This window comes from Paenibacillus sp. MER 99-2, assembly GCF_023714095.1.
Lineage (GTDB): Bacteria > Bacillota > Bacilli > Paenibacillales > Paenibacillaceae > Paenibacillus.
Genome location: NZ_JAMAUZ010000014.1, coordinates 1 through 55,858 on the forward strand (window position 1 = coordinate 1; position 55,858 = coordinate 55,858).

The window sequence follows — 55,858 nt, forward strand, 5'->3', positions numbered from 1 at the left end:
GCGTTCGTCCTGAGCCAGGATCAAACTCTCCAATAAAGTATTGAAAAGAGCGATTAGCTCATTTTGAATCTGACGAGATTAAAAATCTCATTTGTGCTTCGAAATCATCCAGTCCGAAGACATGTACGATTTCTCAGCGTCGATCTCGCAAGCAAGATCGTTACTCACTCGTTGTTCAGTTTTCAAAGATCAAACTTGAATCATGTTACTCATTTTTGTGTCAACCACATTTTCAGCGGCGACTTTTATAATGTATCATACCACCGTTTTTTTTGCAAGTACTTTTTTTACAACTTTTCAAACTCTTCATTTCAGCACTTGTTTCGGTGAACTTGTCCTAAAAAAGGAACGAAAATTAATTTATCATATATATCAGAAACGGTCAACCCTTTTTCGACATTTTATTCATTGGTCTTCCTCATCATGATGTAGAGGTACAGCGTTAGCTATACATGCCGCACCCCTTTTATCCTAATAACCATTGATTGACTATGAGCACAACCTTCATGGCTTTGATTTTTTTAATTTCCCGCCCCTCGCATACTTAGATAACTCTTTTGGCGGAGCAAAACGTGCATACATCCGAAATACCGTTTTGTAGCGACTCGCAATAGCGTATTTGATTTCTTGGTCAAGACGGTTATCACTTAGGTCGAATAACATTTCATCAAGCTCTTTGCGAAGTACATAGTCTAGCTCCTTGCACTCCTTATCGTTAAACAGCATACCCAGCATTAGAGTTCTCCTTTTTCTGCATATGGATAATACGCGCTCGTGTGTAGTTGTCTGATGTTATGCCTATCTAGCAAACAGACCTTTATCGAATCGCGTAAGGTTAGTAGTACAACCCCAATTAAGTTAACGTGGAGGTTGTACCTGAACCCGTTTTATTGTTATGGTCAACTTTCTGAAAAATTATGAATGTCATTCCATACAAATTTATCCTCGCACGATGCTGTAGGTAATCGTGCTCTCAATGATCGCTGCAACGAGCAACAAAATAATGACCCAACAAGATGCTGTTAATGTCCTACGCAGAAACACTTCCCACTGCTTACCGAGCAAGTGTCTTTTCGATCCACCAAGCTGCATGAGACTTTTGGTAGCTAGTCCCCCGAACTTTAGGCCGAATGCACAAGCAATAATGATCACTGGTATTTCGATAATCCCATGCGGGAGCAATCCTTTAATAACGATATCATAGAAACTTGCTCCATAATTCATCGTGGTGTGCACAAGGAACCCAATAACCATTCCGTTGATCAGTAGAAAAATAATTGGCAGAATGCCAAAGAATATGCCGGCATAGATCACAAGTACACTTTTGATTGCATTGTTGAAGAAAATGAACAGGAAGAAGTTTAACTGCACATTCCCCCCTTGCTCCAAACGCTCACTCACTTCTCTTAATCCCCCAATTTGATTCAAAAGTAATTCTTCTAGTGGCCCAGTACTCACCCACCCTACACTTATTCCAATCACAAATAGTGCAACTGACCAGATTAACGCATTCCGGATGGATCCCAGATCTTTTAGAAAAGTACTAAATTTAAGCATAACGACCTCCTAAGTAAATAAGTTAATGGACAAACAAACATTAGATACGAATAACTAAGCAGTACGAGCATACATTGGGAAGTAAACAAGCATTTCTTATGGGAGAGGGGCGCTTATTGAAATGAACTCGTTCTATGTATTTAGCGGCAAAAAGATCAAACGTTACCTGATTGTGCTGGCTGCTGCCGTGTTTGCTATCGGAATAATCTATCTGGAGAGCGGCAACGTTTCTGTGTTCTCAGAGGATACACCTTCTGCAGTCTACAGTGTTCCAACAGAAAAAAAAGTAATTGCACTTACGTTTGACATTAGCTGGGGGGATAAGCGAACCGAACCCATCCTTAAGGTGCTGAAAGAGAACAAGATTGAAAAGGCTACCTTCTTCCTCTCCTCACCATGGAGTAAAACACATCCTGAAATCGTAACCTCAATTAAGGAAGCGGGATACGAAATCGGGAGCCATGGGCACAGACACGAAAACTATAGCAGCCTGACAGAGGAAGAGATCCGTAAGGAAATTTCGACAGCTCATAGCATTTTAACCGATTTAACGGGTAAAGAACCGAATTTATTGCGACTGCCCAATGGTGATTTTGACAAACGTGTTCTCCAGGTTGCGAGTAGTTTGAACTACCAGGTCGTACAATGGGATACTGATTCTCAAGATTGGAAAAACCCCGGTGTACAAACCATTGTTGATCGTGTAGTCAGCAAAGCTCATCCAGGAGATATCGTTTTGCTGCACGCCAGTGACTCATCTAAACAAACGCATGAAGCCTTACCTGTAATTATTGATAAACTTAGGAATCAAGGGTATGAGTTTGTCACGGTTTCCGAATTGTTGAATCACTCCAGCACTAAAGGTACAGAGGTGCGTGATCAAGCTAGTGCACAATAATACGCTGCCAAGTTACGTTATATCTCAATGAAATGCTCATGTATTACAATAACTGCAATGACGTTATAGATCAAAATTACACATTGTATGCTATTCGTGGCAAATGAAAAGAGCTAACCAACGTTAGCTCTTTTTGGGTTTGTTATTATAAGAAAATCAAAAACATGCTTCTGACCATTTCACACCTGCTCTACCTTTCCAGTAACAGCTTGTTCTGAAGGTGAATCGACCAATTTGTGCAATATCAGCATTTGGTATGCATTACACATTAGTAAGGGAACCACAATAAATATGGTCGCTGCATTTGAATCTATGCGTAATACCCCAATCGTCTCTACAGCTGTTACAGCAATCATAAAGAAAAGGGTCGGCACAAGTGCAGAAATGTTTGTTTGCTTAACCTTCACGTAAGCGGTAACAATTGCTGCTGCTAAAATAATGAGTCCAAGGACAATATCAGATATAGGCTCTCGCCCCTCCCCCACAAACAGCCGCAAGAACATCACATCAAGTAAAGCCAAGACTGTTAGTATGATCTGAACAATTTGCCAGCCCCGTTTGGGAAACACGCCTTTACCCATATAATTCAAAATTAAATATGCAAAGAAGCCCATCTGCGAATATACACTAATCATAATTCCGGAGCCAAAAAGAATGAGCAGATATAACATAAAATCAGCAAATCCATTCGTTTTTTCTCCATTTAACAACATCATTGTTAGTCCTGTTACTAATGATCCCGCCGCTCCGATCAACAACGCGGTCCAAAATAGGAAAAACCATTTCCGTAAATTCAAATGTTTTCCACCCCCGAGACTTTATTTTACCAACCTTCTCAGCAAAAAACCATCTCCGATCAACATATTTACGGCTTTCTCATCACATACTACATCCAGTATCTAATCAAGGAGGGGTTGTGCACATGAAACGGCCATTGTGGCAGTTATGTTGTGTCCTATTTGGACTATCCGCCCTGCTCGCCGGCTGCGGCTCTGATCAGAATTATTCGCCTCCTCAAGGCAGTTATAAAGAGATGAAAACCATGGTGGTGGACATCCTCAAAAGTGATGAGGGAAAAAAAGCGGTGGAAGAAGCTCTCACTGGTCAAAGCTCTTCTGGCGGCGGTGGAGAAGGCGGTGGCTCTGAGCAAGGTGGCGGTGGTGGCGGGTCTGGTACAATCGGTATGAAAATGCTGATGCCTATGCAATCTCAGGAACAGATTCGTGTTGCGGTAAAGGATACCATAACAGCTCCAGAATACAAGAAGGAATTCGAGAAAATTATGACCGATCCACAATTTGCAGGTGAGTTCGCCAAAGTGGTCAATTCACAAAGTAAACAATTACACATGGAACTAATCAAAGATCCAACGTATCAAAAATCTATCTCAGATATTATGAAATCTCCTGAAGTTTCCAAGATGTTCATGGACATGACTAAAACGCCTGATTATCGTAAACAAACGATGACCGTCATGCAAGAAGTGATGCAAAATCCTTTATTCCGTATGGAAGTTCTAACTTTGTTGAAAAAAGTCGTTCAGGACGAGCTTCAACCTAAGGTGGAAAGTGGCGGAGGACAGAAGGATGATCAACAACAGCAACAAGACGGTCAAGGACAAGATAGTGGTTCAGGTGATGGGGGCGGTGGGGACTCGGGTGGCGGATCATAGAAATACTGGTTTAAGTGATATCGTATGAAATAGACGGTTATGTATAATCAAAGGCCCCGCATCTATAGATGCAGGGCTTTAACTCGTAGCTATCGCTTCGACAAAGGAAATTCGGACTAAAATTTAAAATTTAGTTTCAATCTCTTTTGCGATTTCAGCATATATCGTTCCAATAGGAGTATCTGCTTTGTAAACGGATGGTGAGAAGTCTGGCTCAGAGATATGGTTATCTGGTGCTCCAAGTGGAATCTGAGCAAGTAGACTTGTATGCAAGCTTTCAGCAAGCTGCCCACCGCCTCCACGACCAAATACATAGTCCTTTTCTCCACAACTCCCGCATTCATAATACGCCATATTCTCGACGACACCAAGCAGCTCATGTTCGGTCTGAATGGCCATCGCTCCTGCACGTGCTGCCACAAAAGCCGCTGTTGCATGCGGGGTAGTGACGATAATCTCTTTGCTATGGGGTATCATCTGATGTACATCTAGTGCAACGTCACCCGTTCCTGGAGGCAAATCAAGTAACATGTAATCGAGTTCTCCCCAATTCACATCGGTAAAAAACTGACGAAGCATTCGACCTAACATAGGCCCGCGCCAAATCACAGGATTATTCTCACGAATAAAGAATCCCATCGACATAACTTTAACACCGAATCGTTCTACTGGCTGAATAATCCCATCTTCTACAACGGGATACTCTTCAATCCCCATCATGTCCGGAACACTGAAGCCATATATGTCTGCATCAATTAAGCCGACCTTTTTACCTTGACGAGCCAGAGCGACTGCTAAGTTCACCGTCACAGTGGATTTACCAACGCCACCTTTACCACTTGCAATTGCAATGTAACGTACACCAGATTCAGGGCTCAACAATTCGTGTCCACCCAAACCTGCTGCATGGCCTTTGACGAGAACTTCTTCGTCACTTGGGTCTTGTTCAATATCCCCTTCTGAAAGGTTCTGACGTTCATGCTCAGACGCTGCCCGAAAGCGAATATGTACATCCTCTATTCCATGCTGGGACAAAAGATTGCGCGCAGCATCACTTAGAGCTGTTGTATCCTCGGGCTGGTTGTCCAACGTCACGAGTGTAATGGCTACACGATGTTCTTTCACCATAATATCGCGAACCCACTGCAGTTCGGTCAGACTAACTCCCAATTGTGGTTCTTGTAATGGTTGCAATAGTTCAAGTATCTGTTCTTTTGATAACATCAGACAGCACCTCAGCTTTATCTATTGGCATGTATTAAGTATGCGGTATCAATTATATCATTACCGGTCTGATTGTGACTAACTTTTCGGGCGTTCTCCTGAGGAATATCGAAGAATCCCGTTATATATGGAGGCTGCAACTTTGCGCTGATACGTTTCATCTGCAAGCATTCGTGCCTCTTCTGGATGAGACAGGAAACCTACTTCCACTAGAGCAGAAGGAATCTTCAACGCCTGTAGTAAGTACACGGTATTTACCGTTTTGGCGATCCGATCTGTGTTTTCCAGATTCCGTATCATCTCTTGCTGAAGCAGATTCGCTAACCCTTCATTGTCAGCATGATTAGGTGTATAAAATACTTGTGCCCCGCTCCAACGGTTAGAAGGAACGCTATTCATATGAATGCTAATAAACAGATCTGCTTGCTTGTCCTCAATCCGTCTAACTCGTTGTTTCAGATCTTCTGTTTTACGTTTGGAGTAACCTCTTGTATCCGCTTCAGCAAGATCTGTATCGATCTCTCGTGTCATTACGACCAAAGCACCTGCCTGTTGTAAGTAGTCCCTCACATATAGGGCGATGGAAAGGTTAATGTCCTTCTCAATTACGCCCTGCTTACTGACTGCTCCCCCATCTGGTCCACCATGTCCAGCATCAATAGCGATAACTTTGCCTGCAAGAGGCAAGCTCCAGTATCCGGACGTTTTGGATGAAGGAATCTCATATGTGGCTACACCTACTAACATCGCCAATAAACACAGACTTAACAGTATTCTTTTTACCGTACGCAGACGTATCCAAACAACAAAATGTTTTCCCCTATTTTTACGCATTAAAAAACCACCTCGCCCCTATAAATGACTCTAATCATCTATATGGGACAAGATGGACAAATATAACCTTTAGGACTGGACTTGCTCAGCCATTCCTTCAATCAGTATCTCAGCTACCTCTGGACGTGTAAACTCAGGTGGTGGGCATTCTCCATTACGAAGCAATCCACGTACCTTAGTTCCAGACAACGTCATATGATGCTCTTTACCGTGTGGACAAGTTTTACTGGAAGCCATATTACCACATTTGGTACAAAAGAAGCTATGTTCGAAGAACAGCGGCGTAATCCCCAGCTCTTCAGCTGTAAAGTTGGAGAAAATCTCTTGTGCTTCATAGGTACCGTAATAATCACCAACGCCAGCGTGATCACGACCAACTATAAAATGGGTACAACCATAGTTTTTACGCACCATAGCATGGAAAATCGCTTCACGTGGCCCCGCGTATCTCATGGCCGCTGGAAACACACCTAGAAAGGCACGATCAGCCGGATAATAGTTCTCCAGCAACACCAAGTAGCTCTTCATGCGCACATTGGCTGGAACGTCATCAGACTTCGTTTCACCTACCAGCGGATTAAGGAACAAGGCATCCACGATCTCCATCGCGCTTTTCTGAATGTACTCATGTGCACGGTGAACTGGGTTACGGGTTTGAAAACCAACTACTGTTCTCCATCCCTTCTCCTGAAAGGTCTTCCTAGTCTCAGCAGGATCGAAATAAAATTGCTCAAATTTCGCTGGTTTAGGGCGATTTAACACTTGAATTGGACCTCCCACATACGTTGCAGGTCGCTCCAGTAATTTTTTCACACCTGGATGCTCTGGATCGTCTGTTTTGAACACTTTACGTGCTTCTTCACCCTGATCCACCTTGTATACACTCTGAACTTCCAACAAGCCATAAGTGACTCCATCATCTTGCCCCACCAAAGCTACCCTTTGTCCCACCTGCAGCTCAGCAGCGCGCTGGTCGTCTACAGCAAGAGTGATCGGGATACTCCATACCGTGCCATCTGCCAACCGCATGCGCGATACAACAGAGAGATAGTCCTCCTCATTCAAGAAACCCGTCAGTGGGGAGAACGCCCCCACACCAATCAGATCTAAATCAGAGATCGTCCATGTGTTGATGTGCAGTGAAGGCAGTGTCTCACTTTCCCGTAGTAGTTGTTCCCGTTCTTCTCCTTGTACGACACGCTGTACTAGCGTACCTCCATGAGGCAGAATTGAAGTCATCTTGTCAGCTCCCTATTTCAATATTAATTACCACAATGAAAAAGTATCACAGAAGTCAATTACTGGTTTGGTTACGGAAACCTCATAGGTTGTTATAAACGAGCCATATGCTTATAAAGTGTACCATTTATTTACTATTGTTATTGCTTACATTATGAAAATTATTTATGCAGTCCACACTCAGTCTTGTCATTACCGGACCAGCGTCCCGCACGTGGATCTTCTCCAGGCATGACTTGACGTGTACAATACTCGCATCCAATACTCGGGTAATTCTGATCATGTAATGGATTGTAGACGACATTGTTAGCACGAATGTAGTCCCATACATCCTCCGAAGTCCAGTGAGCGATTGGATTGAATTTCATAAGACCAAATTTCGTATCATACTCCACTTTCTTGGAGTTAGCACGGGTAGGTGCTTGATCTCGACGTATACCTGTAATCCAAGCATCATACTGAGATAGTATACGTGTCAGTGGCTCTACCTTACGGATATTACAGCATGCATTCGGATCCGATTTCCACAACTCCGCTCCATGCGCTGCCTCTTGCTCTTCAGGCGTAATTTTAGGTGATACACGGACAAAATCTAAATTGTATTTTTCTTGCATAACGTCCCGAGTTTCATACGTTTCTTTAAAATGAAAATCCGTGTCCAGGTAGAACACATCCGTGGATGGACTAATCTTTTGCAGCATATCTACTAATACAACATCCTCCGCACCAAAGCTGCATGCAAATGTAATGTTTGGAAACGTCTCAACTGCATAACGAATAATATCTTCTGGGCTAGCAGATTCTAATTCCTCAGCTTTTTTCCGGGCAAGTTCCTCTTTTTCAAGCAAGTTCATTTGGTATTTCCCCCATTCAACAATTGTAAATCTAAATCTAAAGCCGACTAATCTAATATGAATTATGTTTAGTATAAATCTTTCGTAGGGGATGTCAATGCCTGCCATATGGTAAAAAAGAGCATATATCGTTTCATTTAGACGTTGTAAATGAGCCACTAAATAGGGATTCAGTTGCCCACTAACCCTATCGAAAGCAATAGATGTGAATCAACTCAGCACATACTAAGTCAATACATCACTTATGGTGACCGCCTGTAATCCTTTGCCCCTATTGGGTTTACAGACATTTTAGGAATTAATGTGACAGTCTTCTCCCTGTCTATAATGTCTAGCCGTAGTGACGGTTAGATGTGTTAAAACTTAGAAATAAGATCAGTGATTGCTCAGAGATATGTAAGCGAGTTTTATTGAAACTATAAGAAAGACTGATGGATTGATAAGTCAGTTTAATGTTTTGTATTTATGTGATGAAGTATTGAACAGCTCAAGTAATTTGTATGATCTAATGTGTGCGAAGGAGCATGTTCATATGGAGATGGAACTCTATAATGAACTACGTAGATATAACCATAACCCGGTGAAGGAAACAGGATGCCACAGAGCGTAAGAGAATATAATTGATCTCCACAAGCTGTAGATATTTTAGACACAAAAAAGCCCCTGGCCGAGGCCAGAGGCTTGTAATGCATATTAACGTTTGGAGAACTGAGGAGCGCGACGAGCGGCTTTGAGACCGTATTTTTTACGTTCTTTCATCCGTGGGTCACGAGTCAGGAATCCTGCTTTTTTCAGGGATGCACGGTACTCAGGATCTGCTTTCAACAGAGCGCGAGAGATACCGTGACGGATAGCGCCGGCTTGACCGGAGATTCCGCCACCATGAGCGATAACCAAAACGTCATAGTTGCTGAGCGTTTCTGTCAAAGTCAGTGGTTGTTTTACGATCAGTTTGAGTGTTTCCAAACCGAAGTATTCATTAATATCACGTTTATTGATGACAATGCGTCCTTCACCCGGTACAAGGCGAACACGTGCTACCGAATGTTTACGACGACCTGTCCCATAGTATTGTACTTGTGCCATGAAACTGTCCTCCTTTTAATTAGCCGCGAAGTTCGTAAACTTCTGGTTTTTGTGCTGCATGTGGATGCTCAGTGCCTCTGTACGCTTTAAGTCTCAGCTTCATTTTCTCGCCCATGCGAGTTTTTGGAAGCATACCGCGAACAGCCAATTCCAACATACGTTCAGGTTTGTTTTTAACCATCTCTTCAGCAGTAGTTACTTTCAAACCACCTGGGTGCATCGAGTGACGGTAGTATTTCTTACCTTGCATTTTTTTACCAGTCAATACGATTTTCTCAGCATTGATGATAACAACGAAATCGCCAGTGTCCACATGTGGAGTGAATTGTGGCTTATGTTTGCCGCGGATCAAAGCAGCTGCTTCGCTCGCCAAACGTCCGAGGGTTTTGCCTTCAGCATCAATGATGTGCCATTGGCGCTCAACTTCGTTAGGCTTCGCCATGTACGTAGTACGCATGAAAATTTCCTCCTTAAAATGTTCAAAATCATCATTTTCATTTATCTTCGTTCATTAAGTTATAACTTTAGGTGTTGATGGATTAGTTGTTGCAATGTGAACCTCTTAATTGGGGCTGTGGGAAAGCCATTAAGAAAACACAACTTTTATATTACATGATAGGAGACCAAATCGCAAGTGTTAATTAAGCTTTTTACTCACCAAATTTAATCTTTTTTGTATTCAAGATCCCAGAGCATTAAACCGCAGCTAACAGCAGTAGGTCCTGCAGCAGATCGATTACATGCAGCAATCATATTCGGTACATCAGAGGCTTTCCGTTTGCCCTCTCCGATCTCCAGCAGCGTACCAACAATGATACGAACCATATGCTGCAAAAAGCCGTTACCACTCACATAAATGTGAATGACGCCTTGATCGCGCGGATGATCCCTACACATTGAACGGTCTACTTCCATCCATGCTTCGTATACCGAACGTACATGATTCTCTTTCTGAGACTTGCGTGAAGCAAAGGACGTGAAATCATACGTACCTATAAAGTGACGCAGTCCCTCCTCCATAGCCGCAGTGTCCAGTTTGGCATGGTGATGATATTGCAGTCTTCTGTTGAAAACATCCGGAAATTGATTCGCATTAACCGTGTACCGATACGTCTTCTTTTTCGCTGCATAGCGAGAATGAAAATCCGCCGGCACTTCCAATGCATCAATAACGACAATATCCGCTGGTAATCTGGAGTTGAGTGCAATACACCAACGCTCAGTTGGAATCTGTGACTCTGTAGGAAAATTGAAGATTTGTCTGCGAGCGTGTACGCCTGCATCCGTTCGGCCTGAACCCGTAATTTTAACAGTCTCACCGGTTAATGCACGAATGGCATCTTCAAGATGGTCCTGAATGGTATTACCTCCCGGCTGTACTTGAAAGCCGTAATAGGCTGTTCCATCGTAAGTTACCGTCATACATAAGTTGCGCATCATAACCACACCTTTGTTCCATACTATACAAATACATATCCCTATCCCGAACAGCAAAAGAAGCCCCTTACGGAGCTTCAATTACAGCACGAATTCCGAAATGAAGAGAAAAAAAGGGTTAACCCAGAATCGTTGACTCTGTCCCCTTTCCTCATCTCATCTGTTTTACGCGCGGTCTACCAGTTCCAAGTAAACCATTGGCGCTGCGTCACCACGACGAGGTCCCAGTTTCAGGATACGAGTGTATCCACCTGGACGCTCAGCGTAACGACCGGACAATTCGCTAAACAGTTTTTGGATTGCATCTTGCTCACCATCGATAGTTTCGCGGCGAACATAAGCTGCCACTTGGCGACGGGCGTGAAGATCTCCCTTTTTCGCTTTAGTGATCAGTTTTTCAGCAATAGAGCGAACCTCTTTTGCTTTCGCTTCAGTTGTCTGAATGCGTTCGTATAAGAACAGGTCGGTTACCAGGTCACGGAACAAAGCTTTACGCGCGCTGGAATTACGGCCCAACTTTTGGTATGCCATTGTTTTCCCTCCTTCACTTCAAGCACTCGGCTGTCTATTCTTCTGTACGGAGTCCCAAACCAAGCTCCTCAAGCTTCTCTTGAACTTCTTCCAAAGACTTACGTCCGAGGTTACGGACTTTCATCATGTCTTCTTCTGTTTTCGTAGTCAGCTCTTGTACGGTATTAATACCAGCACGTTTGAGGCAGTTGTAGGAACGAACAGAGAGATCCAGCTCTTCGATCGTCATTTCGAGTACTTTTTCTTTTTTGTCTTCTTCTTTTTCGACCATGATCTCTGCATCTTTCGCTTCGTCTGTAAGACCCACGAAGAGCATCAAGTGCTCGGTCAAAATTTTAGCGCCGAGGCTTACAGCCTCTTCAGGACGAATACTTCCGTCAGTCCAAACTTCCAACGTGAGCTTGTCATAGTTGGTCACTTGGCCAACACGCGTATTTTCCACAGCGTAGTTTACGCGGCTAATCGGGGTGAAGATGGAATCGACAGGGATGACGCCGATCGGCTGGTCATCGCGTTTATTCCGATCTGCCTGGACGTAGCCGCGACCGCGATTGGCAAAAATACGCATGTGAAGTCTCGAACCTGGTCCGAGCGTAGCAATGTGAAGATCCGGATTAAGGATTTCCACATCGGAGTCAGCACGGATATCTCCTGCCGTAATTGCTCCTTCGCCTTCAGCATCAATCTCGAGAACTTTCTCCTCGTCGGAATGAATCTTAAGCGACAAAGCTTTCAGGTTAAGAATAATCTCCGTTACATCTTCCATTACGCCAGGAACTGTAGCAAATTCATGCAGAACGCCATCGATTTGAACCGAAGACACTGCCGCACCCGGCAGTGAGGAAAGTAGGATTCGGCGAAGCGAGTTTCCAAGCGTCGTACCATATCCACGTTCCAGCGGTTCTACTACGAATTTCCCATAGGTGCCATCATCGTTGACGTCTACCGTCTCAATTTTCGGCTTTTCGATTTCAATCACTGCAATACCCCTCCTTCAAAACGTCGGTCCTCTATGAAACATTTACCTTCTCTTGCGAAAACATGCAGTACTATGCCTAAACAACCATTATTAGCAGATTGTGCCGGAAGTATACCACACGCAGGGGCAAATCTCATTAGACACGACGACGTTTTGGAGGACGGCATCCGTTATGCGGGACTGGAGTTACGTCTTTGATCAGGTTAACTTCAAGACCAGCAGCTTGCAAAGAGCGGATCGCTGCTTCACGGCCTGCGCCTGGTCCTTTAACCATAACCTCAACGGCTTTCATCCCATGTTCCATTGCAGCTTTGGCAGCAGTCTCAGCAGCCATTTGTGCAGCAAACGGAGTCGATTTACGGGAACCTCTGAATCCGAGGCCGCCGGAGCTTGCCCACGAAATTGCGTTTCCGTGAGGATCCGTAATAGTAACGATAGTGTTATTGAAAGTGGAACGGATATGTGCCACGCCAGATTCAATATTTTTACGGTCACGACGTTTAGTACGTACGACTTTTTTCGGTTTAGCCATTTTCTCTTATCCCCCCTTATTATTTCTTCTTGTTCGCTACTGTACGACGAGGACCTTTACGAGTACGAGCATTCGTTTTCGTACGTTGTCCACGAACAGGCAGACCACGACGATGACGAACTCCACGGTAACAACCGATCTCCGTCAAACGTTTAATATTCAAAGAGATTTCACGACGCAGGTCACCTTCAACTTTGACCTCTTTGTCGATACTTTCACGCAATTTGCTGACTTCATCTTCCGTCAAATCACGAACACGAGTGTTCTGATTGATGCCTGTAGAGCTCAGAATTTTCTGGGAAGTCGTTTTACCGATTCCGAAAATATAAGTCAAGGCGATCTCAACGCGCTTATCACGTGGCAAATCCACACCAGCTATACGTGCCATTTTACGCTACACCCCCTTCATTAACCTTGTTTTTGTTTGTGTTTCGGATTTTCACAGATAACCATTACATTCCCTTTGCGGCGAATGACTTTGCATTTTTCGCAAATCGGCTTGACCGAAGGTCTTACCTTCATGTGAATTACCTCCTCAAAGTTCTGCTTAGCAAAACTCTCTTCGTAAGCATTGACCTTGTTCTACTATTGTAAAACCGGCTTCGAAGCTTTCGCAAGTTTTGCCGGGCAAAACCCGCTTCATAAGCTTCACAGTTCATTGCAACTGTCTACTACTATTTACGGTAAGTTATACGACCTTTTGTTAAATCATAAGGCGATAACTGAACAACTACTTTGTCTCCAGTCAGGATACGGATGAAGTGCATCCGCAACTTTCCGGAAACGTGAGCGAGAATTTGATGACCGTTCTCAAGCTCAACTTTGAACGTTGCATTCGGTAGCGGTTCAAGAACCGTACCTTCCACTTCAATGACATCTTCCTTAGCCATTAGTCAGTCTCCTTTCTCTTCAGCTTGAATGTTGGTGGATTCCAGAAACGAATGCACCGCATAGCGAAGCTTTCCGTTTGTCACCCGACCACTCTCGTTTAAACTGTTTACGACCTCGTTGCTAATCATTGGTTGGAGCTCAAGATGAAGAATATTCTTCTTCTTAGGTTGATCAAACTTACGTTTGTCTCCATCCGCAATATATACGAACCTCGCGTCCGCTATAGCAACAATTACTGCGGCTTGGTCCGCATTGCGGCCTTTACGGATCTTCACAAGTTGACCGAGCTGCGGATTAGACTGATTATTCATGCCTTATCACCTACGCATTCAGTTTTGTGAAAATTTCCATGCCTTCTGGTGTAACTGCTACGGTGTGTTCAAAGTGGGCACATAACGATCCATCGACAGTTACGACAGTCCAGTTATCTTCCAACGTTTTTACATACCGTCTACCTACGTTAACCATCGGCTCTATGGCCAGCACCATGCCCGCTTTGAGCCGTGGCCCCCGATCAGGAAGACCATAGTTCGGAATCTGTGGTTCCTCATGTAGATTGGCTCCTATGCCGTGACCGACATATTCACGTACTACCGAAAAACCAGCATCCTCAATATATTTCTGAATCGCATGAGATATTGTAAACAAGCGAACGTCAGGTTTCACTTGCGCCAGACCTGCGTACAATGAAGCCTCCGTAACCTCTAGGAGACGACGGGCTTCTTCAGAAATACGGCCAACTGGATAAGTCCAGGCTGAATCTCCGTGATACCCTTGGTACTGCGCGCCGATGTCAAACGTAACAATATCGCCCTCGTTCAACTTGCGTTTGCCGGGAAATCCATGCACCAACTCTTCATTCACTGAAGCGCACACACTGGCAGGGAAACCGTTATAACCTTTGAAAGACGGCACAGCTCCTTGACTGCAGATAAATTGTTCGGCCATATGGTCAAGTTCTCCAGTCGTAATACCGGGTGAGATATGTTCTGCTAAGAGACGATGCGTTTCCGCAACTATTCTCCCTGCCTCTCGCATCAAACCCAGTTCCGTTTCTGACTTACCAATGATCATTCAATTAACCTCTCAGTAAGGACACGATTTGTTGAGAAACTTGATCGATATCTTGCTCTCCATCCATTTGACGAAGAAGAGCTTTGTTCTCATAAAACGTGAGGAGTGGTGCTGTTTTGTTGATATACTCGTCCAGACGCGTGCCTACGCTCTCTTCATTATCATCAGAGCGTTGGTACAACTCTCCGCCGCATTTATCACAAATACCTTCCTGCTTCGGCGGATTGAATACGACATGATACGTGGCTCCACAATTTTTACAAAGCCGACGACCCGTTAAACGAGCCAACAGTTTGTTGCGATCCACTTTCAGGTTAATCACATGATCAAGACCTGAATTCAGTCGATCCAGAATGCCATCGAGCGCTTCTGCTTGAGACAAGGTTCTTGGAAAACCATCCAAGAGAAACCCTTCTCTGCAGTCAGGCTGCTGCAATCGTTCTTCAACGATGCCGATTGTAACATCATCTGGTACAAGCAATCCTTGATCCATATATTCCTTGGCTTTCAAACCAATGGGAGTTCCCTGTTTGATCGCAAGGCGAAATGCATCGCCTGTTGAAATATGGGGAATACCGAACTCTTTCACGATGACTTCTGCTTGCGTTCCTTTTCCTGCCCCCGGAGGGCCCATGAATAGGATGTTCACGTTATGTCACTCCCTCCAAGACTACCCTACATCAACAAACAGCACAATAGGTGCCGGCAAGTAAATCTTCACTCGACCGGTACCTATTGCCTATTTATTGATAAAACCTTTGTAGTGGCGTTTGATCAATTGGCTTTCGATTTGCTTCATCGTATCCAGCGCAACACCGATAACGATCAGGAGGGATGTTCCTCCAATTTGCGCTGATTGAGGCAAACCAGAAAGTGCCCCTAAGAATACAGGCAGAACGGAAATGACTGCCAAGAAGATGGCTCCGGCCATTGTCAAACGAGTCATGACACGGGTCAGATATTTCTCGGTTGCTTTACCCGGACGAATGCCTGGGATGTAACCGCCGTTCTTTTTCATATTATCAGCCATCTGCTGAGGATTCATCTGTACGAAAGTATAGAAGAATGTGAAACCGAAGATCATCACAACATACAGCAACATACCAAGAGGTTTGTGTGTAGTCAGATTCTGACCGATCCACTGTGCCCAAACGCGATCTGCCCAGAAGTTGGCGATAATCGTTGGGAACATCAACAGCGATGATGCGAAGATGACAGGGATAACACCTGCTGCATTAATTTTCAGCGGGATGTGTGTATTCTGTCCACCGTACATTTTGTTACCTACGACACGTTTAGCGTACTGTACAGGAATTTTCCGAATCGCCTGCTGAATGTAAATGACACCAATGATGATCAGCACAATAACAATTGCGATGATTACACCCTTGAGAATGTTCATGAACAACTGATCAGGTTGGATAAAGTCGGACTCAATCGTTTGTTTGATAATGTTAGGCACCGTTGATAGGATACCCGCAAAGATCAAAATCGAAATCCCGTTTCCTATGCCCTTCTCGGTGATCTGCTCACCAAGCCACATCAGGAATGAAGTACCGGCCGTAAGTACAATCGCAATCAAGATATAATCTGCAAAAGTTGCATTAGGAATCATGTCAGTGTTGTACAAGCGATTGAATCCGATCGACGTACCAAACGCTTGAATCAATGCCAATCCTACCGTTAAGTAACGGGTCAACTGTGCTGATTTCTTCTTACCTTGTTCACCTTGCTTAGCCCACTCCGCTAATTTAGGAATAACGTCCATGGAAAGCAACTGTACTATGATAGACGCAGTGATGTAAGGTACGATCCCGAGTGCAAATATCGAGAACTGGAACAGTGCTCCACCCGAGAACGTATTGAGAAGTCCAAAAACTTCTTTACCCGCAGAATTTGTCGCTTCGAACACATCTTTGTTAACACCCGGAACGGGAACAAAGGAGCCGATGCGGTAAATGATCAGTACAAAAAGGGTAAATAATACCCTTTTGCGCAGATCCTCAACCCGCCAGATATTCTTTAGGGTCTTGAACATTAAATCACCTCGGTTGTACCGCCGGCAGCTTCAATTTTCTCCACCGCAGATTGAGAAAACTTATTAGCTTTAACAGTCAGCTTCACAGTGACTTCACCGTTACCCAGGATTTTGATTCCGGATTTAGCGTTTTTAACTACGCCATTCGTCATCAAGAATTCTGGAGTTACTTCAGTACCCGCAGCAAAACTGTTCAGGTCTTCAGTATTCACAACTGCATATTCTTTGCGAGTTGGGTTTACGAAACCACGTTTTGGCAATCGACGATACAATGGATTTTGTCCACCTTCGAAGCCTGGACGAACACCACCGCCAGAGCGAGAGTTTTGTCCTTTGTGACCGCGACCTGATGTTTTACCTGTACCACTACTTGGACCGCGACCAACACGCTTACGCTCTTTACGAGATCCAGGAGATGGAGAAAGCTCATGTAACTTCATCGTTCGTTGCACCTCCTTAAAGATTTGTGGGATTAACCCGTTATTAAGCTTCTACTTCTTTTACAGCTACCAGATGGCTTACTTTGTTAATCATACCACGGATGGCAGGATTATCGTTTTGAACCACTTTGCTGTTGATTTTGCGCAATCCCAATGTTTTCACAGTTGTTCTTTGCGTCTCCGGACGTCCGATCAAGCTACGGACGAGGGTAATTTCTAATTTAGCCATGAGAATTCCCTCCTAACCCAGAAGCTCTTCGACGGATTTTCCGCGCAGTTTAGCCACGTCTTCAGCACGCTTCAAACGGGACAAACCTTCCAAAGTCGCATTGACCATGTTCATGGAATTCGAAGAACCCAGAGATTTTGTCAAAATGTCACCCACACCAGCAAGTTCGAGAACCGCACGTACAGGACCACCAGCGATAACACCAGTACCTTCAGATGCTGGTTTCAACAGCACGCGTCCTGCGCCGAACTTACCTGTTACCAAGTGAGGAATCGATGTTCCTACGAGTGGAACGTGTACAAGGTTTTTCTTAGCGTCTTCAATACCTTTGCGAATTGCATCAGGTACTTCGCCCGCTTTACCGATACCAGCTCCAACCCAGCCGTTGCCGTCGCCGACTACAACCAGTGCGCTAAAGCTGAAACGGCGTCCGCCTTTTACTACTTTAGCTACGCGATTAATATTTACAACTCTTTCAGTCAGTTCCAAAGTATTCGGATCTACACGCAAGTCGTTAACCTCCTTTTGAAAAATATCTTAAAACTCAAGTCCTGCTTCACGAGCCGCTTCAGCCAATGCTGCGATACGACCATGGTACAGATAACCACTACGGTCAAATACGATGTTGGAAACACCTTTATCTTTCGCACGTTTAGCAACGAGTTCGCCAACTTTACGAGCTGATTCAACAGATGCACCATTTTGAATGTCGCTGCTCAATTCTTTGTCTACGGTAGACGCGGAAGCGATTGTTACACCAGCTACATCATCGATGATTTGAGCATACATATGTTTACCAGAACGGAATACGTTCAAACGTGGACGTGCTGCCGTTCCTTGGATTTTCTTACGAACACGAAGGTGTCTTTTCAGACGAGCCTTATTTTTATCTGGTTTCGTAATCATCTCAGGGATTCACTCCTTTCAGGTTACCTCGCTGGCTTCAAAGCAGAAGCCACGGGGTATATTAGAAACACACGAAGCAAGCAAGCCGAAAGCCGCGCAAAGGCGGTAAGAGAAATCTTATTTCTTCTTACCGGCTTTACCTTCCTTACGGATGATACGCTCGCCTTCATATTTAATACCTTTACCTTTGTACGGCTCAGGTTCACGAACGGAACGAATTTTAGCAGCGTAAGCTCCTACGCGCTCTTTGTCGATTCCGCGAACGATGATTTTCGTATTCGAAGGAACTTCGAATTCGATTCCCGCTTCCGGTGTAATTTCAACCGGGTGAGAATATCCAACGTTCAGAACGATTTTATCTCCGGATTTGCTTGCACGATATCCGACCCCAACCAGCTCCAGAGATTTTGCGAATCCTTCAGTAACGCCGCTCACCATGTTGTTTACAACGCTGCGCGTTGTGCCGTGCAAAGAACGGTGAGTTTTGTTATCGGAAGGACGCACAACTGTAATTTCGTTGTTCTCAACTGTAACCTTCATGTCTTTATGAAGTTCACGAGTCAGAGTTCCTTTTGGTCCTTTTACCGTAATAACGGTGTTGTCCAGTGTGATGTCCACACCACTTGGTACTGTAATTGGTTTGCGACCAATACGAGACATATGTTGCACCTCCTATCTTGTGACGTTATATTACCAAACGTAGCAGACTACTTCGCCGCCGGATTTTGATTGACGAGCTTCTTTGTCAGTCATGATACCTTTGGATGTTGAGATGATCGCGATTCCCAGGCCACCAAGTACACGAGGTACTTCGTTGCTTTTCGTGTAAACACGAAGACCAGGTTTACTGATTCTTTTCAGACCAGTGATAACGCGCTCGTTATTTTGACCGTATTTCAGGAAAACACGGATAATCCCTTGTTTGTTATCATCGATAACTTCAGCATCACGGATGAAACCTTCACGCTTCAGGATATCGGCGATTTGTTTTTTCATTGTCGAAGCAGGCATTTCTACTGTTTCGTGGCGAACAGTGTTCGCGTTACGAATACGAGTAAGCATATCTGCAATTGGATCAGACATAGTCATTGTGAGTTAACCTCCTTCCCGTTCAGGACTTTTTACCAGCTTGCTTTTTTCACGCCAGGGATCTGGCCTTTATAAGCTAATTCACGGAAGCAAATTCTGCAAATTTTGAACTTCTGCAGTACCGAATGTGGACGTCCGCAACGCTCACAGCGTGTATAAGCACGTACTTTAAACTTTGGTGTACGTTGTTGTTTAACTTTCATCGAAGTTTTTGCCACTTAGCCTGACACCTCCTAAATAATTTCGGAGAAAAGGGAGTCTTTCCAGACACCCGGAAACGTTATGCCAACATTATTTAACGAAAGGCATTCCCAGTTGCGTGAGCAACTCACGGGACTCTTCGTCTGTTTTCGCCGTTGTTACGATGACAATATCCATACCGCGGACTTTGTCTACTTTATCATACTCGATCTCTGGGAAGATCAATTGCTCTTTAAGACCCAGTGTATAGTTACCACGACCATCAAAAGCTTTGCTTGATACACCGCGGAAGTCGCGGACACGTGGAAGTGTTACGTTAAGCAATTTATCGAGGAAGTAGTACATACGCTCGCCGCGCAATGTCACTTTCACACCGATAGGCATGTTCTCACGCAGTTTGAAACCTGCGATAGATTTTTTAGCACGAGTGATTACAGGTTTTTGACCTGCGATCAGTTGCAAATCGTTTACTGCGGAATCCAACACTTTGGAGTTTTGGACAGCGTCGCCCACACCCATGTTGATAACGATTTTCTCGATTTTCGGCACTTGCATTACCGTTGTATAGTTGAACTTCTGCATCAAAGCAGGAGCGATTTCTTGCAGGTAACGTTCTTTCATTCTTGATGCCATGAATCATAGCCCTCCTTTCTCATTCGGTTCAATTAGTCGATAATTTCTCCGGAACGTTTAGCAACGCGCACTTTCTTTCCGTTATCCAACACTTTGTAACCAACACGGGTTACTTTTCCGCTCTTTGGATCGATGTGCATTACGTTTGAAACGTGAATCGGAGCTTCCTTCTCGATAATGCCGCCTTGCGGATTTTGCTGGTTAGGCTTCTGGTGTTTTTTCACCATGTTAACACCTTCCACAAGGACGCGGTTCTCACGAGGATAAGCAGCGATGACACGGCCTTTTTTACCTTTGTCTTTACCGCTGATCACCATAACCGTATCTTCCTTTTTAACGTGAAGTTTGTTGTTATGGGATTCCAGAACTTTTTTCACTCTTGGCATTTCGTACACCTCCTGTTTCTAACATCACGAGATTAAGCTTTAGATAACTTCTGGAGCCAAGGAAACGATTTTCATGAAATCTTTGTCGCGAAGTTCACGAGCAACAGGTCCGAAAATACGTGTTCCACGAGGGCTTCTGTCGTCTTTGACAACAACCGCTGCATTTTCATCAAAACCGATGTAGGAACCGTCTTTACGACGTATAGAACGTTTAGTACGAACGACAACCGCTCTAACTACATCACCTTTTTTGACAACGCCGCCTGGTGTTGCTTGTTTTACAGAACAAACGATCAAGTCACCGATTTGAGCTGTACGACGTCCAGTACCGCCGAGTACGCGGATACACATCAATTCCTTCGCGCCGGAGTTGTCGGCTACAGTCAATCGTGTAAATGGTTGGATCATTTAGAATTCCTCCTTTCAGCTATGCTGTATATGCATTAGATGATAACCGCTTTTTCTACGACTTCAGTAAGTCTCCAGCGTTTATCTTTCGAAAGCGGACGAGTCTCCATGATTTTCACCGTGTCACCGATTTTCGCAGTGTTTTCTTCGTCATGCGCTTTGAACTTTTTAGTAACCTTAATGCGCTTATGATACAATTTGTGGTTTTTGTAGGTTTCTACAGCAACAACAATCGTTTTATCCATTTTATCACTGACTACTTTACCAGTTTGCACTTTACGTGCGTTACGTTCTTCGCTCATTGTTGGCCTCCTTCCTGATTACGGACGGATTATATATCCGACCCTAATTAACCGATTCCCAATTCTCTTTCACGGATAATGGTTTTAGCACGAGCTATTTCTTTCCGCACATCACGGATTCGAGTCGGGTTATCCAGCTGACCGGTAGCGAGTTGAAAGCGGAGGTTAAAGAGTTCTTCTTTAAATCCGGCAATCTTTTGCTCGATTTCAGCAGAGGTTAGGTTGCGAAATTCACTAGCTTTCATTTGCTTCACCACCCAATTCTTCACGTTTCACGAACTTCGTTTTGATTGGCAGTTTGTGAGCGGCAAGACGCATTGCTTCGCGTGCAATCTCCTCCGGTACACCAGCAAGTTCAAACATGATCTTACCTGGTTTCACTACTGCAACCCATTTTTCTACGTTACCTTTACCGCTACCCATCCGAACCTCGAGAGGCTTTTGAGTGATTGGTTTGTCAGGGAAAATCTTGATCCAGACTTTACCACCACGTTTGATGTAACGAGTCATCGCAATACGAGCCGCTTCGATTTGACGGTTCGTAATCCAAGCCGGTTCCGTAGCTTGCAGACCGTATTCGCCAAAGTTCAGCGTAGTTCCGCCTTTAGCTTGGCCTTTCATATGTCCACGTTGTTGCTTACGGTGTTTTACACGTTTTGGTACCAACATGATTAGTTGCCTCCTTCCTTAGCAGCTTGTTTCTTAGCCGTAGGAAGAACCTCTCCACGATAGATCCATACTTTTACGCCGATACGTCCGTAAGTAGTATGAGCCTCTGCTGTACCATAGTCAATGTCAGCACGCAGTGTGTGCAGTGGAACAGTTCCTTCGCTGTAGCCTTCAGAACGTGCAATCTCAGCTCCGCCAAGACGTCCGCCTACTTGAGTTTTAATACCTTTTGCGCCAGAACGCATAGTTCTTTGAATAGCTTGTTTCAGAGCACGACGGAAAGAAACACGACGTTCCAATTGCTGTGCAATGCTTTCTGCTACCAGGACTGCGTCCAGGTCTTGGTTCTTAATTTCAGAGATGTTAATGTGTACTTTTTTACCGCCAGCAATTTTCGTAATTTGGTTACGAAGATTCTCTACTTCAGATCCACCCTTACCGATTACCATACCTGGTTTCGCTGTGTGAATCGTTACGTTTACGCGGTTAGCCGCTCTCTCGATCTCAACACGAGACATAGCGGAGTCTTTCAATTTATTTTTCAGGAATTCACGAATTTTCACGTCTTCCATCAAAAGATCGCCGAAGTCTTTGCCTGCATACCACTTAGATTCCCAGTCACGGATAACTCCGACACGAAGTCCGACTGGATTTACCTTTTGGCCCACACGTTTCCCCTCCTTTTACTTTTCAGATACCACCAAAGTGATGTGGCTAGTACGTTTGTTAATACGACTTGCACGTCCCATTGCACGAGGGCGGAAACGTTTCATTGTCGGTCCTTGGTTCACGTAAGCTTGCGAGATAACCAAGTTATTAACATCCAAAGAATAATTATGTTCCGCGTTCGCAATAGCGGAGTTGAGCAACTTCTCAACGATTGGAGAAGCAGATTTCGGAGTGTGACGGAGAATGGCAACCGCCTCACCTACTTGCTTGCCGCGAATCAAGTCAACAACGAGTTGAACTTTACGAGGAGCAATCCGGATAAACTTAGCATGTGCTTTTGCTTCCATTGTGTAACCTCCTCTCAAACATTAAAGATGTTCATTTATCTTCTTGTTTTCTTATCATCATCAGTATGGCCTTTGTACGTACGGGTTGGAGCGAACTCACCCAGTTTGTGTCCGACCATGTCCTCAGTTACATACACTGGCACGTGTTTACGACCGTCGTAAACGCCAAATGTGTGTCCGATGAATTGTGGGAAAATTGTAGAGCGACGGGACCAGGTTTTGATAACGTTCTTCTTGCCTGATGCTTCCATCTCTTCTACCTTCTTGAGCATGTAGCCATCAATGAATGGCCCTTTTTTCAAACTGCGACTCATGTGGAGATCCTCCCTTCAAACATAGCTTTTATGCATCCGTAGATGCCTCACGAAGTTATGCACAGTGTGTATTACTTCGTGCGGCGACGGATGATGTATTTATCAGAAGCTTTATTTTTCTTACGCGTTTTGAAACCAAGAGTAGGTTTACCCCATGGTGACATTGGCGATTTACGTCCGATTGGAGCACGACCTTCACCACCACCGTGAGGGTGATCGTTAGGGTTCATTACCACACCACGAACTTCAGGACGTTGTCCCAACCAACGGCTACGACCGGCTTTACCGATTTTGATAAGCTCGTGGTCTTGGTTACCAACAGATCCGATTGTCGCGCGGCAAACTTTTAGAATACGACGAACTTCTCCAGAAGAGAGACGAACGGAAACGTATTTTTCTTCTTTACCAAGCAACTGAGCTTCTGTACCAGCAGCACGAACCAATTGTCCGCCTTTACCTGGTTTCAACTCGATGTTGTGGATAACGGTACCTACTGGAATGTTTTCGAGTGGCAATGCGTTACCGATTTTGATGTCTGCTTCAGGTCCGGAGAATACTTGATCTCCAACTTTCAGACCTTTAGGAGCGATGATGTAACGTTTCTCACCATCAGCATAGTGAATCAAAGCGATGTTAGATGTACGGTTCGGGTCATACTCAATTGTAGCAACGCGGCCCGGTATTCCATCTTTAGTACGTTTGAAGTCAATGATACGGTATTTACGTTTGTGTCCACCACCATGGTGACGAACTGTAATTTTACCTTGGTTGTTGCGGCCTGCTTGTTTGCTCAAAGGGGCCAACAACGATTTCTCCGGCTTATCTGTGGTGATTTCCTCAAATGTAGAAACGGACATATTCCGTCTTGCCGGGGATGTTGGTTTATACTTTTTGATTGGCACTGGGTTTCCCTCCTTACTTCAACAATTTCAATTATACAGTTTCGAAGAACTCAAGCGTTTTGCTGTCTTGTGTCAGCGTTACAAACGCTTTTTTCCATTCGCTAGTATATCCGGAATAACGTCCGTACCGTTTCGGTTTAGCTGGAACACGAAGTGTGTTCACGTTTTTCACTTTTACGTTGAAAATAGCTTCTACCGCTTTTTTGATCTCGGTTTTGTTTGCACGGATATCGACTTCAAATACATATTTCAAGTCGTTCATCATGTCAGCAGTACGTTCCGTAATAATCGGACGTTTTACAATATCACGAGGATCCTTCATTACGCGAGCACCTCCTCTACCTTCTGAACTGCTTCTTTCGTAATGATCAGTTTGTCGTGCGCAAGCACGTCAAGAACATTAATGCCGTCAGCAGCTACGAATTTCACGCCTGGAATATTCCGTGCGGAAAGAGCTACATTATCATCATAGCTAGGTGCTACGATCAAAGCTTTGCGTCCTACTTTGAGGTTGTTCAAAATAGCTGCAAATTCTTTAGTTTTAGGTGTGCTCAATGCGAGAGCATCCAAAACGATAATGTCATTGTCAAGCACTTTGGATGAAAGAGCTGATTTGATCGCCAAACGGCGAACTTTCTTAGGCAGTTTGTACGCATAGCTCCGTGGTGTCGGACCAAATACGATACCGCCGCCTTTCCATTGTGGAGAACGAATTGAACCTTGACGAGCGCGACCTGTACCTTTTTGTTTCCAAGGCTTACGTCCACCGCCACGTACTTCAGAACGTCCTTTTACTTTGTGGGTACCTTGACGAAGGGAAGCGCGTTGCATAAGAACTGCATCGTACAGAACGTGTTGATTCGGCTCAATTCCGAATACAGCATCATTCAATTCAACTTCACCTACTTGGCTACCATCTACATTGTAAACTGATACTTTTGGCATTTTGTGTTCCTCCTTTCTTCAGTGGTTATTTTTTCACCGTTTCTTTAACTCTAACAAGGCTATTCTTCGGTCCAGGAATGGATCCTTTTACGAGAATTACATTACGCTCAGCGTCTACTTTAACAACTTCAAGACGTTGGATTGTAACAGTCTCATGTCCCATGTGTCCTGGCAAGTGTTTGCCTTTAGGTACGCGGTTAGCTTGGATCGAACCCATTGAACCCGGGCCACGGTGGTAACGCGAACCGTGTGACATAGGTCCAGTGCTTTGTCCCCAACGTTTGATAACGCCGGCAAAACCTTTACCTTTTGAAATACCCGTTACGTCAACGAACTCGCCTTCAGCGAAAATGTCAGCTTTCAATTCTTGGCCAACTTCATATTCCGCGATGTTGATGCCGCGAAGCTCACGAACGTAGCGCTTAGGTGCAGTATTCGCTTTTTTAGCGTGTCCTGCTTCTGGCTTGTTAGCATTTTTCTCTTTCTTATCGGAGTAACCGATTTGAACTGCTTCGTAGCCATCGTTCTCAATATCTTTCTTTTGCAAAACAACACAAGGTCCTGCTTCGATAACCGTTACTGGAACTACGTTACCTTCAGGGGTAAACACTTGAGTCATTCCAAGTTTTTTTCCTAAGATACCTTTCATGTTGACACCTCTTTTCCTTTATACGTGGTCTTTGTTACTATATATTACAATTTAATTTCGATATCTACACCGGACGGCAGATCCAAGCGCATCAAGGCATCCACTGTTTGTGGAGTCGGGTTAACGATGTCGATCAAACGTTTATGTGTACGTTGCTCGAACTGTTCCCGAGAATCCTTGTACTTGTGCACCGCACGAAGAATAGTAATGATTTGTTTTTCAGTAGGAAGCGGAATCGGACCGGATACACCTGCACCCGAACGTTTTGCTGTTTCAACAATTTTCTCCGCGGATTGATCAAGAATTCTGTGGTCGTAAGCTTTCAAACGAATACGAATTTTTTGCTTTGCCATTTTAGTCCCTCCTTCTATCGCCCAATTTTTTATCGGACATACTCCGTGAAAATTTTCTAGCCACCGCCTCATGGCAAAGGGGCCGGGTGTGCCAGTAACCTCTCACATCATCGCAACGTCTCAGAACAACATTCATTATTATATAGAAAAAATGGGCGTATTGCAAGCATATTTAAAAAAAACATTTAAACTAATCTTTTCTGATGAAATGAGTTCGTTTATTGTAGGTGTTTTTCTTCTATATCCATGCTGCCTAGCCTATTATTCTACACTATAAATGGTGTTCAATTTTAAGAGACGCAGGTTCCGAACGATTACATAATAAAAGAGTTCTTTATCCGATGTCGGATAAAGAACTCTTCCGAAGCTTCGTTACAGTACAATGTTACTCGTTCCAGTACACTGTTGCATATACTCATTTAGCACTAGGCTAAATTATTATTTTTGGATTGTAGCTACGGAACCCGCACCAACTGTACGTCCACCTTCACGAATAGAGAACTTAGTTCCTTCTTCGATCGCGATTGGAGAGATCAGTTGAACAGTAACCGTGATGTTGTCACCAGGCATTACCATTTCAGTACCTTCTGGCAAGTTGATGATACCAGTTACGTCAGTTGTACGGAAGTAGAACTGTGGACGGTATCCAGTGAAGAAAGGCTTGTGACGGCCACCCTCTTCTTTAGTCAAAACGTAGATTTGTGCAGTGAATTCTGTGTGTGGTTTAACAGAACCCGGTTTTGCAAGTACTTGACCACGCTCGATTTGAGTACGGTCAACACCACGCAACAATGCACCGATGTTGTCACCCGCTTGAGCGGAATCCAACAATTTACGGAACATCTCAACGCCCGTAACTACGGATTTTTTAGTTTCTTCAGTGATACCAACGATCTCGATCTCTTCGCCGACTTTAACAGTACCACGCTCTACACGACCTGTAGCAACAGTACCACGACCAGTGATGGAGAATACGTCCTCGACAGGCATCAAGAAAGGCTTGTCTGTTTGACGCTCAGGAAGTGGGATGTAAGTATCGATTTCTTTGAACATCTCAACGATTTTTTGAGCCCACTCACCATCAGGGTTTTGCAGAGCTTCACGAGCGGATCCACGAGTGATTGGAGTATCGTCACCTGGGAACTCATATTCGTTAAGAAGGTCGCGAACTTCCATCTCAACCAATTCCAACAACTCTTCGTCTTCAACCATGTCACATTTGTTCAAGAAAACAACAATGTAAGGTACGCCTACTTGACGGGAGAGCAAGATGTGCTCACGAGTTTGTGGCATTGGGCCGTCAGCTGCGGATACTACCAAGATAGCTCCGTCCATTTGTGCCGCGCCAGTGATCATGTTTTTAACATAGTCGGCGTGACCTGGGCAGTCTACGTGAGCGTAGTGACGAGTGTCAGTTTCGTACTCAACGTGTGCTGTGGAGATTGTGATACCGCGCTCGCGCTCTTCTGGAGCTTTGTCGATTTGGTCGAATGCTACAGCAGCACCACCGTAAGTTTTGGACAATACAGTTGTGATTGCAGCAGTCAGAGTTGTTTTACCGTGATCGACGTGACCGATAGTACCGATGTTAACGTGGGGTTTATTACGTTCGTATTTAGCCTTTGCCATTTGAACGTGGCCTCCTTAAAATTATAATTTTATGTTTTCACTGAATGAAGTGCTCAGAACCAAGTTCTTATGCACTTGCATCCAGTGTGAGAAAACTACTCGGTGCCTTTAGTTTTAGCAACGATTTCTTCTGCGATGCTCTTAGGAACTTCTTCATAGTGAGAAAGCTCCATGGAGAATACGCCGCGTCCTTGAGTACCAGAACGAAGAGTTGTAGAGTAACCAAACATTTCAGACAAAGGTACCTTAGCACGGATGATTTGAGCTCCACTGCGGGAATCCATACCTTCGATGCGGCCACGACGGGAGTTCAACATACCCATTACGTCACCCATGTACTCTTCTGGAACGGTTACTTCTACTTTCATGATTGGCTCAAGAAGAACTGGTTTACACTTGTCTTTCGCTGCTTTCAGCGCCATAGATCCGGCAATTTTAAATGCCATCTCGTTGGAATCGACATCATGGTAAGATCCGTCTACAATTGTAGCCTTAACGTCTACAAGCGGGAAGCCTGCAATAACGCCGTTTTTCATTTGCTCTTCAATCCCTGACAGTGCTGGTTGAATGTATTCTCTTGGTACGGAACCACCGACAATTTTACTTTCGAATTGGCTACCTGTACCCGGCTCGAGAGGTTCGAATTCAACCCATACGTGACCGTATTGACCACGACCACCGGATTGACGTACGAATTTACCTTCAACGCGCGCTGGAGCACGGAATGTTTCACGGTAAGCTACTTGTGGTTTACCCACAGTAGTTTCAACCTTGAACTCACGACGCATACGGTCGATGATGATATCAAGGTGAAGCTCACCCATACCTGCCAAGATTGTTTGGCCTGTTTCTTCATCAGTATGCGCACGAAGAGTTGGATCCTCTTCAGTCAACTTACCGAGAGCTACACCCATTTTATCTTGGTCAGCTTTGGTTTTAGGTTCAACAGCGATTTCGATTACCGGATCAGGGAAGTTCATTGACTCCAAGATAACCGGGTGTTTCTCATCACATAGTGTATCACCTGTACCTGTATCTTTCAAACCTACAGCAGCTGCAATGTCACCGGAGTAAACTTCAGTGATCTCTTGACGGCTGTTTGCGTGCATTTGAAGGATACGACCGATACGCTCACGTTTGTTTTTAGTTGCATTCAATACATAAGAACCGGATTGAAGAACACCGGAGTATACGCGGAAGAATGTCAATTTACCAACGTAAGGGTCAGTCATGATTTTGAATGCCAATGCTGAGAATGGCTCTTCATCGGAAGACTTACGAACTGCCTCAGTTCCATCTTCAAGGAGACCCTTGATTGCTGGAACGTCGATAGGAGCTGGCAAGTAATCGATAACAGCATCCAACATCAGTTGAACACCTTTGTTACGGTATGAGGAACCACAGATAACTGGGAAGATCTTAACTTCTACTACACCTTTACGGAGAGCGGCTTTGATCTCATCAACAGTGATCTCTTCGCCTTCCAGGTATTTCATAGTCAATTCTTCATCAAGTTCTGCAACACGCTCAATCAATTCGTTGCGGAGTTCTTCGACTTGATCTGCAAATTCCGCAGGAATTTCGGTTTCTTCAATATCTTGTCCAAGGTCATCTTTGTACATATGAGCCTTTTGTCCAACGATATCAATGATACCTTTGAAATCATTTTCAGCGCCGATTGGAAGTTGAATCGCAACAGCGTTCGCTTGAAGGCGATCACGCATGTCAGATACAACGTTCAAGAAGTCAGCACCGATGATATCCATTTTGTTTACATATGCGATACGAGGTACGCCGTACTTGTCAGCCTGTCTCCATACGGTTTCGGACTGAGGCTCAACGCCTTCTTTCGCACTGAATACACCAACTGCTCCGTCCAATACACGAAGGGAACGTTCAACTTCAACAGTGAAGTCAACGTGTCCCGGGGTATCAATGATATTAACGCGGTGGCCTTTCCAAGCAGCGGTAGTCGCAGCGGAAGTAATCGTAATTCCGCGCTCCTGTTCCTGTTCCATCCAGTCCATTGTCGCAGCGCCTTCGTGAACTTCACCGATTTTGTGCGTACGGCCTGTGTAGAACAAGATCCGCTCAGTTGTCGTGGTTTTACCCGCATCAATATGAGCCATGATCCCGATATTACGTGTATTTTTCAAGGAGAACTCTCTAGCCATGAAATGGGTCTCCCTTCAAAATTGAAGTTATTTTTTATGAACTGAATCCTACCAACGGTAGTGAGCAAACGCTTTGTTCGCTTCAGCCATTTTGTGTGTGTCTTCACGTTTTTTAACGGAAGCGCCTGTGTTGTTGGAAGCATCGATGATCTCAGCCGCCAAACGCTCTTCCATTGTTTTCTCACCGCGGTTGCGGGAGTAGTTTACGAGCCAACGTAATCCCAGAGCAGTACGTCTCTCTGGTTTTACCTCGATTGGTACTTGGTAGTTGGCACCGCCGACACGGCGAGCTTTAACTTCCAGGACTGGCATGATATTTTTGATAGCTGTCTCAAATACTTCCATCGGGTCATTACCCGTGCGTTCTTGGATCAACTTGAACGCATTATACAGAATGCTTTGAGCAACACCGCGTTTTCCATCGAGCATGATGCGGTTGATCAAACGAGTAACCAACTTGGAGTTGTATACCGGATCTGGCAACACGTCTCTTTTTGTAACTGGACCTTTGCGTGGCATGGATATCCCCCTTTCTTTCTTGTTAAGCAGTCCCTGTACCTCCCAGAACTATGCCAGAAGGCTTTCAGGATTCCCGCTTATATGTGGTTTAGGCTTTTTTAGCTTTTGGACGCTTAGCACCGTATTTAGAACGAGCTTGCATACGGTTGTTAACGCCTGCAGTATCGAGAGCTCCACGAACGATGTGATAACGAACCCCTGCAAGGTCTTTTACTTTACCTCCGCGGATCAAGACCACACTGTGCTCTTGAAGGTTATGTCCGATTCCCGGGATATAAGCAGTTACCTCGAGACGGTTCGTCAAACGAACACGGGCATATTTACGAAGTGCAGAGTTCGGTTTACGTGGAGTCATTGTACCTACACGAGTGCAGACACCACGTTTTTGTGGGGCACTGATGTTAGTGGATTCACGTTTCAAAGCGTTGAATCCTTTTTGCAAAGCTGGTGATTTTGACTTATCAACTTTAGCTTGACGTCCTTTACGAACCAGTTGGTTAATAGTTGGCATGTGATTGCCACCCCCTTCCTCAATTATTCATGTTTCTTTATAAACCTCTTTTCGCTAAGTCCACAGACCCAGGCGGTTCATAAAAAGACAAATGAAAAGTTTTTGCCTTGGAGAATCACTAATAGTTCTCGGACAAAAACGTTCCTTACCTTATGATTTTACGACTGCAGCCATTGCTGCCCCTACTCCAATCCCGCAAGCTTTGCCGAGATTTTTCATTGTGTCCACTTTCGTGTACTTCACATTATGTTGTTCACACAAGGCAATGATTTTGGAAGTAAGCTGCGGATCACTATCTTCAGCCACATAGACTTCGGAAGCCATACCTGTCTGAACCATCCGCGTGGTCTGTTTGGTACCTATCTTGACATGAGCATCTTGCAAGCCTTTTTCATTAGACATTGTTCATTCCTCCGAATAGGACTAAATACAATCATCTACTCACGCACCTTTGATATATTAGCATCTAGAACAAACATTGTCAATGCTAATGCCAAAAGATTTTATCAAAAGTTTACGTACGTCAGGATCGTCCATCTGTATCAAACAAACGTCCAATCCCTGACGTACAAAACCTTCAATTCTCTTCAAATAAAGAGCAATCTATTAATCAACCGAAACTGGCTCAAGCTCTTCTACTGAAGATTGGCCATCTTCTGGCTCAGCAAATTTGATACTGCGATAACGGTTCATACCCGTACCTGCAGGGATCAGTTTACCGATGATTACATTCTCTTTCAGACCGAGCAACTGATCGACTTTACCTTTGATCGCTGCATCTGTCAAGACACGAGTAGTTTCTTGGAACGAAGCCGCTGAAAGGAAAGAGTCTGTTTCCAGGGATGCTTTCGTAATACCGAGCAAGATTGGTTTTGCAACCGCTGGCTCTTTATCACTAAGAATCGCAATTTTGTTAGCTCTCTCGTACTCATGCATATCCACGAACGATCCTGGCAAGAGTGTTGTATCTCCCGCATCAACGATACGGATTTTACGCAACATTTGACGGATCATAACTTCAACGTGTTTGTCATTGATTTCTACGCCTTGGTTACGATATACGCGCTGTACTTCCTGCAAAATGTAGTTTTGCACACCACGTATGCCTTTAATGCGCAGCATTTCTTTTGGATCGATAGAACCATCTGTCAATTCGTCACCCGCTTCAATTTCCATGCCTTCGCTTACGCGCACACGGGAACCGTAGGTAACAGCATATACTTTGGATTCTGCTTCACCTTGAATTTCGATTTCACGACGATCTTTCGCTTCGCGAATCTCTTTAACCACACCATCAATCTCACTGATTGTTGCTTGACCCTTAGGATTACGAGCTTCAAACAACTCTTGGATACGCGGCAAACCTTGCGTGATATCGTCTCCGGCTACACCGCCGGTATGGAAAGTACGCATCGTAAGCTGTGTTCCTGGTTCACCAATGGATTGTGCTGCGATAATTCCAACTGCTTCACCGATCTCCACGTGTTTACCAGTCGCCAAGTTACGACCATAACACTTCTTGCAGACACCATGACGAGCACGGCAGCTGAGTACAGAGCGGATTTGCAATTTAGTTATACCAGCTGCAATGATAGCCTCTGCCTTATCGGAGTCGATCAATTCATTGCGGCCTACAATAATTTCTTTTGTTTCCGGATGACGCAATGTCTCGAAGCAGTATCTGCCTTCAATACGGTCGTAGAGATCTTCAATAACCTCTTTACCATCCTGGATACGACTTACAGTGAAGCCTTTATCTGTTCCACAATCATCTTCACGAACAATCACATCTTGTGCAACGTCTACGAGACGACGAGTCAGGTAACCTGAGTCCGCTGTACGTAGAGCCGTATCGGCCAAACCTTTACGCGCACCGTGAGTTGAGATGAAGTACTCGAGTACCGTCAGACCTTCACGGAAGTTCGATTTGATTGGGAGTTCGATAATTCGACCAGACGGGTTGGCCATCAGACCACGCATACCGCCCAATTGAGTAATTTGCGATTTGTTACCCCGCGCTTTGGAGTCAACCATCATCATGATGGAGTTGTAACGATCCATGGACTTCATCAAGATTTCAGTGATGTCATCTTTAGATTTTGACCAAATATCAATGATACGGTCATAGCGCTCTTCATTCGTAATCAAACCACGACGGTATTGATTCGTAACGATTTGTGCTTTTTCTTCAGACTGTCTAAGAATCTCGAATTTCTCATTAGGCACGATAACGTCCGACACGGCAACCGTAATACCGGCGCGAGTGGAGTACGTGAATCCAAGTTGTTTGATTTTATCCAGAATAACAGCCGTTTCTGTTGTGTGATAAATCTCAAAGCAACGTGCAATGATGGAACCGAGGTATTCTTTACCAACACCACCGGCTTGAGGAGCATTCATGATCGCTTCTCTCAGGTCGGCACCCTTCTCATATACAAATGAGTGATCCGCAGTACCTTGGTACAAGTTAGCACGAGTCGCGTCATTAATATACGGGAAGCTTGCTGGGAAAATTTCGTTAAAGATAATTTTACCGATCGTTGTTAACAACATGCCCTCTTGTTGCTCTTCCGTGAAGCTTGTTTTACCAAGCGCCTTAACTGGAATAGCTACACGTGCATGCAGACCAGCAGTACCACGTTGGTAAGCTGATACAGCCTCGTTAACAGTACGCAGGATCATACCTGTGCCCTTTTCTTCCTTGTTGTCCATGGTCAAGTAGTAAGAACCAAGAACCATATCCTGGGAAGGAGTAACAACTGGTTTACCATCTTTCGGGTTCAAAATGTTACCTGATGCAAGCATCAAGATACGTGCTTCCGCTTGTGCTTCAGCAGACAATGGAACGTGCACGGCCATTTGGTCACCGTCAAAGTCGGCATTATATGCCGTACATACGAGCGGGTGAAGACGAATTGCTTTACCTTCAACGAGAATCGGTTCAAATGCTTGAATACCGAGACGGTGAAGCGTAGGGGCACGGTTAAGCAGAACCGGATGCTCCTTAATTACTTCTTCAAGAACATCCCAAACTTCAGGACTCACACGCTCAACTTTACGTTTAGCGCTCTTGATGTTGTGGGCAAGCCCTTTATTTACAAGCTCTTTCATTACAAAAGGCTTGAACAATTCAAGTGCCATATCTTTTGGCAGACCACACTGATACATTTTCAGGTAAGGTCCGACAACGATAACGGAACGACCAGAGTAGTCAACACGTTTACCGAGCAAGTTTTGACGGAAACGACCTTGTTTACCTTTCAGCATATGGCTGAGGGATTTCAAAGGACGGTTACCAGGACCTGTTACAGGGCGACCACGACGACCGTTATCGATCAAAGCGTCAACAGCTTCCTGCAGCATCCGTTTTTCATTTTGTACGATAATATCTGGCGCGCCTAGATCAAGCAGACGTTTCAGACGGTTGTTCCGGTTAATTACACGGCGATACAGGTCATTCAGGTCAGACGTAGCAAAACGTCCACCATCCAGCTGTACCATAGGACGAAGTTCCGGAGGAATGACAGGAAGTACATCCATGATCATCCACTCAGGCTTATTGCCAGAGTTGCGGAAAGCTTCGATAACTTCCAAACGTTTAATTGCACGGTTACGACGTTGTCCTTGTGCAGTGCGGAGCTCTTCTTTCAAGAAATCAAGCTCTTTATCTACATCAAGATCTTGAAGCAATTTTTTGACTGCTTCTGCACCCATGCCAGCTTGGAAACCATATCCGTATTTTTCACGGTAGCTGCGGTATTCTTTCTCGGACAACAGCTGTTTTTTCTCCAGTGGAGTTTCTCCTGGATCAGTTACTACATATGATGCAAAATAAATAATCTCCTCGAGAGATCTTGGAGACATATCCAAAGCGAGACCCATACGGCTCGGAATACCTTTGAAGTACCAGATGTGTGATACTGGAGCAGCGAGCTCGATATGACCCATCCGTTCACGACGAACCTTCGCACGTGTTACTTCAACGCCACAACGATCACAGACAACGCCTTTATAACGGACGCGTTTGTATTTACCGCAATGACATTCCCAGTCTTTTGTAGGGCCAAAAATCTTTTCGCAGAACAGCCCTTCTTTTTCCGGTTTCAACGTACGATAGTTGATCGTTTCCGGTTTTTTCACTTCTCCGCGGGACCAAGAACGAATTTTTTCTGGGGAAGCAAGCCCGATCTTCATGTATTCGAAATTGTTGACGTCCAACAAGGAGCAACCCTCCTTAACCAAGTCCTGTATTCTAGGTTACGCCCTCTCCGGCCGAAGCCGGAGCAAGACGCGAGCCTGATGAAAAACGCCGGTCATCATGCGCCCGAAGCGGTTACTCCGCTCCGACCTCTGTACCCTCAAGGTTGAGGCTGAGCTTATCGCTCGCAGCGTCATCTTCATCGTCCATTTCTTTCATTTCAATCTCTTGCTCATCTTCACTCAAAATCTTAACGTCCATACCCAAGCTTTGCAGCTCTTTGATCAATACTTTGAATGACTCTGGGACACCAGGTTCCGGAACATTCTCACCTTTGACGATGGACTCATACGTTTTCACCCGACCGACAACGTCATCGGATTTAACGGTCAAGATTTCTTGCAAGGTATAAGCAGCACCATAAGCCTCAAGCGCCCATACTTCCATCTCCCCGAAACGTTGTCCACCGAATTGGGCTTTACCACCCAACGGCTGTTGCGTAACGAGAGAGTAAGGACCTGTGGAACGGGCATGGATTTTATCATCAACCATGTGTGCCAATTTGATCATGTGCATGACACCAACGGTAACTTCACGTTCAAACTCTTCACCTGTACGACCATCATACAGGACAGTTTTACCATTACGTTGCATCCCTGCTTCTTCCATCGTATCGAAGACGTCATACTCCTTCGCTCCGTCGAATACAGGAGTTGCTACGTGGATCCCGAGCTGCATTGCCGCCATACCCAAGTGAACTTCAAGTACTTGACCGATGTTCATCCGGGAAGGTACGCCCAGCGGGTTAAGAACGATCTGAACAGGTGTACCGTCCGGCAAGAAAGGCATATCTTCTTCCGGCAGGATACGAGCCACGACCCCTTTGTTACCGTGACGTCCGGCCATTTTATCACCCTCGGAAATTTTCCGTTTTTGAGCGATATATACACGAACGAGTTGGTTAACACCTGGAGGAAGCTCATCACCGTTTTCACGTGTGAAGACTTTAACGTCTACGACGATTCCGTCCGTACCGTGAGGTACACGCAAGGAAGTATCACGTACTTCACGTGCTTTCTCACCAAAGATTGCATGTAAGAGACGTTCTTCTGCAGTCAGTTCCGTTACACCTTTCGGCGTCACTTTACCTACCAGAATGTCACCAGCAGCAATTTCGGCACCGATGCGGATAATACCACGCTCATCCAGATTACGCAGCGCTTCTTCCCCAACGTTAGGGATATCACGTGTAATCTCTTCAGGTCCGAGCTTCGTATCACGCGCTTCTGACTCATATTCCTCGATATGGATGGATGTATACACATCTTCCTTAACGAGTTTTTCACTGAGCAAAATCGCATCCTCGTAGTTGTAACCTTCCCAAGTCATGAAGGCAACAACAACGTTACGTCCCAGAGCCAATTCACCCATTTCCGTCGAAGGACCATCTGCAAGGATGTCGCCAGCTTTGACAACAGCACCTCTTTTGACGATCGGACGTTGGTTAATGCATGTTCCTTGGTTCGAACGCATAAATTTGTGTAATTTATATTTAACAATGTCGCCTTTGACTTCTTGGCCATCTACTTGCTCCACACGACGAAGCCAGATCTCGTTCGCAGAAGAGCGTTCAATAATCCCGTCATATTTGGAGACAATACATACACCAGAATCTTTTGCGGCTTTGTGTTCCATACCTGTTCCTACAAGCGGAGCTTTAGGAATCAAGAGAGGAACGGCTTGCCGCTGCATGTTCGATCCCATGAGCGCACGGTTGGAGTCATCGTTCTCAAGGAATGGAATGAGCGCTGTAGCGACGGATACAACCTGCTTAGGAGATACGTCCATGTAGTCAACTCGCTCACTCGGCATCGTAAGGATGTTATCCGATTGCTTGTTGTAACGTACGATGATCGCTTCTTCAGCAAATGTTCCATCTTCATTCAGCTTCGCGTTCGCTTGAGCGACAACATAGTTGTCCTCTTCGTCTGCTGTCAGGTAATCGATCTGCTCAGTTACAACACCCGTCTTCGGATCTACCCAACGATATGGAGCTTCAATGAAGCCATATTCGTTTACACGAGCAAACGTAGACAAGGAGTTAATCAAACCAATGTTTGGTCCCTCTGGTGTCTCGATCGGACACATCCGGCCATAGTGGGATGGATGCACGTCACGGACTTCCATGCCGGCACGCTCACGCGTCAAACCACCTGGTCCGAGTGCGGACAGACGACGTTTATGCGTCAACTCACCCAGTGGGTTCGTTTGATCCATAAACTGTGACAATTGAGAGCTACCGAAGAACTCTTTAATCGATGCGATAACAGGACGTATGTTGATCAAAGCCTGAGGCGTAATCACGTTAGCATCCTGAATAGACATTCTCTCACGAACTACACGCTCCATACGGGACAAACCGATACGGAACTGATTCTGCAAGAGCTCACCTACGGAACGCAGACGACGGTTACCCAGGTGATCGATATCATCTGTGCTACCAATGCCGTGCAATAGGTTAATGAAGTAACTGATTGATGAAATGATATCTGCCGGTGTGATGTTCTTAACTGATTTGTCAATGTTAGCATTAGCAATCAATTTAACAACTTTACCGTCTTCAATCGGTGAGAACACATCAATGGTTTGCATAGGGATATCATTGGCATCCAAAACGCCGTTCGCAACATGATATGTGCGGAAGCCAACGCTCTTCTCCAGATGCGGCATGATTTCGTCGAGCAAACGACGGTCAACCATTTGACCTGCTTCAGCAATGATTTCACCAGTTTCGGTATCAACCAGGGACTCAGCCAAACGTTGGTTGAACAAACGATTTTTGATGTGAAGCTTTTTGTTGATTTTGTAACGACCTACATTAGCCAGGTCATAACGTTTTGGATCAAAGAAACGCGCTACGAGTAAGCTCTTCGCATTATCAAGCGTAGGTGGCTCACCCGGACGAAGACGCTCATAAATTTCAATCAGCGCTTTCTCCGTAGAATCCGTGTTGTCTTTATCCAGTGTGTTGCGGATATATTCGTCATTACCGAGCAGATCCAGAATCTCAGCGTCTGTGCCAAAACCAAGTGCACGCAGGAGAACCGTCACCGGTATTTTACGTGTGCGGTCGATCCGGACATAAACAACGTCCTTCGCGTCCATCTCCAGTTCGAGCCAAGCGCCGCGGTTAGGAATAACTGTCGCGGTATACGTCTTTTTGGCATTCTTATCTACTTTAGTGCTGAAGTAAACGCTAGGAGAGCGAACCAACTGGCTGACAATAACCCGTTCCGCACCATTAATAATAAATGTGCCAGTTTCGGTCATCAGCGGGAAATCTCCCATGAATACTTCCTGCTCCTTGACTTCGCCGGTTTCCTTATTAATGAGCCGGACTTTGACCCGAAGCGGTGCTGCATAAGTAACGTCACGCTCTTTAGCGTCGTCTACTGTATACTTCGGTTCTCCGAGACTGTAATCGATAAATTCCAAAATCAAATTGCCTGTAAAATCCTGGATCGGCGAGATATCCTGGAACATTTCGCGCAACCCTTCCTCCAAAAACCAATCATAAGATTTTTGTTGGATTTCAATCAGGTTCGGAACTTCGAGTATCTCGTTAATTCGTGCATAACTGCGCCGAGTGCGTCGACCATATTGAACAAGATGTCCTGCCAACTTAAACTCACCCCTCAATGTCTACTCACTTTAAAAATTTCGTTGCGAACCTCTGTTTGTAACCTTATAATGGTACACATACAGAGCAAAGCAATGCATCCACAAATAAAGAAAAGCCCTTACTCGAAATGTCGTTCGAAAAAAGAGCAACTTTGATCGGCGGATGTCTTCCAAAACATTCTTATCCCCAGTTTGCCCAAAATGTACATATTATACGCCAAACGTTGGCATAATAAGCCCGTTCGGCGTAAAAAAAGGTTGACATTTTTAGTTAGCTAAAGCCAAGTAGGGCATCTTAATACTGACATTTTACAATAATACCACGGCCTGAATTTCAAGTCAATAGTCCTATTGCAAAAAAAATGCTCCACTGCTTACTTTACAAATCGGAAATCAGCCTTCAGCGACTTCTCCCGTTTTCACCGCTTTGAAAATCCGGTAGCCTTTATCCTTTGTGACTTCCTCTACTCTTCCAAACAAAGACTCTAACTTCGATTTTGCCGAAGGAGCTCCCTGCTTCTTCTGAATGACGATCCACAACGAACCACCAACCTTCAAATGACGATGAGCCTGTTCAAATATAGTATGAACCGTTTCTTTCCCAGCCCGTATAGGTGGATTGGTTAGAATAACGTCAAAGTCTTCCTTTTTTACTTCAGCCAGTAGATTACTTTGCATGACGGTAACATTGTTAATTCCATTCGCTTTTGCATTTTCTTTGGAAAGTTCAACAGCTCTCTCGTTGATATCAATCATGGTGACATGCCCATCCGGTACAAGCTTCGCTGCTGTAAGACCCATCGGGCCGTATCCGCAACCCACATCAAGAACGTGAGCTCCTGACGGAATATCCATCACATCAATTAACACTCTGCTGCCATAATCAATTCCGTTTTTGGAAAACACACCGGCGTCTGTCACGAACCGCAGACTAAATCCACGAAGCGTCGTTTCAGTCGCTCTCCGATCATGCGCTACTTGCGGTTTGTCCGAATAATAATGATTGGACATGTCCTCACTCACTTTCCATTTGCAATTACAGCAACAAACCCCTTGATATAAGTCAAGGGGTTTGTTGTTTTGTTCATTCAGCTTGGATAAGCTAAATTATTTAACTTCGATTGTAGCGCCTGCTTCTTCCAATTTAGCTTTGATAGTTTCAGCTTCTTCTTTGCTTACTTTTTCCTTCAATGCTTTTGGAGCGTTGTCAACTACTTCTTTAGCTTCTTTCAAGCCAAGACCAGTGATTTCGCGAACTGCTTTGATAACGTTGATTTTGGAAGCGCCAGCGCTTGCCAAGATTACGTCGAACTCGGATTGCTCAGCTTCAGCTGCAGCAGCTCCGCCACCTGCAACAGCTACTGGAGCTGCAGCAGTTACGCCGAATTCTTCTTCGATTGCTTTAACAAGATCGTTCAGTTCCAGTACAGTCATGCCTTTGATTGCTTCCAAGATTTGCTCTTTACTCATGATTGAACCTCCATATATAATTTTATTTTTTTGTATTTCATTACTGCTAAGCAGTATTCAGATCAAGTAGCTTACGCGCCTTGTTCTTCTTTGTCTGCAACAGCTTTAACCGCAAGCGCGAAGTTGCGCACTGGCGCTTGAAGCACGCTGAGGAGCATGGAAAGGAGACCTTCGCGGGATGGAAGTTCTGCCAATGCTTTAACTTCTTCTTCTCCGATTACGCGACCTTCTACAACTGCACCTTTCAATTTCAGTGCATCGTTCTTTTTCGCGAAGTCGTTCAGAATTTTGGCTGGAGCTACAGCGTCTTCTCCGCTGAATGCAATTGCAGTAGGTCCTGTCAGAACGCTATCGAGTTCTGTCAATTCTGCTGCAGCAGTCGCACGGCGAAGCAACGTGTTTTTCAGCACTGTGAATTCGATTCCTGCTTCACGAAGTTGCTTACGCAACTCAGTTACTTGGGCAACGTTCAATCCGCGATAGTCAACAACAACTGTAGTTGCGCTCTCGCGCAATTTTGCTGTAACTGCATCAACGGACTCTTGTTTTGCTTGAATCACTTTTGCGTTTGCCAATCTGTACACCTCCTGATCAAATTTATCCCATTAAGAAAAGCCTCCGTAGAATCACGAAGGCTTGATATATACTCATCATCGATTTACATCGTTCTAAGTTCTATAATCACACCTCGGTAGGAAATTAAGCCAGATGGCACCTACTGTCTACGGCAAGCATATTCAAATGTCAACGGTCAGTCACTCGGACTCACAACTTTTATAGAATACCAGAACAGGGCGAACCTGTCAAGAATATTTTATCTAAAAGCTGCTGCGTTCACGCGTGCACCAGGGCCCATCGTAGAAGAAATGCTGATATTCTTCAGATAAACACCTTTTGCTGCCGCCGGTTTAGCACGGTTCAAAGCATCCATGAGAGCTTTGAAGTTCTCATTAAGTTGCTCGTTAGAGAAAGAAGCTTTACCGATCGGTGCGTGAATTTGACCTGCACGATCCAGACGATATTCGATTTTACCGGCTTTAATTTCTTGAACAGCCTTAGTTACATCGAAAGTTACCGTTCCGGCTTTAGGGTTAGGCATCAGACCTTTACCGCCGAGCAGTCGGCCCAATTTACCTACTTCACTCATCATATCTGGTGTCGCTACGCAGACGTCGAATTCGAACCAGCCTTGTTGGATTTTGTTGATCATGTCTGCATCACCAACATAGTCCGCGCCAGCCGCTTCCGCTTCTTTCGCTTTGTCACCTTTTGCAAATACCAATACGCGTTGTGTTTTACCTGTGCCGTGTGGCAAGACAACAACACCACGTACAGCCTGGTCTTGCTTACGAGGGTCTACACCCAAACGTACTGCTGCTTCGATTGTTTCATCGAATTTTGCAGTGGCTGCCTTTTTCACAAGCTCTACAGCTTCTGAAGGCTCGTAAGTTGCTTCGCTGTCGATCAGCTTAGCAGCTTCCAGGTATTTTTTACCGTGTTTAGCCATGTTTTATTCCTCCTTTGTGGTGTTAGCGGATATACCTCCCACATCAACCGGTCGCGAATCGACCGGTTTTACGAAGCTATGATTTCAGATGAAAATTAGTCTTCGATGGTGATACCCATGCTGCGGGCAGTACCTTCGACCATACGCATTGCGGACTCAACGTCTGCTGCATTCAGGTCAGGCATTTTTGTTTCCGCGATTTGACGTACCGCATCACGTTTAACGGTAGCGACTTTTTTCTTGTTCGGCTCGCCAGATCCTTTTTCAACTTTAGCTGCCACTTTCAACAGAACTGCTGCCGGTGGAGTTTTAGTGATGAATGTAAAGGAACGGTCTTCGAATACAGAAATCTCAACTGGAATAATCAATCCCGCTTGATCGGCTGTACGAGCGTTGAATTCTTTACAGAATGCCATGATGTTGACACCTGCTTGACCCAATGCTGGACCTACCGGAGGCGCTGGATTCGCTTTACCTGCTGGAATCTGAAGTTTTACCATTTTGATTACCTTTTTTGCCATGATTGACACCTCCTTGCAAAATAGTGGTTAGCGAACCTCTCGGTTCTCCCACAAGAAACTTGAAGAAACTATATCTTCTCCACTTGCGTATATTCCAACTCAAGCGGTGTTTCCCGTCCAAACATGTTCACATGCACTTTCAACTTGCTTTTGTCTACCAAAATCTCTTCCACGGAGCCCACAAAATTCGCAAAAGGACCAACTTTAATACGTACGGATTCCTTAATATCGAATTCAATTTTCGGCTTCGGTTCAACCATGCCCATATGCTTCAGAATTTGTTCCACTTCTTCAGGCAACAGTGCAGTTGGTTTGGACCCGGAACCTGTCGAACCGACAAATCCCGTAACACCTGGTGTGTTGCGAACAACATACCAAGAGTCATCCGTTTGGATCATTTCAACCAAGACATAACCGGGGTAAACTTTACGCATAACGGTCTTTTTCTTACCGTCTTTGTTCACCACTTCTTCTTCCATCGGAACAAGAACGCGGAAAATCTTGTCTTCCATGCCCATGGACTCTACGCGTTTTTCCAAATTGGCTTTGACCTTATTCTCATACCCTGAATAGGTATGAACGACGTACCATCTTTTTTCCATATCAAGCCACCTGGGACCCTTCTTAAATAATCGCTTCGATCACAAAGGAGATGCCGATGTCAACGACCCAAAAAAACAGCGTCATAACCACAACAGTACCAAGAACAATCAACGTGTAGTTGGTAAGCTCTTTGCGATTAGGCCAGCGAACTTTTTTAAGTTCAGCCCAGCTTTCTGAGAAAAAGGAAATCAGAGATTTGAAACTTCGTTTCACGCCGACTACACCTCCCAAAAACTATCTGGTTTCGCGATGAGAAGTCTGCTCGTTACAAAACTTGCAAAATTTCTTCATCTCCATGCGGTCGGGGTGATTACGCTTGTTTTTTGTCGTTGTGTAATTTCTTTGTTTGCAGTTAGTACAAGCCAAAGTAATAATTACCCGCATGATGTACACCTCCCGAAGACTTCCGCTCAAGCAGAGTCTCTAAATTGATCCTAAAAAAAAAGCCGCGAATTTAGGCCTACCTAAAACACTTTATCATAAGGGTATAACCATGTCAACGAAAGAATAGCCTTTCATTGCTGGGTAAAAGTTCCGTGCGTCTGCATTCGGCAACATATCTCTGATTTTCTCTCTTCTCCTACTTGGATCGAACGATTACTAGTATTATCAATCTTTTATTTTATAAACTTAAAGCAGCAAAAAAAGACTCAAACCCCGAGCCTTTTCCGTCAACGACAACAATTGTTCAATTATCTCGAACTTCCAAATACTTTTCAAGTTTTCGCTTCACACGCTGTAGCGCATTATCAATGGACTTCACATGTCTGTCCAGATCAACCGCGATTTCTTGATAAGATCTCCCGTCCAGATACAACATTAATACTTTACGTTCCAGATCACTCAAAATCTCTGACATCTTATCTTCCAGGCCCACAAACTCTTCCTGATTAATGATAAGTTCCTCAGGATCACTAACCTGGGTTCCACAAATCACATCGAGTAAGGTACGATCGGATTCTTCATCATAAATAGGCTTGTCCAGAGACACATAAGAATTAAGCGGAATGTGCTTTTGACGTGTTGCTGTCTTAATCGCTGTAATGATCTGCCGTGTAATACACAGCTCAGCGAAAGCTTTGAACGAAGCCAATTTGTCACCCTTAAAATCTCGAATAGATTTATAGAGTCCTATCATTCCTTCTTGAATAATATCTTCCCGGTCTGCCCCAATCAGAAAATAAGATCTTGCCTTGGCGCGTACAAAGTTGCGATATTTGTTAATCAAAAACTCCAGCGCTTCGCTTTCACCTTCACGGACCGCTTCGACAATGTCTTCGTCACTTTGGTAATCATACTTAGATAACATGATATCTTTGAGGTCGACACTCACAGACAATCCCTCCGGCTGCAACGCAAGGTACCCCGTTACTCTACTCTATGAAATATAGGACAAGTATATATGATGCTACCTTACACCGTCAACCACGCTCTGCCTAAAAAAGAACATGAATAACATAATTGTCAAGACTTTCAATATTGTAATATCTGTAAAAACTAAGATCATTCCCTGCGCCAGCGTTCAAATTGTTTCAAAACATCTGGACTGAGTTTCCCCCCAAGTGTATTGCGTGTCGTTTGAGACTGCCTCTCTTCCAGACGTTTCTGCAGCTCTTTTTCGTTCTGCTCTACTTCAATCAGCAGTTCCCTAGCAGACACACGCAAAGCTCCCTGTCCAAAAATGACGTGTTGCTCTACCATATCACTTGTAGCCACATAGATTTGTCGTCTTCGCATACTGAGTTCCCGAACGAGTCTCTCAATGCATTCATCCGCCGTCTCTTTTTCCTTTGTGAAATAAATTTGTATTTTGCTCTGTGTAAAGGATTTGCCGAGTCCGGGCACGAGGTAGGCGTCAAAAACAACAATGACCTTTCGGCCAGAGAAGGCCTGATAGTCAGCAAGACGCGATAGAAGCCGGTTGCGCGCTTCTTCCAATCCATTTTGCGCTAACTTAGACAGCTCTGGCCAATCACCGATCATGTTGTACCCGTCTACAAGAAGCACATCACGGGAGTCAGCCATAGTTTCTATTCCTGCACTTGGCGTGACCGGAGCACTTCATACATCACTACACCCGCAGCAACGGATGCGTTAAGCGAGTTAATCTGGCCCTGCATCGGCAATTTAATCAACACATCACATTTTTCACGGATGAGACGCCCCATACCTTTGTTCTCATTTCCAATCACGAGCGCTACAGGTCCTGTGAAGACCCCATTGCCAAATACATTTTCTTTAGCAGTAACATCCGTGCCAACTACCCACACGCCTTCTTCCTTGAGACGATCAATCGTTTGCCCCAAATTACTTACGCGTGCTACCGGTACATATTCAACAGCTCCTGCAGAGGTTTTGGATACTGTAGCAGTAACTGCTGCTGACCGACGTTTAGGCACAATGACACCATGAGCGCCTGTGCAGTCTGCCGTCCGCAAAATGGATCCAAGGTTGTGTGGATCTTCGATTTCGTCGAGCAAAATCAGAAATGGGTGTTCCCCCTTCGCTTTAGCTGCGGCAAGAATATCTTCTACCTCAACGTAAGCATAAGGCGCAGCTTGTGCTACAACCCCCTGATGCTGTATACCTGGAACGGTCTGATCCAATTTACGCTTGTCCACATGTTGGATCACAATCCCTAGCTTTTTCGCTTCTGCAATAATCGGCTGGGTCAGATGCTTTTGAGCTGTATCGGCAATCCATATTTTATTAATGGTTCGACCTGAGCGTAGTGCCTCCGTTACGGAGTGTTTACCAGCGATCCATTCTTCTTCCATTGTTGTTCGATCCTCTCTATAACGCTGCGCGAGACTCTGTTAATTAGACAAAACTCACGTAGCGGCTTCGTTGAAATTCAATTATTTTGTCGAAGATTGCGCTTGCTGTTCCGCATGCTCAATCCCACGACCAATCAATGCAATCATGCGATCATGTTGACCGCTGCTATACAAATAGCCGATCAGACATTCCAGCGCCGTGGCATGTCTATACTCTAGAACATCCGCATTTTTAGGAATGGAACCAGACTTGGCGTTTCGCCCTTGGCGAACCATGTCGCGTTCTTCTTCGGTCAGCTCTGGTTCAATCCCTGTAAGAATACGGCTCTGAGCCTTGGCTGATACGAGCCCTGTCGCACTGCGATGCAGGTGATTTGGGCGCATATTCGCTTTAGATAACAAATACTGACGTACCGCCACCTCGTACACAGCGTCCCCAATATAAGCAAGTGCAATTGGAGGAATCAGACGCGCAGGCCGTGAGGGGGGATAAGGAAACCAGCCCCCATCCGTGACATGCGTTGTTTTTTCTTCAGATTCCACCTGCTTCTTCTCACCTACTACTGACGAGGCCGCTTCTGTAAGTTCGGCAATTTCAGACATTTTTTTTGGCTGCTCCTCACTCATTTGCGCCGCCATCTCATCCCTTGAGCTGTATCCTCAAGCAATATTCCCTGTGCAGATAGTTCATCACGGATCTCATCAGCCCGAGCCCAATTTTTAGATTTACGCGCTTCTACACGTTCTTTGATCAAACGCTCAATCTCTTCATCTAGCAGTTCAGGCTCAGCGTCTGTATAGATGCGAAGCACTGCATTCAGTTCGCTGAACAATTCCAGCAGAGCACGAATATCGGCAGCATTCACCACATCCTGTTGTAACAATTGGTTCGCTTCACCAGCCCATTCAAATAAAGCTGTGATTGCGTCAGGCGTATTGAAGTCATCTTGCATTTTCTCATGATACTGTTCACGAATCTGATCCAATCTTGTCGTAAACTCAGCTGAGCTCTCTCGATCTACAGTTACCGCCTGTAGACGATGCTTGAGATTAACCACCGCATTGGTAATCCGGTCTACACTGTTTTGTGCTTGCTCCATCGTATCCTCTGTAAAATTAAGCGGGTTACGATAGTGTGTAGATAACATGAAGTAACGAATAGCTTCACGTTTATATTGCGTACGAAGATCTTTAACCAGCACACCATTTCCTAGTGATTTGGACATCTTTTCATTATCGATACGGATAAACCCGTTATGCATCCAATAATTAGCCAGCGGTTTGCCTGTGAGCACCTCGGATTGAGCGCATTCGCACTCGTGGTGAGGGAACTGTAGATCCTGTCCGCCTCCATGGATATCCAACGTATCCCCGAGGTATTCCCGAGCCATGGCCGAGCATTCAATGTGCCAACCTGGACGTCCATCTCCCCATGGGCTAGACCAATAGATCTCCCCTGGCTTAGCAGCCTTCCACAGGACGAAGTCTTCCGGGTTCTCTTTACGTTCGTCCACACCGATCCGAATGCCGAACTGAAGTTCTTGCAGATTCTGCTTAGATAATTTACCATACTCCGCAAACTTGCTAGTACGATAGTATACATCCCCACCGTTTTCGTATGCGATACCCTTATCCACCAGCTCACGGATGAAATCAATAATGAGCGGCATGTTCTCGGTAACTCTCGGATTACTACTCGCCTTAGGAATGCCTAAACCTTCAAGGTCTTCGTAATAGGCTGCAATGAACTTCTCTGCTACATGGGGTACGTCTGTACCGAGCTGCTCTGCTTTGCGGATAAGCTTATCGTCAACATCTGTAAAGTTAACGACATAATTCACGTCATGTCCGATCTGTTCCAAGTACCCGCGAACCGTGTCGAAGAAAATCACTGGACGTGCATTGCCAATATGAATGTAATCATATACCGTCGGCCCGCACACATACATCTTCACTTTCCCCGGCTCTTGGGGAACGAATTCTTCTTTTGTACGGCTCATTGTATTGTAAATTTGAAGCGTCATGGTCACTTTCCTTTCGTTCTTTTCCGCATGTAATGAATGAGTTGAACTTATATAGTAATCAACTTCATCCCATGCTTCCTTTATTTATTGTATCACGCGAAGGTTCCATTTCACGGGTATTCTGCATCGTACGTACCTCTTCCCGCAAACGTTCAATCTCTTGTTGCATGCTTCGCAAAGAATCAATGACCGGATCTGGTAGCTGTTGATTCAGACGATCGACACGGCGCCCATCCTGTTTGACGATTCTCCCCGGAATACCTACAACCGTACTATTCGCTGGCACCTCTTTCAGTACAACCGAGTTGGCGCCAATGTTACATTGATCCCCCACACGGAACGAACCAAGCACTTTGGCACCTGACGAGATAACCACATTATTACCAATTGTCGGATGTCTCTTACCTTTTTCTTTTCCCGTGCCCCCAAGAGTAACCCCTTGATAGATAACAACATCGTCACCGATCTCACACGTTTCACCAATAACTACACCCATTCCATGGTCAATAAACAATCGATTACCAATCGTCGCACCAGGGTGGATTTCGATTCCTGTCATAAAACGGCTAATCTGTGAAATGAACCGAGCGAACGAGAAGAACCTTCGCTTGTATAAAAAATGCGCGATCCGATGCGCCCATATCGCATGCAGCCCTGAGTAAGTAAATACAACCTCAAACCATCCCCGGGCCGCTGGATCGTTTTCAAACACCGCCTGGATATCTGATCTGATCTTCTTAAACATGCTCGTTCCCCTCTTGTTCAGGTTCTCGTCCTCCGGCTTACCGGACGGCGCATTCCTTGATAGTGTACTACTAGCTTTACACCTATGCACATGTTAGGACTCCGTACCGCTGTAACTGAAATTCAACACCGCTGTGATTTGATTATCTTTGAAAGAGTTACACGTCCAGACAACCAAAAAACGCCCCTGTAGCTATGTAAGCTACAGAGGCGTTGATCGCGGTCCCACTCTGCTCAGTTCACCTGTATAACAATGAACCCTCAAACGGTTTAATAACGGGAACCAACCGTCACAACCTATCCTAACGTTTTCCCTTGTCCTAATCGACAAGGGCGGGGCTGGATTCGGCTATGCAGCTCACAGGCGCATTTCGGTTGACGGACAGCGGATGGCTCACAGCCACCGCACCAAAGAACTTCATTCTTTAGGCGGGGCCATCCTCTCTGAATCTGTCCGGCTCAACGTACTCCTCCCGGTCTTTGCTGTTCTATATAGATAAATCATATCATTTATTCGTTGTGTTGCTATTATATCGAAAAGGGTTGAGACTGACAACAGCCTTCCCCTGTAATCGACACACAACTACAGACGAATCACTGACTTCGTCAGATTATGCCCCTTTTACTTGAGCATGCAATCGTTCAATCACCGTGTCTCGACCAAGCAATACAATCGTTTGATTGAGATCGCGGCCATGTGTCTGCCCTGTTAGCGCTACACGAATTGGCATAAAGAGCTGTTTGCCTTTAAATCCAGTTTCTTTTTGTACTTCTTTGATAAGTGCTGCCATCTTGCTTGGCGTGAACTCATCACTTGCTTGAACTTTATCAGCAAAAGCTTTCAGTACAGTCGGCACCTGCTCTTCAGCGAGTACTGCCGCAGCTTCAGCCTCCAGTTCAAGATCTGAACGGAAGAATACTTCGGACAATTCTACGATATCTGAAGCTGCTGTCATCTGCTCTTGGTAGAGATGAACGAGTGTATAAGCCCATTCTTTCTGCTCAGCTGACAGTTCAGAAGCAATCCGTCCTGCCTTTTGCAGGTGAGGAATCGCCATTTCAGCAATCCGATCTGGATCTGCATTTTTGATATAGTGATTGTTCAAGTGTGCCAGTTTATTGGTATCAAATACCGCTGGGCTCTTAGATAAGCGCTTCGTATCAAAAATTTGGATGAGCTGCTCTTGTGAGAAGATCTCCTCTTCTCCTTCTGGCGACCAGCCAAGTAAGGAAATGAAGTTGAACATCGCTTCTGGCAAATAGCCGAGTTGATCATACTGTTCAATAAACTGAATAACGGATTCATCCCGTTTACTCAACTTTTTATGATTTTCATTTACAATCAACGTCATGTGACCAAATTGCGGCGGCTCCCAGCCCAGCGCTTCATAGATCATCAACTGACGCGGCGTATTGGAAATGTGATCTTCCCCGCGCAGTACGTGGGAGATTTTCATCAAGTGATCATCCACTGCTACTGCATAGTTGTACGTAGGAATGCCATCTTTTTTGACGATAACGAAGTCTCCAGACTCCTTGCTGTTGAACGAAATTGTTCCTTTGACCATATCATCAAACGTGTAGATCCGTTCCTCCGGTACACGGAAACGAATGCTCGCCACGCGGCCTTCTGCTTCAAAAGCACTGCGTTGCTCTGGTGTCAGATCCCGGTGTTTACCCGAATAACGCGGCGTCTCACCACGAGCTGTCTGCTCTTCGCGCTCTTGCTCCAATTCTGCTTCTGTGCAATAGCAATGGTATGCAAGCCCCTTATCCAACAGCTCTTGAGTATATTTGCGGTAGATATCCAGTCGTTCCGTCTGACGGTACGGTCCGTATTCTCCACCCACATCAATGCTCTCATCCCACTCGATGCCGAGCCACTTCAGATACTTCAGTTGACTTTCTTCCCCACCAGCAATGTTACGCTTCACATCCGTATCCTCAATACGAATAATGAATTTGCCGTTATTGTGTTTAGCATACAAGTAATTAAATAGCGCCGTACGGGCATTCCCGATATGCAGATGTCCCGTTGGACTCGGCGCGTAGCGCACGCGTACTTCCGTGCTCATAACTATCCCCTCCGTCTCTTCGTTGGTTGATGATATCACACGCGAACAAGGCAAACAACCGATTGAGCTGCAATGCCCTCTCCCCGACCTGGGAATCCGAGCTGCTCTGTCGTTGTTGCTTTGACATTCACTTGATCCACTTCTGCTTCCAGTACCTTAGCGATAACCTCAGCCATCTGTGGAATATAAGGAGCCATCTTCGGCTTCTGTGCAATGATGGTTGAATCGATGTTACCTAGGCGGTATCCCCGATCCTTCACAAGCTGCCACACATGTTCCAAAAGTTTTACACTGTCTGCATCCTTGAATTCCGGATCGGTGTCCGGGAAATGTTTGCCGATATCACCAAGTGCCAGCGCACCTAGAATAGCATCACTAATGGCATGTAACAGTACGTCAGCGTCCGAATGACCCAATAACCCTTTTTCATGAGGAATCGTCACTCCGCCAATAATGCAAGGTCTTCCCTCTACCAGCTGATGCACATCGAACCCTTGTCCTACACGAATCATTGCTCTTTCTCTCCCCTCAGCAAAAACGCGGCATACTGCAAATCTTCCGGCGTCGTTAACTTAATGTTCGTATAACTGCCTTCCACAATCTTGACCGTTATGCCCTGGCGCTCTGCCAGCATCGCATCATCTGTTCCTAGAAAACCATCCTTCTCTGCCGACTCATAAGCAAGCATCAACGCAGAAAGACGAAAAGCCTGCGGGGTTTGAATGCTCCACAGACTGCTGCGGTCTGGCGTCGCCGTAACGACACCTTCCGCATTCACTTGTTTAATCGTATCCTTAACCGGAACCGCCAGAATAGCACCGCCGCCAGACATCACAGTTGTCATGCAAGCGTTGATCTGTTCCCGGTTAACAAAAGGACGTACCCCGTCGTGAACGAGGACCCAATCCGTTCCTAAAGCCTTAAGGCCTTCATGAACCGAATGCTGTCGCTCTTTCCCGCCGGGGATGACACGAACTCGTGATTCCAGATGGTATTCTTTTACCCAATTCAGGCAGCGTTCAACATCTCCAGCTCCGGTCACCAGCACGATCTCGCGCATCTCATCCAGAGCCGCAAACACTTCAAGCGTATGTATGAAAACGGGCTTGTCCTGCAACAGCAGAAACTGCTTGCTCTCGGTTGTCCCCATCCGGGTTCCCCGACCTGCCGCCACAACGACAACGCCCCACCCTTTATCCATGCCGCAATCCCTGCCTTGTCAGTCAGTTTATCGTCCGCCATATCAAATGCCGCAAGCGATATCCAATATGTGCTACGATACACTACCCATCATACCGTTTTTACTGGGCTTTTTCCAACAGTTTTGGCTTTGCAAAAATCATTCGTCCAGCGGATGTCTGAAGTACACTGGTCACCAGCACTTCCATCATCATACCAATATACTCACGTCCACCTTCTACAACGATCATCGTACCGTCATCCAAATATGCTACGCCCTGACCATGTTCCTTACCATCCTTAATGATCTGCACCATAATCTCTTCACCTGGTAACACGACCGGCTTAACCGCATTCGCCAAATCGTTGATGTTCAACACAGATACACCCTGGAGTTCACACACCTTGTTTAGGTTAAAATCATTCGTAACGACCTTGCCCTGAAGCACTTTAGCAAGCTTGACCAACTTGCTGTCCACCTCAGATATTTCTTCAAAGTCACCTTCATAAATAAGCACCTTAACGTCGAGCTCTTTCTGAATTTTATTCAGAATATCTAGTCCTCGCCGTCCTCTATTTCGTTTTAACAGGTCGGATGAATCGGCGATATGCTGTAATTCTTCCAAAACAAATTCAGGGATGACAATCGTGCCTTCAATAAATCCGGTTTTGCAAATATCTGCAATCCGTCCATCAATAATTACGCTCGTATCCAAAATCTTGTGTTCCTCTAACCGTCGCCCTTCATCTTGTTCAGGATGCCCCCATCGCCCAGACATCCAGAAGGCCGCTAGATCGTCTTTTTTGGCTAGTGCAAGCATGTACCCCGAATATGCACTAACAACCGTCAGTGCTACTTGGAGCACCTCTCCGGCTGTCCCTAACCATGTTAAGCAAGGATAGAGCAACAACGCCACAAGTAGACCTGTAACCGTACCTACTGCCCCTGCTGCTAATTCATTCATAGGCACTTTTGCCAAAGCATTGATTCCATTATGCAGTCGATCGGCGATCAGTGTGCCACCTAGATTGCATGCAGCCATAAATAATACGGCTCCCAGCGCAGTGGATACCCCAGCTCCCAAGAGCCCTGCGGATTGAATCCATTCTGCCATCCAAGGGATGGATTTGCCTGCCAGATGATATGCTGTATAGCCGAACCATGCTCCGCACAATCCTGTAAAAGTTAAAATGCCTTTTTTCCACATACGTCCCTGCACCTCCTTCATGATATTTCCAACTTCATATCCAGTATGATCCAATTCCTAAAATGCTAATCCCTTAAACAAGAACTTTTTGGAAAAGATGCAATCCTTAGTTGAAAGAAGATAAAAAATTGGCATATAATGAATTCAATTCATATCCCGAGGTGAGTAGCAAAATGAGTACGCTAAGTTTACAGGCTTTTCAGGATCAAGTTTCTGAGCTGTTATTGCGTCACCGCAGTTTGATTGATGTGCTGTCCAAAACGGGACAAGCCGGGGCTTCGGTCAACCGTGCCGTATCCAAGGCCATTACCGAATGCGGCTGCATTGAGCTGCACGCTACGAAGCAACAGTACGCCCCTGAGAGTGGTATTGCTCAGACCAAGGGTTTACTGGAGACGCATGTCGAAGGTGAATTGTGCGAGAATTGTAAAGAGGTTATCAGTTCCGAATTAGGACGCAACCTGTTTTATATGTCTGCTCTCTGCAATCTCTTGGACATCAACATGGAAGAGGTCGTGAATCACGAGTCACAGAAATGTTCGACGTTAGGGATGTTCAATTTGTCATAAACAATGCATCATCATTGCACAAAGTTGGTTGTTACCGTATAGATTGGAATAACGAGAAAAAGCACGTGACTCCGAAGTCGGAGCACACGTGCTTTTTGCATTATTCAAAAACTTTATAACATGTAAGTGATCTCTGTATATTCTTTTACCGATCCGAACGAGGAGACTTCTCTTCTTTACGTTTCTTAGCTCGGTTACGGGAGGCTACTGTGCGTAAATTATGCTTCATTCCGTATAAGGCATACAGCACAAGCGGAATAAAGATTAATTTGGATAACTGTTCTGGGAAAATAACCGCTACGGCTACTGCAAAGGCAATCACCCATGGAGCAATCCAGATCGCTTTACGAGGTAGGCCTACCTTTTTGAAGTTAGGGTATTTAAGTGAGCTCACCATCAGATACGACAACAACAATGTGGCAATGATCATACTGATCGGTCCGATATCTTTGTTAAACAAGGATAACGTCGCTAGCACTCCACCCGCCGCTGGAATCGGCAGACCAGTGAAATACCCCGGAATTCCCGGGCGTACATTAAATCTAGCCAAGCGAATCGCACCACAGATGGGAAAGCTCGCTGTTGCAATCCAAGCTAGTACAGGGGAAGCATCTTGAAATGAAACCATAAACACAATCAGCGCTGGAGCAGCACCAAACGATACCATATCCGACAGAGAGTCCAGCTCCTTGCCGAATTCACTCTGGGCATTCAATGCTCGTGCCACCCGTCCGTCCAGACCATCCAGTAACATCGCGACAATAACCATAATCGCTGCTAAACTGTAGTTTCCCTCAATTGCAAGTAATATTGCCATCATTCCAAGAAACAGATTACCTAAGGTAAAGAGATTCGGAATGAATCTGGTTAACATCGTTGTTTCACCTCATCATCTTCAAGCCGTTATAGGCACACTCTTACATCTGTCTGTCGATAAACATTTGCTCCTGTAGCCGCTTCAGACCTTCCTTGATTGTGCGGGCACGCACTTCACCAATTCCATCTACTTCATCCAACTCTTCAATGGTTGCCATAATAACTTGAGGCAACTGTTCAAATTGATCCACCAGGTTATGAATGATGACATTGGGCAGACGGGGTATCTTATTTAATACCCGGAATCCACGTGGCGCAACCGAGTCCTCAGACGTCGCTGCTGATGAAGGATATCCGAGCAAACGTACAATATGATGTGCATCAAGCAGTTCATCATCCGACAATCTCTTCAGACCCACAATAATTTCGCGAATCTTGTCATCACTATCGTCGCGTGCATAGTCTTTATAGAGCAACCATGCCTCTTCTTCCGTTGTACCCACCAGCTCTTCCATTTGCATGGAGATCAGTCTTCCTTCATTGCCTAACTCATGAATATATCGTTTAATTTCCGTTTTGATCCGCATCACCATTTCTGTCCGCTGAATAACATTCACGACTTCGGGAATGGTCACCTGTTCTTCAAATTCTGAAGCACTTAGGTTGGTTAGAGACTGCGTCAAAACGGCTTTGTATTTCTCCAACGTTTGAATCGCCTGATTGGCCTTAGTCAAAATTACACCAATCTCTTTCAGCGAATATCTGAGTGTTCCCTGATACAGAGTAATAATATTCCGACGTTGAGAGATGGACACTACCAATTTGCCCGTTTGCTTTGCTACGCGCTCCGCTGTACGGTGACGAATCCCTGTTTCTGAAGAAGATATAGAGGAATCTGGGATTAGTTGAGTATTCGCGTATAAAATGCGTTTCAAATCCTCACTGAGGATAATGGCACCATCCATCTTGGCAAGCTCATACAGATAGTTCGGAGAGAAATCACAATTAATTGAAAATCCCCCGTCAACCACTTCCATCACTTCAGGGCTGTATCCTACAACAAGCAGTGCCCCCGTTTTGGCGCGCAGCACGTTCTCCAGACCTTCGCGGAAAGGTGTACCTGGTGCGATCAACCTTAACAACTCATTCATATTATCCAGTTGGCTCGAATCTTTCATCTTGTTATGCCCCCTAATCTAAAGCGACCGCTAGTGCATCTGCCACGGTATTCACACCGATCAGTTGTATCCCGCGAGGATGTTTCCAGCCCTTTAAGCTTTTTTCTGGTAAAATGACTCGTTTGAAGCCAAGCTTCTCGGCTTCTTTCACACGTTGTTCGGCTCGTGATACAGCTCGAACTTCACC

72 protein-coding genes and 1 other annotated feature (1 of these 73 cut by a window edge) are annotated in these 55,858 nt (G+C 45.1%); of the genes, 3 read left to right on the plus strand and 69 right to left on the minus strand.

The features are described 5' to 3' along the window. Positions 1-504 precede the first annotated feature (504 nt). Both M3636_RS27795 and M3636_RS27800 read right to left on the minus strand, forming a co-directional pair. Positions 505-735, minus strand: coding sequence for a hypothetical protein (locus M3636_RS27795; protein WP_056697767.1), 231 nt, complete (start codon positions 733-735; stop codon positions 505-507). Between the two features lie 204 nt (positions 736-939). Beyond that, a complete protein-coding gene (locus tag M3636_RS27800; RefSeq protein ID WP_251384647.1) occupies positions 940-1,557 on the minus strand; it encodes a stage II sporulation protein M in 618 nt (205 codons plus the stop codon). A gap of 121 nt (positions 1,558-1,678) precedes the next feature. Between M3636_RS27800 and pdaB the strand changes: the two genes are divergently transcribed. Further along, the gene (gene pdaB / locus M3636_RS27805) at positions 1,679-2,455 is read left to right on the plus strand and encodes a polysaccharide deacetylase family sporulation protein PdaB (protein WP_145410587.1); all 777 of its coding nucleotides are present in this window, start codon (positions 1,679-1,681) and stop codon (positions 2,453-2,455) included. A 179-nt stretch (positions 2,456-2,634) separates the two neighbouring features. Here the strand turns inward: pdaB and M3636_RS27810 are convergent, their stop codons facing one another. Next, positions 2,635-3,252 (minus strand): KinB-signaling pathway activation protein, encoded by a 618-nt coding sequence (locus tag M3636_RS27810; RefSeq protein ID WP_251384648.1) that lies wholly within the window; start codon positions 3,250-3,252, stop codon positions 2,635-2,637. Between the two features lie 125 nt (positions 3,253-3,377). Between M3636_RS27810 and gerD the strand changes: the two genes are divergently transcribed. Beyond that, a complete protein-coding gene (gerD, locus tag M3636_RS27815) occupies positions 3,378-4,127 on the plus strand; it encodes a spore germination lipoprotein GerD (RefSeq protein ID WP_145410589.1) in 750 nt (249 codons plus the stop codon). A 123-nt stretch (positions 4,128-4,250) separates the two neighbouring features. Here the strand turns inward: gerD and M3636_RS27820 are convergent, their stop codons facing one another. The 63 genes from M3636_RS27820 to M3636_RS28130 form a co-directional block, all read right to left on the minus strand. Continuing rightward, positions 4,251-5,351, minus strand: a complete 1,101-nt coding sequence (locus tag M3636_RS27820; RefSeq protein ID WP_251384649.1) for an Mrp/NBP35 family ATP-binding protein — start codon at positions 5,349-5,351, stop codon at positions 4,251-4,253. Positions 5,352-5,429: 78 nt separating this feature from the next. Continuing rightward, positions 5,430-6,185 carry an N-acetylmuramoyl-L-alanine amidase CwlD gene (cwlD, locus tag M3636_RS27825; protein WP_145410591.1) on the minus strand — a complete coding sequence of 252 codons (756 nt, stop codon included), beginning with the start codon at positions 6,183-6,185 and terminating at the stop codon, positions 5,430-5,432. 69 nt (positions 6,186-6,254) lie between these two features. Next, on the minus strand, positions 6,255-7,424 hold the full coding sequence (gene sat / locus M3636_RS27830; RefSeq protein ID WP_251384650.1) for a sulfate adenylyltransferase: 1,170 nt from the start codon (positions 7,422-7,424) through the stop codon (positions 6,255-6,257). A 161-nt stretch (positions 7,425-7,585) separates the two neighbouring features. Then, positions 7,586-8,278: a phosphoadenylyl-sulfate reductase gene (locus tag M3636_RS27835; RefSeq protein ID WP_128103669.1), complete on the minus strand. Its 693-nt coding sequence runs from the start codon at positions 8,276-8,278 to the stop codon at positions 7,586-7,588. 693 nt (positions 8,279-8,971) lie between these two features. After that, entirely contained in the window at positions 8,972-9,364 is a 393-nt protein-coding gene (gene rpsI, locus M3636_RS27840; RefSeq protein WP_056697740.1) for a 30S ribosomal protein S9, read from the minus strand. A gap of 19 nt (positions 9,365-9,383) precedes the next feature. Then, positions 9,384-9,821, minus strand: a complete 438-nt coding sequence (gene rplM, locus M3636_RS27845; protein WP_024633564.1) for a 50S ribosomal protein L13 — start codon at positions 9,819-9,821, stop codon at positions 9,384-9,386. A gap of 206 nt (positions 9,822-10,027) precedes the next feature. Next, positions 10,028-10,801 (minus strand): tRNA pseudouridine(38-40) synthase TruA, encoded by a 774-nt coding sequence (truA, locus tag M3636_RS27850; protein ID WP_128104622.1) that lies wholly within the window; start codon positions 10,799-10,801, stop codon positions 10,028-10,030. A 165-nt stretch (positions 10,802-10,966) separates the two neighbouring features. Then, positions 10,967-11,332 (minus strand): 50S ribosomal protein L17, encoded by a 366-nt coding sequence (gene rplQ / locus M3636_RS27855; protein ID WP_017692102.1) that lies wholly within the window; start codon positions 11,330-11,332, stop codon positions 10,967-10,969. A gap of 34 nt (positions 11,333-11,366) precedes the next feature. After that, positions 11,367-12,311, minus strand: a complete 945-nt coding sequence (locus tag M3636_RS27860) for a DNA-directed RNA polymerase subunit alpha (protein ID WP_024633566.1) — start codon at positions 12,309-12,311, stop codon at positions 11,367-11,369. 136 nt (positions 12,312-12,447) lie between these two features. Continuing rightward, complete coding sequence (gene rpsK, locus M3636_RS27865) at positions 12,448-12,843, minus strand: 30S ribosomal protein S11 (RefSeq protein WP_017692100.1); 396 nt, start codon at positions 12,841-12,843, stop codon at positions 12,448-12,450. Positions 12,844-12,862: 19 nt separating this feature from the next. Beyond that, the gene (gene rpsM / locus M3636_RS27870; protein ID WP_056697730.1) at positions 12,863-13,231 is read right to left on the minus strand and encodes a 30S ribosomal protein S13; all 369 of its coding nucleotides are present in this window, start codon (positions 13,229-13,231) and stop codon (positions 12,863-12,865) included. Positions 13,232-13,251: 20 nt separating this feature from the next. Continuing rightward, the gene (gene rpmJ / locus M3636_RS27875; RefSeq protein ID WP_003333770.1) at positions 13,252-13,365 is read right to left on the minus strand and encodes a 50S ribosomal protein L36; all 114 of its coding nucleotides are present in this window, start codon (positions 13,363-13,365) and stop codon (positions 13,252-13,254) included. A gap of 152 nt (positions 13,366-13,517) precedes the next feature. Then, complete coding sequence (gene infA / locus M3636_RS27880) at positions 13,518-13,733, minus strand: translation initiation factor IF-1 (RefSeq protein ID WP_017692098.1); 216 nt, start codon at positions 13,731-13,733, stop codon at positions 13,518-13,520. A 3-nt stretch (positions 13,734-13,736) separates the two neighbouring features. Next, positions 13,737-14,045, minus strand: coding sequence for a KOW domain-containing RNA-binding protein (locus M3636_RS27885; protein ID WP_128103671.1), 309 nt, complete (start codon positions 14,043-14,045; stop codon positions 13,737-13,739). Between the two features lie 10 nt (positions 14,046-14,055). Continuing rightward, positions 14,056-14,808: a type I methionyl aminopeptidase gene (map, locus tag M3636_RS27890; RefSeq protein ID WP_128103672.1), complete on the minus strand. Its 753-nt coding sequence runs from the start codon at positions 14,806-14,808 to the stop codon at positions 14,056-14,058. Positions 14,809-14,812: 4 nt separating this feature from the next. Continuing rightward, entirely contained in the window at positions 14,813-15,457 is a 645-nt protein-coding gene (locus tag M3636_RS27895) for an adenylate kinase (RefSeq protein ID WP_128103673.1), read from the minus strand. 90 nt (positions 15,458-15,547) lie between these two features. Continuing rightward, entirely contained in the window at positions 15,548-16,846 is a 1,299-nt protein-coding gene (secY, locus tag M3636_RS27900) for a preprotein translocase subunit SecY (RefSeq protein WP_128103674.1), read from the minus strand. Further along, positions 16,846-17,286, minus strand: coding sequence for a 50S ribosomal protein L15 (gene rplO, locus M3636_RS27905; RefSeq protein WP_128103675.1), 441 nt, complete (start codon positions 17,284-17,286; stop codon positions 16,846-16,848). The genes secY and rplO overlap by 1 nt, the downstream gene beginning before the upstream one ends. Positions 17,287-17,329: 43 nt before the next feature. Next, positions 17,330-17,515, minus strand: coding sequence for a 50S ribosomal protein L30 (gene rpmD / locus M3636_RS27910; RefSeq protein WP_017692092.1), 186 nt, complete (start codon positions 17,513-17,515; stop codon positions 17,330-17,332). Between the two features lie 12 nt (positions 17,516-17,527). Beyond that, positions 17,528-18,025, minus strand: coding sequence for a 30S ribosomal protein S5 (rpsE, locus tag M3636_RS27915; RefSeq protein WP_017692091.1), 498 nt, complete (start codon positions 18,023-18,025; stop codon positions 17,528-17,530). A 27-nt stretch (positions 18,026-18,052) separates the two neighbouring features. After that, positions 18,053-18,421 (minus strand): 50S ribosomal protein L18, encoded by a 369-nt coding sequence (gene rplR, locus M3636_RS27920; protein WP_105406974.1) that lies wholly within the window; start codon positions 18,419-18,421, stop codon positions 18,053-18,055. A gap of 117 nt (positions 18,422-18,538) precedes the next feature. Further along, positions 18,539-19,081, minus strand: a complete 543-nt coding sequence (gene rplF / locus M3636_RS27925; RefSeq protein ID WP_017692089.1) for a 50S ribosomal protein L6 — start codon at positions 19,079-19,081, stop codon at positions 18,539-18,541. Positions 19,082-19,111: 30 nt separating this feature from the next. Next, positions 19,112-19,510 carry a 30S ribosomal protein S8 gene (gene rpsH / locus M3636_RS27930; RefSeq protein ID WP_017692088.1) on the minus strand — a complete coding sequence of 133 codons (399 nt, stop codon included), beginning with the start codon at positions 19,508-19,510 and terminating at the stop codon, positions 19,112-19,114. Positions 19,511-19,542: 32 nt separating this feature from the next. Then, positions 19,543-19,728: a type Z 30S ribosomal protein S14 gene (locus M3636_RS27935; RefSeq protein WP_013312154.1), complete on the minus strand. Its 186-nt coding sequence runs from the start codon at positions 19,726-19,728 to the stop codon at positions 19,543-19,545. Positions 19,729-19,801: 73 nt separating this feature from the next. Continuing rightward, positions 19,802-20,344 (minus strand): 50S ribosomal protein L5, encoded by a 543-nt coding sequence (rplE, locus tag M3636_RS27940; protein ID WP_128103676.1) that lies wholly within the window; start codon positions 20,342-20,344, stop codon positions 19,802-19,804. A gap of 32 nt (positions 20,345-20,376) precedes the next feature. Continuing rightward, the gene (gene rplX / locus M3636_RS27945; protein WP_017692086.1) at positions 20,377-20,730 is read right to left on the minus strand and encodes a 50S ribosomal protein L24; all 354 of its coding nucleotides are present in this window, start codon (positions 20,728-20,730) and stop codon (positions 20,377-20,379) included. 39 nt (positions 20,731-20,769) lie between these two features. Further along, positions 20,770-21,138, minus strand: a complete 369-nt coding sequence (rplN, locus tag M3636_RS27950) for a 50S ribosomal protein L14 (RefSeq protein WP_056697703.1) — start codon at positions 21,136-21,138, stop codon at positions 20,770-20,772. 35 nt (positions 21,139-21,173) lie between these two features. Further along, positions 21,174-21,440, minus strand: a complete 267-nt coding sequence (rpsQ, locus tag M3636_RS27955; protein ID WP_056697701.1) for a 30S ribosomal protein S17 — start codon at positions 21,438-21,440, stop codon at positions 21,174-21,176. A gap of 47 nt (positions 21,441-21,487) precedes the next feature. Beyond that, complete coding sequence (rpmC, locus tag M3636_RS27960; protein WP_017692083.1) at positions 21,488-21,685, minus strand: 50S ribosomal protein L29; 198 nt, start codon at positions 21,683-21,685, stop codon at positions 21,488-21,490. After that, a complete protein-coding gene (gene rplP, locus M3636_RS27965; RefSeq protein ID WP_017692082.1) occupies positions 21,675-22,109 on the minus strand; it encodes a 50S ribosomal protein L16 in 435 nt (144 codons plus the stop codon). Before rplP ends, rpmC begins: the two co-directional genes overlap by 11 nt. Before the next feature lie 2 nt (positions 22,110-22,111). Continuing rightward, positions 22,112-22,777, minus strand: a complete 666-nt coding sequence (gene rpsC / locus M3636_RS27970; RefSeq protein ID WP_056697698.1) for a 30S ribosomal protein S3 — start codon at positions 22,775-22,777, stop codon at positions 22,112-22,114. A gap of 15 nt (positions 22,778-22,792) precedes the next feature. Then, positions 22,793-23,125, minus strand: coding sequence for a 50S ribosomal protein L22 (gene rplV / locus M3636_RS27975; protein ID WP_024633583.1), 333 nt, complete (start codon positions 23,123-23,125; stop codon positions 22,793-22,795). A gap of 35 nt (positions 23,126-23,160) precedes the next feature. Beyond that, positions 23,161-23,439 carry a 30S ribosomal protein S19 gene (rpsS, locus tag M3636_RS27980; RefSeq protein WP_056697694.1) on the minus strand — a complete coding sequence of 93 codons (279 nt, stop codon included), beginning with the start codon at positions 23,437-23,439 and terminating at the stop codon, positions 23,161-23,163. A 71-nt stretch (positions 23,440-23,510) separates the two neighbouring features. Continuing rightward, positions 23,511-24,341 carry a 50S ribosomal protein L2 gene (gene rplB, locus M3636_RS27985; RefSeq protein WP_145410594.1) on the minus strand — a complete coding sequence of 277 codons (831 nt, stop codon included), beginning with the start codon at positions 24,339-24,341 and terminating at the stop codon, positions 23,511-23,513. A 31-nt stretch (positions 24,342-24,372) separates the two neighbouring features. Next, a complete protein-coding gene (gene rplW, locus M3636_RS27990; RefSeq protein WP_024633586.1) occupies positions 24,373-24,663 on the minus strand; it encodes a 50S ribosomal protein L23 in 291 nt (96 codons plus the stop codon). Continuing rightward, positions 24,663-25,286: a 50S ribosomal protein L4 gene (rplD, locus tag M3636_RS27995; RefSeq protein WP_056697690.1), complete on the minus strand. Its 624-nt coding sequence runs from the start codon at positions 25,284-25,286 to the stop codon at positions 24,663-24,665. Before rplD ends, rplW begins: the two co-directional genes overlap by 1 nt. Positions 25,287-25,311: 25 nt before the next feature. Further along, positions 25,312-25,935: a 50S ribosomal protein L3 gene (rplC, locus tag M3636_RS28000; RefSeq protein WP_128103677.1), complete on the minus strand. Its 624-nt coding sequence runs from the start codon at positions 25,933-25,935 to the stop codon at positions 25,312-25,314. Between the two features lie 44 nt (positions 25,936-25,979). Beyond that, complete coding sequence (rpsJ, locus tag M3636_RS28005; RefSeq protein ID WP_017692074.1) at positions 25,980-26,288, minus strand: 30S ribosomal protein S10; 309 nt, start codon at positions 26,286-26,288, stop codon at positions 25,980-25,982. A gap of 438 nt (positions 26,289-26,726) precedes the next feature. Further along, on the minus strand, positions 26,727-27,917 hold the full coding sequence (gene tuf, locus M3636_RS28010) for an elongation factor Tu (protein WP_056697684.1): 1,191 nt from the start codon (positions 27,915-27,917) through the stop codon (positions 26,727-26,729). A gap of 95 nt (positions 27,918-28,012) precedes the next feature. Continuing rightward, the gene (gene fusA, locus M3636_RS28015) at positions 28,013-30,091 is read right to left on the minus strand and encodes an elongation factor G (RefSeq protein ID WP_128103678.1); all 2,079 of its coding nucleotides are present in this window, start codon (positions 30,089-30,091) and stop codon (positions 28,013-28,015) included. Positions 30,092-30,139: 48 nt separating this feature from the next. After that, positions 30,140-30,610, minus strand: a complete 471-nt coding sequence (gene rpsG, locus M3636_RS28020) for a 30S ribosomal protein S7 (protein ID WP_056697679.1) — start codon at positions 30,608-30,610, stop codon at positions 30,140-30,142. Between the two features lie 88 nt (positions 30,611-30,698). After that, entirely contained in the window at positions 30,699-31,121 is a 423-nt protein-coding gene (gene rpsL, locus M3636_RS28025) for a 30S ribosomal protein S12 (protein ID WP_056697677.1), read from the minus strand. A 150-nt stretch (positions 31,122-31,271) separates the two neighbouring features. Further along, positions 31,272-31,523, minus strand: a complete 252-nt coding sequence (locus M3636_RS28030; RefSeq protein ID WP_128103679.1) for a ribosomal L7Ae/L30e/S12e/Gadd45 family protein — start codon at positions 31,521-31,523, stop codon at positions 31,272-31,274. Positions 31,524-31,727: 204 nt separating this feature from the next. Beyond that, entirely contained in the window at positions 31,728-35,342 is a 3,615-nt protein-coding gene (gene rpoC / locus M3636_RS28035) for a DNA-directed RNA polymerase subunit beta' (protein WP_251384651.1), read from the minus strand. A 112-nt stretch (positions 35,343-35,454) separates the two neighbouring features. Further along, positions 35,455-39,000 carry a DNA-directed RNA polymerase subunit beta gene (gene rpoB, locus M3636_RS28040; protein ID WP_128103681.1) on the minus strand — a complete coding sequence of 1,182 codons (3,546 nt, stop codon included), beginning with the start codon at positions 38,998-39,000 and terminating at the stop codon, positions 35,455-35,457. 393 nt (positions 39,001-39,393) lie between these two features. Then, a complete protein-coding gene (locus M3636_RS28045; RefSeq protein ID WP_128103682.1) occupies positions 39,394-40,011 on the minus strand; it encodes a class I SAM-dependent methyltransferase in 618 nt (205 codons plus the stop codon). A 96-nt stretch (positions 40,012-40,107) separates the two neighbouring features. Then, a complete protein-coding gene (rplL, locus tag M3636_RS28050) occupies positions 40,108-40,470 on the minus strand; it encodes a 50S ribosomal protein L7/L12 (protein WP_056697662.1) in 363 nt (120 codons plus the stop codon). A 71-nt stretch (positions 40,471-40,541) separates the two neighbouring features. Beyond that, positions 40,542-41,045: a 50S ribosomal protein L10 gene (gene rplJ / locus M3636_RS28055; protein ID WP_128103683.1), complete on the minus strand. Its 504-nt coding sequence runs from the start codon at positions 41,043-41,045 to the stop codon at positions 40,542-40,544. A 24-nt stretch (positions 41,046-41,069) separates the two neighbouring features. Further along, positions 41,070-41,216: a sequence feature (ribosomal protein L10 leader region), on the minus strand. A gap of 68 nt (positions 41,217-41,284) precedes the next feature. Continuing rightward, on the minus strand, positions 41,285-41,977 hold the full coding sequence (gene rplA, locus M3636_RS28060) for a 50S ribosomal protein L1 (RefSeq protein ID WP_056697658.1): 693 nt from the start codon (positions 41,975-41,977) through the stop codon (positions 41,285-41,287). Between the two features lie 95 nt (positions 41,978-42,072). Continuing rightward, the gene (gene rplK / locus M3636_RS28065; protein WP_017692062.1) at positions 42,073-42,498 is read right to left on the minus strand and encodes a 50S ribosomal protein L11; all 426 of its coding nucleotides are present in this window, start codon (positions 42,496-42,498) and stop codon (positions 42,073-42,075) included. A 68-nt stretch (positions 42,499-42,566) separates the two neighbouring features. Beyond that, positions 42,567-43,100, minus strand: a complete 534-nt coding sequence (gene nusG / locus M3636_RS28070) for a transcription termination/antitermination protein NusG (RefSeq protein ID WP_056697652.1) — start codon at positions 43,098-43,100, stop codon at positions 42,567-42,569. A 22-nt stretch (positions 43,101-43,122) separates the two neighbouring features. After that, positions 43,123-43,314, minus strand: coding sequence for a preprotein translocase subunit SecE (secE, locus tag M3636_RS28075; protein WP_056697649.1), 192 nt, complete (start codon positions 43,312-43,314; stop codon positions 43,123-43,125). A gap of 21 nt (positions 43,315-43,335) precedes the next feature. Next, positions 43,336-43,485: a 50S ribosomal protein L33 gene (gene rpmG, locus M3636_RS28080; RefSeq protein ID WP_072735843.1), complete on the minus strand. Its 150-nt coding sequence runs from the start codon at positions 43,483-43,485 to the stop codon at positions 43,336-43,338. 304 nt (positions 43,486-43,789) lie between these two features. Then, positions 43,790-44,434, minus strand: a complete 645-nt coding sequence (gene sigH / locus M3636_RS28085; RefSeq protein ID WP_024633601.1) for an RNA polymerase sporulation sigma factor SigH — start codon at positions 44,432-44,434, stop codon at positions 43,790-43,792. Positions 44,435-44,604: 170 nt separating this feature from the next. Beyond that, on the minus strand, positions 44,605-45,126 hold the full coding sequence (locus tag M3636_RS28090; RefSeq protein WP_128103684.1) for an NYN domain-containing protein: 522 nt from the start codon (positions 45,124-45,126) through the stop codon (positions 44,605-44,607). Between the two features lie 5 nt (positions 45,127-45,131). Then, on the minus strand, positions 45,132-45,878 hold the full coding sequence (gene rlmB / locus M3636_RS28095; protein ID WP_145410597.1) for a 23S rRNA (guanosine(2251)-2'-O)-methyltransferase RlmB: 747 nt from the start codon (positions 45,876-45,878) through the stop codon (positions 45,132-45,134). Positions 45,879-45,959: 81 nt separating this feature from the next. Next, positions 45,960-46,481: a Mini-ribonuclease 3 gene (locus M3636_RS28100; protein WP_251384652.1), complete on the minus strand. Its 522-nt coding sequence runs from the start codon at positions 46,479-46,481 to the stop codon at positions 45,960-45,962. 20 nt (positions 46,482-46,501) lie between these two features. Continuing rightward, positions 46,502-47,902, minus strand: coding sequence for a cysteine--tRNA ligase (gene cysS / locus M3636_RS28105; RefSeq protein ID WP_251384653.1), 1,401 nt, complete (start codon positions 47,900-47,902; stop codon positions 46,502-46,504). A 64-nt stretch (positions 47,903-47,966) separates the two neighbouring features. Further along, on the minus strand, positions 47,967-48,647 hold the full coding sequence (gene cysE / locus M3636_RS28110) for a serine O-acetyltransferase (protein WP_251384654.1): 681 nt from the start codon (positions 48,645-48,647) through the stop codon (positions 47,967-47,969). A gap of 610 nt (positions 48,648-49,257) precedes the next feature. Next, positions 49,258-50,721, minus strand: coding sequence for a glutamate--tRNA ligase (gene gltX, locus M3636_RS28115; protein ID WP_128103687.1), 1,464 nt, complete (start codon positions 50,719-50,721; stop codon positions 49,258-49,260). Between the two features lie 35 nt (positions 50,722-50,756). Next, entirely contained in the window at positions 50,757-51,233 is a 477-nt protein-coding gene (ispF, locus tag M3636_RS28120) for a 2-C-methyl-D-erythritol 2,4-cyclodiphosphate synthase (protein ID WP_056697632.1), read from the minus strand. Next, positions 51,230-51,922: a 2-C-methyl-D-erythritol 4-phosphate cytidylyltransferase gene (gene ispD, locus M3636_RS28125; RefSeq protein WP_128103688.1), complete on the minus strand. Its 693-nt coding sequence runs from the start codon at positions 51,920-51,922 to the stop codon at positions 51,230-51,232. Before ispD ends, ispF begins: the two co-directional genes overlap by 4 nt. 100 nt (positions 51,923-52,022) lie before the next feature. After that, positions 52,023-53,108, minus strand: coding sequence for a PIN/TRAM domain-containing protein (locus tag M3636_RS28130; RefSeq protein WP_128103689.1), 1,086 nt, complete (start codon positions 53,106-53,108; stop codon positions 52,023-52,025). 173 nt (positions 53,109-53,281) lie between these two features. On the opposite strand from M3636_RS28130, the gene M3636_RS28135 reads away from it, so the two are divergent. Further along, a complete protein-coding gene (locus tag M3636_RS28135; protein WP_056697625.1) occupies positions 53,282-53,677 on the plus strand; it encodes a nucleoside triphosphate pyrophosphohydrolase family protein in 396 nt (131 codons plus the stop codon). A 145-nt stretch (positions 53,678-53,822) separates the two neighbouring features. Here M3636_RS28135 and pssA read toward each other — a convergent pair whose 3' ends face one another. The 3 genes in view from pssA to radA are tightly spaced (at most 43 nt apart) and all read right to left on the minus strand, a layout consistent with a single transcriptional unit that may run on beyond the window. Beyond that, entirely contained in the window at positions 53,823-54,551 is a 729-nt protein-coding gene (gene pssA, locus M3636_RS28140; protein ID WP_128103690.1) for a CDP-diacylglycerol--serine O-phosphatidyltransferase, read from the minus strand. A gap of 43 nt (positions 54,552-54,594) precedes the next feature. Next, entirely contained in the window at positions 54,595-55,671 is a 1,077-nt protein-coding gene (gene disA, locus M3636_RS28145) for a DNA integrity scanning diadenylate cyclase DisA (RefSeq protein ID WP_056697620.1), read from the minus strand. A 13-nt stretch (positions 55,672-55,684) separates the two neighbouring features. Further along, positions 55,685-55,858 carry the end of a DNA repair protein RadA gene (gene radA / locus M3636_RS28150; protein ID WP_056697618.1) on the minus strand. Its footprint extends 1,194 nt past the window's final position, so the window shows 174 of its 1,368 coding nt (coding positions 1,195-1,368); the start codon falls outside the window, past its right edge; the stop codon is at positions 55,685-55,687.

What these genes read in the sequence shown, in the direction of transcription:
- disA (WP_056697620.1), bottom strand. Translation starts at nt 55,671, where the DNA reads ATGAAAGATTCGAGCCAACTGGATAATATGAATGAGTTGTTAAGGTTG.
- rplO (WP_128103675.1), bottom strand. Translation starts at nt 17,286, where the DNA reads ATGAAGTTACATGAGCTTTCTCCATCTCCTGGATCTCGTAAAGAGCGT.
- gltX (WP_128103687.1), bottom strand. Translation starts at nt 50,721, where the DNA reads ATGAGCACGGAAGTACGCGTGCGCTACGCGCCGAGTCCAACGGGACAT.
- rplD (WP_056697690.1), bottom strand. Translation starts at nt 25,286, where the DNA reads ATGCCAAAAGTATCAGTTTACAATGTAGATGGTAGCCAAGTAGGTGAA.
- truA (WP_128104622.1), bottom strand. Translation starts at nt 10,801, where the DNA reads ATGCGCAACTTATGTATGACGGTAACTTACGATGGAACAGCCTATTAC.
- rplF (WP_017692089.1), bottom strand. Translation starts at nt 19,081, where the DNA reads ATGTCTCGTATTGGTCGCAAACCAATTACAGTACCAAGTGGTGTGGAC.
- pdaB (WP_145410587.1), top strand. Translation starts at nt 1,679, where the DNA reads ATGAACTCGTTCTATGTATTTAGCGGCAAAAAGATCAAACGTTACCTG.
- rpsG (WP_056697679.1), bottom strand. Translation starts at nt 30,610, where the DNA reads ATGCCACGCAAAGGTCCAGTTACAAAAAGAGACGTGTTGCCAGATCCG.
- rplM (WP_024633564.1), bottom strand. Translation starts at nt 9,821, where the DNA reads ATGCGTACTACGTACATGGCGAAGCCTAACGAAGTTGAGCGCCAATGG.
- rpsJ (WP_017692074.1), bottom strand. Translation starts at nt 26,288, where the DNA reads ATGGCAAAGCAAAAAATTCGTATTCGTTTGAAAGCTTACGACCACAGA.
- rplR (WP_105406974.1), bottom strand. Translation starts at nt 18,421, where the DNA reads ATGATTACGAAACCAGATAAAAATAAGGCTCGTCTGAAAAGACACCTT.
- rpmJ (WP_003333770.1), bottom strand. Translation starts at nt 13,365, where the DNA reads ATGAAGGTAAGACCTTCGGTCAAGCCGATTTGCGAAAAATGCAAAGTC.
- rplC (WP_128103677.1), bottom strand. Translation starts at nt 25,935, where the DNA reads ATGAAAGGTATCTTAGGAAAAAAACTTGGAATGACTCAAGTGTTTACC.
- rplW (WP_024633586.1), bottom strand. Translation starts at nt 24,663, where the DNA reads ATGAAGGATCCTCGTGATATTGTAAAACGTCCGATTATTACGGAACGT.
- rplA (WP_056697658.1), bottom strand. Translation starts at nt 41,977, where the DNA reads ATGGCTAAACACGGTAAAAAATACCTGGAAGCTGCTAAGCTGATCGAC.
- rplL (WP_056697662.1), bottom strand. Translation starts at nt 40,470, where the DNA reads ATGAGTAAAGAGCAAATCTTGGAAGCAATCAAAGGCATGACTGTACTG.
- secY (WP_128103674.1), bottom strand. Translation starts at nt 16,846, where the DNA reads ATGTTCAAGACCCTAAAGAATATCTGGCGGGTTGAGGATCTGCGCAAA.
- M3636_RS27800 (WP_251384647.1), bottom strand. Translation starts at nt 1,557, where the DNA reads ATGCTTAAATTTAGTACTTTTCTAAAAGATCTGGGATCCATCCGGAAT.
- map (WP_128103672.1), bottom strand. Translation starts at nt 14,808, where the DNA reads ATGATCATTGGTAAGTCAGAAACGGAACTGGGTTTGATGCGAGAGGCA.
- cwlD (WP_145410591.1), bottom strand. Translation starts at nt 6,185, where the DNA reads ATGCGTAAAAATAGGGGAAAACATTTTGTTGTTTGGATACGTCTGCGT.
- M3636_RS28090 (WP_128103684.1), bottom strand. Translation starts at nt 45,126, where the DNA reads ATGGCTGACTCCCGTGATGTGCTTCTTGTAGACGGGTACAACATGATC.
- rpsH (WP_017692088.1), bottom strand. Translation starts at nt 19,510, where the DNA reads ATGACTATGTCTGATCCAATTGCAGATATGCTTACTCGTATTCGTAAC.
- rpsM (WP_056697730.1), bottom strand. Translation starts at nt 13,231, where the DNA reads ATGGCACGTATAGCTGGTGTGGATTTGCCACGTGATAAGCGCGTTGAG.
- gerD (WP_145410589.1), top strand. Translation starts at nt 3,378, where the DNA reads ATGAAACGGCCATTGTGGCAGTTATGTTGTGTCCTATTTGGACTATCC.
- sat (WP_251384650.1), bottom strand. Translation starts at nt 7,424, where the DNA reads ATGACTTCAATTCTGCCTCATGGAGGTACGCTAGTACAGCGTGTCGTA.
- M3636_RS28130 (WP_128103689.1), bottom strand. Translation starts at nt 53,108, where the DNA reads ATGTGGAAAAAAGGCATTTTAACTTTTACAGGATTGTGCGGAGCATGG.
- M3636_RS28045 (WP_128103682.1), bottom strand. Translation starts at nt 40,011, where the DNA reads ATGTCCAATCATTATTATTCGGACAAACCGCAAGTAGCGCATGATCGG.
- M3636_RS27835 (WP_128103669.1), bottom strand. Translation starts at nt 8,278, where the DNA reads ATGAACTTGCTTGAAAAAGAGGAACTTGCCCGGAAAAAAGCTGAGGAA.
- pssA (WP_128103690.1), bottom strand. Translation starts at nt 54,551, where the DNA reads ATGTTAACCAGATTCATTCCGAATCTCTTTACCTTAGGTAATCTGTTT.
- M3636_RS28030 (WP_128103679.1), bottom strand. Translation starts at nt 31,523, where the DNA reads ATGTCTAATGAAAAAGGCTTGCAAGATGCTCATGTCAAGATAGGTACC.
- rpsL (WP_056697677.1), bottom strand. Translation starts at nt 31,121, where the DNA reads ATGCCAACTATTAACCAACTGGTTCGTAAAGGACGTCAAGCTAAAGTT.
- ispF (WP_056697632.1), bottom strand. Translation starts at nt 51,233, where the DNA reads ATGATTCGTGTAGGACAAGGGTTCGATGTGCATCAGCTGGTAGAGGGA.
- rpmC (WP_017692083.1), bottom strand. Translation starts at nt 21,685, where the DNA reads ATGAAAGCTAGTGAATTTCGCAACCTAACCTCTGCTGAAATCGAGCAA.
- rplQ (WP_017692102.1), bottom strand. Translation starts at nt 11,332, where the DNA reads ATGGCATACCAAAAGTTGGGCCGTAATTCCAGCGCGCGTAAAGCTTTG.
- rplE (WP_128103676.1), bottom strand. Translation starts at nt 20,344, where the DNA reads ATGGCATCAAGAATGAAAGAACGTTACCTGCAAGAAATCGCTCCTGCT.
- rplV (WP_024633583.1), bottom strand. Translation starts at nt 23,125, where the DNA reads ATGGAAGCAAAAGCACATGCTAAGTTTATCCGGATTGCTCCTCGTAAA.
- cysE (WP_251384654.1), bottom strand. Translation starts at nt 48,647, where the DNA reads ATGTTTAAGAAGATCAGATCAGATATCCAGGCGGTGTTTGAAAACGAT.
- fusA (WP_128103678.1), bottom strand. Translation starts at nt 30,091, where the DNA reads ATGGCTAGAGAGTTCTCCTTGAAAAATACACGTAATATCGGGATCATG.
- rpsI (WP_056697740.1), bottom strand. Translation starts at nt 9,364, where the DNA reads ATGGCACAAGTACAATACTATGGGACAGGTCGTCGTAAACATTCGGTA.
- rpsK (WP_017692100.1), bottom strand. Translation starts at nt 12,843, where the DNA reads ATGGCTAAACCGAAAAAAGTCGTACGTACTAAACGTCGTGACCGTAAA.
- cysS (WP_251384653.1), bottom strand. Translation starts at nt 47,902, where the DNA reads ATGACGCTTCAAATTTACAATACAATGAGCCGTACAAAAGAAGAATTC.
- rplX (WP_017692086.1), bottom strand. Translation starts at nt 20,730, where the DNA reads ATGCCAAGAGTGAAAAAAGTTCTGGAATCCCATAACAACAAACTTCAC.
- nusG (WP_056697652.1), bottom strand. Translation starts at nt 43,100, where the DNA reads ATGGAAAAAAGATGGTACGTCGTTCATACCTATTCAGGGTATGAGAAT.
- rplK (WP_017692062.1), bottom strand. Translation starts at nt 42,498, where the DNA reads ATGGCAAAAAAGGTAATCAAAATGGTAAAACTTCAGATTCCAGCAGGT.
- rlmB (WP_145410597.1), bottom strand. Translation starts at nt 45,878, where the DNA reads ATGGAAGAAGAATGGATCGCTGGTAAACACTCCGTAACGGAGGCACTA.
- M3636_RS27795 (WP_056697767.1), bottom strand. Translation starts at nt 735, where the DNA reads ATGCTGGGTATGCTGTTTAACGATAAGGAGTGCAAGGAGCTAGACTAT.
- M3636_RS28135 (WP_056697625.1), top strand. Translation starts at nt 53,282, where the DNA reads ATGAGTACGCTAAGTTTACAGGCTTTTCAGGATCAAGTTTCTGAGCTG.
- tuf (WP_056697684.1), bottom strand. Translation starts at nt 27,917, where the DNA reads ATGGCAAAGGCTAAATACGAACGTAATAAACCCCACGTTAACATCGGT.
- infA (WP_017692098.1), bottom strand. Translation starts at nt 13,733, where the DNA reads ATGGCTAAGGAAGATGTCATTGAAGTGGAAGGTACGGTTCTTGAACCG.
- rplP (WP_017692082.1), bottom strand. Translation starts at nt 22,109, where the DNA reads ATGTTGGTACCAAAACGTGTAAAACACCGTAAGCAACAACGTGGACAT.
- M3636_RS28100 (WP_251384652.1), bottom strand. Translation starts at nt 46,481, where the DNA reads ATGTCTGAAATTGCCGAACTTACAGAAGCGGCCTCGTCAGTAGTAGGT.
- rpsQ (WP_056697701.1), bottom strand. Translation starts at nt 21,440, where the DNA reads ATGAGCGAAGAACGTAACGCACGTAAAGTGCAAACTGGTAAAGTAGTC.
- M3636_RS27885 (WP_128103671.1), bottom strand. Translation starts at nt 14,045, where the DNA reads ATGAATAATCAGTCTAATCCGCAGCTCGGTCAACTTGTGAAGATCCGT.
- rpmG (WP_072735843.1), bottom strand. Translation starts at nt 43,485, where the DNA reads ATGCGGGTAATTATTACTTTGGCTTGTACTAACTGCAAACAAAGAAAT.
- M3636_RS27820 (WP_251384649.1), bottom strand. Translation starts at nt 5,351, where the DNA reads ATGTTATCAAAAGAACAGATACTTGAACTATTGCAACCATTACAAGAA.
- rpsS (WP_056697694.1), bottom strand. Translation starts at nt 23,439, where the DNA reads ATGAGTCGCAGTTTGAAAAAAGGGCCATTCATTGATGGCTACATGCTC.
- ispD (WP_128103688.1), bottom strand. Translation starts at nt 51,922, where the DNA reads ATGGATAAAGGGTGGGGCGTTGTCGTTGTGGCGGCAGGTCGGGGAACC.
- rplN (WP_056697703.1), bottom strand. Translation starts at nt 21,138, where the DNA reads ATGATCCAACCATTTACACGATTGACTGTAGCCGACAACTCCGGCGCG.
- rpmD (WP_017692092.1), bottom strand. Translation starts at nt 17,515, where the DNA reads ATGGCTAAATTAGAAATTACCCTCGTCCGTAGCTTGATCGGACGTCCG.